Genomic DNA, 51,919 nt, shown 5'->3' with positions numbered 1-51,919 from the left:
GTGTCCTAGTCCAAGCAGGTGGCGCGCTGCCAATTCTCCACCTGCGTAATGATCGACGGCAACGAACGGGTGATTGCCATAGGGGCGGTCAAGGGCAATTGTTCGAATTGAACCAGTCAGAGAGCTGAGAGAGTGGGCATTGACGGGAATAATAAGAAAGCCTGCAGGCAGGTGAGCTCGGAGCCCGAGTATCTGTTGTTCTTCACGTGCCGGGTCGCCATGGGTATCCGCCAAAACCACAAGATGCCCGTAGCTATAGGCGGCAGCCTCAATACGCTGGGCAAGCTCGGAGAAATATGGATTGGTTATATCCGGCAAGACAAGAGCAATCATGTTGGTGCGGTGCCGCCGCAAACCGCGTGCTAGGTTGTTGGGTCGGTATCCAAGTGCTGCGACGGCTTCGCCGACAGCTTCGCGCATTTTGGATGTGACGGAAGGATTGTTGCTCAATACGCGCGAAACTGTGCCGACCGATACGCCTGCCCGTTTCGCAACATCCTTTATCGTCGCCATTAATGCCTGCCCCACAAATTGCATTTGCCTCCCGGCAAATCCCGAGAGGCAAGAGAATAAGGCATTTCCAGCAAAAGTACGAAGCGGTTTTTTGTTGGATAATGCGTAAAAACAAATAGATAGGGCGATACCAGCGATACAATCTTAACCGGAGCCGCCTTTATCTTTATTTTTCGAAATTGATTGGCACCGGACGCTGCATCAAATCCACATAGAGATCAAAGAAGCGCTTTTTGTCGAACTCTTTTACTACTTTCATCTTTTGCAATAGTGGCGTTGGCTGCTTCTGCCAATAGCCAAGAGTGCGGCCATAGCCTGGGCCAAAAGCGATATCGACGTCCATATAGAGATCGTCCACTTTTGTTGCGTAACTTGGGTCGATGGCATAGGCTAGGGCGAGGGTATCAAAGACGCTTGCGCCGGCTTTTGGATCTTTTGCAAAGGTCTCGGCCATCCAGCTATCTGCAAAGAGTTTTTGAACTGGGCCGTCACCGGCGATCACCCGGTCAAACGTTTCTTTATCAAGTTGTGTAATATCGGTCACATCCAACGGAATCATAGCTTGTTCAATTGGCGCGCGCATGACGATACGTGCGGCTTCCGGATCGACCCAGACATTCATTTCTGCTGCAGGTGTCGTGTTGCCTTTGACATCGACAGCACCCGCCATGTAGACGATACGCTTGATAAGCGGCACGATTTCTGGGTTCTTGCGGATGGCGAGAGCGACATTCGTGACAGGTCCAATAACCAGAAGCGTTACTTCATTCGGGTTGGCCTTAACCGTATTGACTATAAAATCGACAGCGTCTTCTTTCTCGAGCTTTGCCTTCTTTGCAAAGCCATCGGGCGGAGCAATCAAGTCTTTTTCGGTTGGTTCAGGACGATGAAAAGCAGTCTTGTAGCTTTCGCCAAAACCGAACAGCGCTCGCTCGCTTTCAAAGCTGCGGGGATCATGCACCAACGGTAAGTTGGCTCCCGCATAGACGCCAACTTTGTCCTCAATACCCAACCGCTCCACGGCGCGAAGCGCATCGGCTACTTCCTGCTTCAGCCAGTTATTGCCAGTGACAACAGTGACGCCAAGGAGATCAATTGCGCCTTGTTTGTAGAGCTGTGCGGCCATGATCAAGACCTGACCATCATCACCAATTGTGCTGAAATCGGTATCAATGATCATTTTCTCAGTGTCGGCCTGCGCCGGTAGCGCGAGTAAAGTGCTCGCAGCGATACAAACAGCGGCTAAAACTCGTTTCATCGAAAACTCCTCCTCTTCTCCCAAAGACTGAACCGCAATTTTCAGAAAAATGTTACATTATCGAAATGAAACGGTTCATCTTGGAAACGTAACAACTGACAATCCTCTTGTCCAGCCATTCAAATGGTTCATCATGGCAGGAAAAACGGGTCATTGCGTCAGTTATGTCGCCAAAATAGGGAGGCTATTTGATGAAATCACGATTGATATCAATGAACCGTTTCATATTGACTCGAAAATTCTATTCTGTTTTTGATTGAGTGTATGGTGGTCATGTTACAAGAATGGCGACCATTGGGTAGGAGACATGTTTCTCGGGCAGGCTGCTCGAGAGACAATTATTGGGCCAATCGTCAACACCGTCGCGGATCTTTCTTAAGACGAAAGCGGCGGACGGGGAGGAAAGAATGCGCTTTAAAGCTTTTGTTGCCGCAGCGACTGTGGCGAGTGGATTGATCGTAGCTCCGGTAGCGAGTTTCGCTGCCGACAAACCTGTCGTCGGTCTTGTGATGAAATCACTCGCCAACGAATTCTTCAAGAATATGCTCGAAGGTGCCCAAGCCCACAACAAGGAAAAGGGCACTTATGAGCTGAAGGCCGTGGGTATGCAGTCCGAAACGGACATCGAAACCCAAATCAACGCAGTCGAAAATTTCATCACTCAGGGCGTGAATGCGATCGTTATTGCTCCGGCAGATTCGCGTGCATTGGTTCCCCCGCTTAAACGCGCAGTCGATGCGGGTATTGTGGTTGTGAACATCGACGTGGAACTTGATGCACAGGCCAAGAAAGACGCGGGCCTTGAGTTGGCGTTTGTCGGCCCAGACAACCGTGCTGGTGCTAAAATGTCTGGTGACGAACTGGCCAAGGCGATCGGCAAAGGTGGCAAGGTCGTGATGCTTGAGGGAAATCCCGGTGCGGATAATGCCGTGCAGCGCAAACTTGGTTTTGACGATGCCGCAAAAGAGGGCGGTCTGGACGTTCTCGACTCTCGTACGGCTCACTGGGAAACTGAGGAAGCCAATTCGGTATTTACGAATATGCTAACCGCACATTCCGATATCCAGGGCGTAATGGCAGCAAATGACTCGATGGCACTTGGTGTTGTTAAGGCACTCGATGCAGCCAAGCGGAACGATATCAAGGTCGTAGGCTTTGATAATTTGCCAGCAATCCAGCCCGAAATCAAAGCCGGAAAGGTTCTGGCGACCGTTGACCAGTTTGGATCACAGATGGCTGCCATGGGTATCGATAAGGCGCTTGAAGTGGTTGCCGGTGGCGCACCACTTACAGGTTGGGTGAAAACCGATCTGGAGCTGATCACGGCTGATAAGCTGAAGTAATCTCAGTCGATGGTGGTTCCATACGAGTGGAACCACCATCATTCAACCGGAGAAAAGCCATGGGTGAGACCAGCGCTGGCGCGCAATCTGCCCCGATCCTTTCACTCAAAGGAATTCGGAAACGCTTTGGTGGCGTTATAGCCCTTGATGGTGTTGATCTAGAACTAACACCCGGTGAAATTCACGGGCTCGTGGGTGAAAATGGTGCAGGTAAATCAACGCTTATCAAGATCATGAGCGGGATTATCAAGCGCGATGACGGTACCATGACGTTGGATGGCCAAGCCTATGAGCCAGCTTCGCCACGCGAGGCAAAACACGCAGGCGTTCAGGTCGTTCATCAGGAATTCAGTCAGCTTCCATATATGTCTGTCGCAGAGAATATCTGCTTCGAAAATCTGCCAAGAAATGCTTTTGGAATCCTTGATCGCTCGACCTTAAAGCAAAAGGCCCGCGCTGCCCTCGATACTATCGGCCTTGGTGAAGTGGATGTAGCTATACCGGTTGAGCGTCTGGGTATTGCACATCGTCAGCTCGTTGAAATTGCTCGGGCATTGATGAGCGACAGCCGTATCTTGATCCTTGATGAACCAACAGCGACTCTGACTGCACATGAAGCACGCCGACTTTTTGAACTCCTCGGCCTTCTGAAAGCCCGCGGTGTGGCTATCGTCTTCGTTTCGCATCATTTGGATGAAATATTTGATCATTGTCAGCAAGTAACCGTCATGCGCAATGGCAAGACCGTGTTTACGAAGCCGATTAGTGAAACCAACAGCGACGATCTCATCCAAGGTATGGTTGGGCGCAATCTGGTTGACCCAATGCACGCGAAAGTTCCCTCCGCAGCGACTACAGACATACTACTGCGCGTGGAGAGCCTAAGACATTCAAGGTCTCCCAATCCAAATGGCGTGAGCTTCACCCTGCACAAGGGAGAAATTCTCGGCATCGGTGGACTGATTGGTGCCGGTCGTACTGAATTGCTGCGCGCGATCTTCGGGATTGATAAAGCTCTTTCAGGCGATGTGTTCATCGAAGGTGCAAAGACCCAGCTCCGCTCTCCAGCTGAAGCAATTGAAGCGGGAATAGCCTTCGTAACGGAGGACCGCAAAGACGAGGGGCTGATTCTCGAGATGCCGATTGCTGCAAATATCACCCTTGCAGACATGAAAGCTGTTTCGCGGTTCGGCCTTCTGGATCGCCAGTCGGAGTTGCAACTGGCAAAAGAAAAAGCTTCTGATCTGAAACTGAAGTTCGGAGCTCTTGGTGATCGGGTCGCCACATTGTCGGGCGGTAATCAGCAGAAAGTCGTTTTGGCCAAATGGCTCGCGCGCTCGCCTTCGATCCTCTTGCTTGATGAACCCACGCGGGGCGTCGACGTAGGCGCCAAAGCAGAAATATATGCGCTGCTTCGTTCGTTCGCCGCTGAGGGAAGGGGATTGCTTGTCGTGTCTTCTGAGTTGCCGGAGCTTATGGCCCTGTCAGATCGTATACTCGTGATGGCCAACCATTCAATTACTGGTGAACTGACACGTGAAGAATTCTCGGAAGAGCGGATTCTCAATCTCGCTTACAAAACTTCAAAATCTCAACAGCATGCTTCAGAACAAGGAATGGCAGCCCATGGCTAATGTCGCTCCGAACCGCTCTTCTTCAATTCGGTTCGCAAATCTCTTGCGCGATTCCGGCATTGCCCTCGCGCTTCTGTTGCTCATTGTGGTTTTCTCGCTCACCACGCAGCATTTCCTGTCGTTCAATAACATCACCAACATTCTCACACAGGTGACCATCAATCTTATTCTGGCGATAGGTATGACCTTCGTCATATTGATAGGCGGTATTGATCTGTCTGTGGGTTCGCTTCTTGCCCTTTGTGCTGTGGTCGGTGGCACGGTGATGAACTTACCCGGACTTGGGGTTGTCGAAGCCGTTGCTCTTGCCACGCTTGCGTCGATCGCTGTGGGTATTGCCTGCGGATTTGTGAATGGCTTCATAAGCGCCTATTGGGGGCTGCCATCTTTCATCGTGACATTGGGTATGCTCAACATCGCGCGAGGCGCAGCACTACAGGTGACTGACGCGCGTGCGATCTATTCCTTTCCGCCCGCGTTCAATGCGTTTGGTTCGCAGACGCTATTCGGAATACCCTTGGCATTCCTCGTCGCTTTGGCCATGGTGGCAATCGGTTGGTTCGTGCTTAATCGAACCGTTTTCGGACGTCTTCTATATGGCATTGGCAACAATGAAGAAGCTGTGCGGTTGGCCGGGCATCCCGTATTCTGGTATAAAATTGCCGCTTTTACTATTGCTGGTGCAGCCGTTGGGATTGGTGCAATCATCTATATGGCCCGCCTGAACGTCGCGAGCCCAATCATTGGCATTGGTTTTGAATTGAACGCCATCGCTGCAGTCATCATCGGCGGTGTCAGTCTGACCGGCGGCAGAGGCTCCATTCTGGGAACACTTCTTGGCGCGGTGATTATCGGTGTGCTCGCTAATGGCCTCGTTTTGCTCGGCCTTAGCGATTTCATGCGTCAGATGATTACGGGATTTGTCATTATTCTCGCAGTCATTGTCGATAAATATCGTGAGCGTCTGTCGACTATTGGATAGTCTTAAAACATCAGATTGCGACGTCTTCTAATAGGATGCTCTGGCCCTATATCTGGCCAGAGCTTTGATGAATGCGGCATATCGCGCCCTCAATATCGGGCGTCTTTCGGTTTTTTGCCATTGGGCCAGTCTTTTATCTTTCCGGCAAAATCGGGGCGCGGCATGTGGGTGAAATACTCCGATACATCGATGGCTTCTTGATCGGTCAGAACACCACCCTGACCTATCGGCAGGTTGTGGTTTTGTGCAGGTGGCATTGCATATTTTACGAACTGTGCTGCCTTATAGGTACGCGCGAGCCCGGCACCGATATTGAAACTTTCGTCACCCCAAAGCGGCGGAAAAATGTAATCGTCAGCCGTGTCCTTCATACCCTCTCCGTCAGCGCCGTGGCAGGTCGAACATTGCGCGGCATAGATTTTTGCTCCGTTGGCAGGATTTGGGACAAGACTTTCATCGATAGGACCCGCATTTCGGATTGCCACTTTTGTTCCCTTAGTAACATCTTGCCGGAGCCAATCCATATAGGCGACCATCGCAGTCATATCAGGTCCCTCAGGTGGCAGAGGTTTGCCATTCATTGAACGTTGGAAGCAGCCATTGATGCGCATCACTAGATCAACTTCTTTCCCCGCACGCGGCATAACGGCAGGATAGAAGTTGCTGCTGTTGATGTAAGAAGCGACGTTATCGACCTTGCCCTGCCCGATATGGCAGGAATTGCAGTTCAAACCATTTCCGACATTGTCGGGAAGCAGGCGGGCTGTTTCGTTAAGCAGCCGCTTTCCGTGCATGATTTCAGAAGCATTGGGTTCTTTCAGGATGTCACGATCCGGTGGAATGACATAGTTACCAATCTGTTTCTTATCCTTGTCCAGCACTGCATAAGTCACGGGTGCAGGAGCGTCCAAGACTGGTCGAAGACGGTTGAAGAGGAAAGCACCGCCTGTTACCGCCACTGCGAAACCTACCCCGAGAACGACAAGAGTGGTGGTTTTCATTGCTTGTTCTCCGGAACATAGTGAACAGGTTTATGGGCAATTTCACGTCGCATTCGCGCGATATCCTGCTCTGTTATGACGCTTCCATGATTGCCCCAGCCATTGCGGACGAAATTGAGGATTTCAGCCACCTGCCAGTTAGGCAGGTTGGCGAAACCTGGCATGGTGAAAGCCATTTTATCCGCTGGGGTTTCAGGCGTTCTGCCACCAGTCAGTGTAACCTGAATGAGCGAACTTGGATCATCGGCGAAGACGATGGAGTTGCCTGCAAGTGCGGGATAAATGCGTGGAGCGCCTTTTCCGTCCATGCGGTGGCAGACAGAACACTGCTCGACATAAGACAATGCACCGGGTGCAATGAAATCACCGGCTTTGAGCGCAGCAGTTGTGACATCTTCGCTTGGCTTCCATTGTTGCTCGCGTCCCTCACTTGGAGGTAGTGATTTCAGATAGCGAGCAATCGAACGTAAATCTTCTTCCTCAATATACTGGGTTGAGTGTTGAACAACATCAGCCATAGAGCCAAATGCAGCCGTCCGGTCTGTGCGTCCCGTTTTGAGGAAGGTGACAATCTCATCTTCTGCCCAGGTCGAAAGCCCCGTGTCCTGGTCGCGTAAATTTTTTGCGTACCAGCCTTCAAGCACTGATCCGGAAAGGAAGTTACCTTTTGGGTCGTTCTTTACGGCCTTTTCTTCGTAAGCCAATCCCCGTGGCGTATGACATGCGCCGCAGTGACCAAGTCCCTCTACAAGATAGGCACCACGCGCGATGGCTGGGTCTGTCTCCGCTGCGATTTCGAATGAGCGGGAATTTCCGAAAAATAGCTGCCAATAAGCCAGCGGCCAGCGCATACTCGTCGGCCAGGGCAATGTGCTAGGCTGGTTTTCCTGCTTTACGGCATCAACCTTCGACATGAAGAACGCGTAAAGCGCTTTGATATCGTCATCATTGACAACCGTGTAAGAGACGAACGGCATAGCCGGGTAAAGATGAACGTTATCCTTGCGCACACCCTGTCGTACCGCGCGTTCAAAGTCGCTATAACTATAATTACCAATTCCCGTTTGCGCGTCGGGCGTAATGTTGGTGGAGTAGATCGTGCCAAGCGGCGTTTGCATCCCCAAGCCGCCCGCAAAGCTTTTGCCGCCGGGTGCTGTGTGACAGGCCGCGCAATCACCTGCGTGTGCCACATATTCACCTTTGGCGATTAGATTTCTGTCGCTGACATCAACGGTGTTTTGCTGCCTTGGTGTTAGCCAATAAGGTGTCGAAAGCGCAAAGAGCCATGCCGCCGCCAGCGCTCCCGCGCCCGCAACGCCCGCTTTCCAGATCAGTTTCATGTGCCTCAGCCCCCAAAGATATAGGAATAGCCAAGGGTATGCTGAAATCCGATCTCAACAGCATTGATTGGAATCAAATACTCAAAATTATGATGTGAGTAGATGTTAATTTCTAAGAATGTCGAAAGTTGCAGAAGTTGTTCCAATGCACGCATTTCGACGTTTCCCATGGCCGTTCCATGAGCGTGTATGTTTCACAAGGCGAGAGATATTTTTACTCAGTAAGCCAGTCTGCTATTTGTTGCAAGAATGTATGCGTGAAGCCATGCCGGGTAAATAATTCCGCAGCTCGGTCTACGATCTCGGATTTTGTCGGTCTGAGCATCGACTTTCGCGACTTGATCCAAATATCAGAGGCGGTCACTTCGCGTTCCCAAATCACATTTAGACTGTAAGAAATCCGGAAGCTGTGCTCGCTATGTTTGCGTCAAATCAGCGAATTAGTTCGTAATCCACAAACTAACACCTTCACTCAATGGTCCAGAAACAAGTGTTGCGCTTGATTTTTAACTTAGATGAAGGGTTTCACGTTGGCTAATATGCCAAAAGGTGAAATAAATTCAGATGAATGGTTCCTGACAACACCAAAGTGAAAGACGAAGAAGAGTATCCTACGGTTCAATGCCCTTTTAACGTGGTTTAAATGCATAATGGGGAAGAGAGCATGCAAGCCAATTTTGTGCATCTATTAGAACGCGCCAAACAAGCTGTCTTTACAAAATTCGTTTCTTTAACTGGCGCTTTTCCTTCCCACACACTGTTCCTCTCTATGACCGATGGAAAGCATCGCGCAATAACCGTGAACGCTTCTGCTCCAAGCTTGGAGGATTGCTGGAAAGCTCTCATAGAAAAAGCTAAACAAGAGCTGCTATCCAATACGCTTAAAGTTGAATGGCTTCGTATCGAGTGGCCAAACATTGTTGAAGTTCTGACGTGGCAACAGCTCAAGTCACAGATAGAAGCCACAAAACGCAACTACTTCAGATATGGTATTGCGTTCGATCAGCAGTTTGACATTGCCTTTCTTGAGGCGGAACTTAATGCAAATGCAATTCTTTATGGCGGGGGCAACGCCGCAAATGGTGTCTTTAACGCCGGAAACTTTGGTCGTTATCTAAAGCTGCGCCATGGCAAAGATAAACTTGCACTCTCAGATGAAGACGCGGTCTTTCGCTTTTCCACGGCAGGTGTTTTTCTCACATCTAATGATTCCACAATTTACGGGATTACAGGGCATGGACCGAATTGCGGACGCCGAAATATAGAAGCGCTTCAGTTAAACGATATCGATCAGTTGATCGCGGGAGGAAGCCGTTATCTCGCTTCCCAGACTTTGGAGAGTGGCCGCTTCATCTATGGCTGGCACCCTTGTTTTGATCATGAGATCAAGACTTACAATGCGTTGCGCCACGCAAGCTCGCTCTATGCGATGATCGAGGCTTATGAGGTTACGCGTGATAGTGAGCTTGGAGAAGCCATTGAACGCAGTCTTTCTTATCTGACTGATAAGCTGATTAAGACTCTGGATCATCAGGACGAGAAAATAGCCGTTCTTGTCGACGCTCAGAATGAGGTGAAGCTAGGCGGAAATGCGGTCTGTTTGCTGGCTCTCGTTAAATATAGCGAGCTGCATCAAACGTCGCGTTATAATGTTCTTCTTGAACAATTGGCCCTCGCGATCTGCGCTATGCAGGATTCTCAAACAGGGCAGTTCGCCCATGTTCTGCAGTATCCCAAATTAGACGTGAAGGCCGGTTTCAGAACTATTTACTACGATGGTGAAGCCGCCTTTGGATTACTGCGGCTTTATGCGCAAACCAAAGACCCGAGATGGCTTCGTTGTGTTGAACGAGCCTTCGACTATTTTATCGCTGCCGATCACTGGAAAGCGCATGATCATTGGCTTGCATATGCGGTCAACGAACTCACGCGATACCGGCCCGAACGTCGCTATTACGAGTTTGGACTGAAGAATTTTGCCGACTATCTGGATTTCGTGACTGAGCGGATTACCACGTTTCCGACTTTGCTTGAGCTCATGATGGCGGCACAACAAATGATTGCGCGGCTCGAAGCGGACAGTTCACTGCGTAGCCTCATAACGATCATTGATAAGAAAAAATTCTACAATGCGCTCGAAACTCGAGCGCATTACCTCACGAACGGGCACTTCTGGCCTGAAATCGCTATGTTCTTTGCCAATCCGGCCCGAATGGTGGGAAGTTTTTTCATACGACATCACGCATTTCGCGTGCGTATTGACGATGTTGAACACTATCTTTCTGGTCTGATAGCGTATCGAGAATATCGGTTGAAGCGACCCAATTGGAAGGCTCCATGGGAGTTGGATGGCGCAATTGTGGATGATCATCACCCGAAGGGTCCGGTCATTGCCTGGGGCGGGGACGTTAATCTTGGTCGTCGACAACATTATCGTCTCAGTGAATTGGGTGTCGAAAATGTATTGAACATCCCGGAGCTCAGAAAAGCAGATCTTCGAATTATTAATTTGGAGTGTGTTGTCTCAACCCTGGGCGAGCAAGGTGTCAATAAAGGCGAGGGCGGTCCATATTATTATCGAGCACGGCCACAGATGCTCGAACTCCTGACCCATGTGGGGATCGATGTGGTTGCCACTGCGAATAATCACAGTGGAGATTATGGGTCGCAAGCATTGCTACAGCAGGCCGAGTTTCTAAGAGAAGCGGGGATTTCATCAGTAGGCACGGGTGAAAACTTAAATGCTGCCTTTAGCCCCGTCATTAAACCAGTTGGAGATCTGAAGGTCGCGATATTCTCTATTGATGCGACCCAACATCGCTTTGTCGCAACAAAAAATACAGCAGGCTCTGCACACTTGCCTTTGAATGATCCTCAAGCATGGATCGATACGCTGGCTCCAAGGATCGCTGATGCGAGAAAGCGAGCACAAGTAGTCGTTGTTGCGGTTCATTGGGGCGAAAATCTGAGACCAGAGCCGTCATCTGATGAAATAGCGGTAGGCCACGCGATCATAGAGGCGGGTGCTGATGCCGTATTGGGTGCATCGGCTCATCTGCTTCAAGCAATTGAAATCTATAAAGGTCGCCCGATTATCCATGATGCGGGCGACTTTTTGTTTGATGCCATTCAGGGCAAAATTACGAAAACCGGGTTGTTCTCGCTAGAGGTGAGTTCCAACGGCGTAGAGACCATTATCTTTACACCGCTTATTGGAGGTTTTGGTACAACGCACCAGTTGGAGGGGCCCCGGGCACGCGAAGCCGCACAAGAGTTTGCAAAACAATGTCTTACTGCTGGCACCCAAATGCAGGTAAGCGCATCAGGGCGAGGAATAGTGTCTCTTTCACCAGAGGCGCGTTCCACTCAGAGTATTACCGCTGATTCAGATACTCTAAAGAGTGAAAACCCTGATCTGCCAAAAGCGATGATTTATCAGCTCGATAAGCGCTGGAGCCCGGACGTAATGCCAGATGATGTGCGTATCGCTCCGGTTCAAATTGGTCCACTCACCTTACTGGGCGTTCGCGTTTCACCGCAAAAATTTACCGATCGACGCATGCTTTGGGTTGAAACGTTCTGGAGGGCTGATGGTCAACTCGATGAAGATATTCGGCTCGACATTCAAGCTGTCCCTGTAAAGCCGACACGGATGCGCGCCTGGGGTCGTTCCATGGATCATGATCCATGCGACTGGCTTGGGCCAACCAGTGCATGGAAGCCGGGACAGATTTATCGTGATTTCTACGGATTACGTCCTCCATATTTGAAGGACTGGGAAAATGTTGATCTGCAAGTATCCATTGGCATCGTGTCGAAAAGCTATGAGGCTGCTCCAGTCGCGCTGCCCTTTAATATTGAGCTGGCTGTTCCCAACCTTCCAACACCGGTCCTGAAGGAGCCTGTGGCGGCATCGCCAAAGTCAAGGGCTTACCGCCAGCAGTTTAACGATAGCATCAATGATTGCATATCCGGTCAAACATGGACCGCCGATCAGCTGGCTGCAGTCACAGGTGGTAAATGGCTCGTCGCACCTCCGCCAGGCTGGTTTGTTCGTTCCGTTATCCGTGGAATGATCCATAAAAAATTTGTCGACCAACCAACCCTGTATGTTGCATCGGAATTTGAACATCTTGCATTCCATGAACAATATTCATCCACGAAGCGATCCGGCATGGACACACATAGCTTGCTCGTTAAGAACGCGCCGGCATTCGCGGGGGCAATCGTCTCCAAGCCAGTTGCAGGCGTGTCGAGTGATTTTCCACTTTTGCAAGTCCAAGATCCCATCAAAGCATTGATCGAGTTGGGCATTGCTGCGCGTCAGCGATACAAGAATGATGTCATCGCAGCAACCGGAACTGTTGGTAAATCAACGACCGTGAGCATGATCCGCGAGATGCTCGGAAGGGACCTGCAGGTTCTCTCTAGTTACGATAATTATAATTCACGTGTCGGTGCACCGGCACTGCTTGCAAATCTTTCACCCGATCACAAAGCAGCGATTGTGGAAATTGCCCAAAGTGCCCTTTGGATGGAGAGAGGTCCGGTTACGCGGCTCATTGAGCCGACAATTGCTTTGGTGACAGAAATAGGTCTGTCTCAGTCTGATCGCCGGGTGAAATCTCTTAGCGATGTTGCAAGATGGAAATCGAGAATTTTCGACGGGCTAACTGGAAAGGCGGTCGCGATTATTGGCGATCATCTTGCGTGTTTTGACGACATCTTGGCCAAAGCCAATGTTCATGCGAAGAAAATTATTATCTTCGGCGAGAGTGAGCGTGCCACAATGCGTATCGTCGACAGGCAACTAAATGATGAGACAAGTACGATTTGGTTTCGCACACCGGAGGGATTAGAGGGAATTCTGGAAGTCCCGTTGCCAGGCAATGGCATGATTACGAATGCGATGACCGCACTTTGCGTTCTATATGCAATGGGTCATGACGTTACGAAGATGACAAATAGTCTATCAGATCTGGCCGTTCAGACAGGCCGCCTGCAACGGTTTTCAGTACAGGTTCTTTCCACTGGCGTTGCAACAATTATCGATGATAGCTGGAATGCGGAAGTCAGTTCGATGCTCAATGCGATATCGGTTCTCGAGAAAATCACGCCGGTGAATAGAGGCCGTAAAATCGCCGTGCTGGGGCGCATTGTGCATTTAGGAGAGATGGGCAAGCCACTTCATGAAAGCCTTGCAGAACCACTGCTTACGGCAAATCCCCAGATTGTGCTCACACACGGCGATGAAATGCGCTTTTTACGTGAGAAACTGCCTTCCAAACTTCTTGGACCACATTTTTCAACGGCTAATGAATTGGCTCAATATCTCTATCCGATATTGGAACCAGATGATGTTGTGCTCGTAAAAGGTTCTCGACGTGATTCCGATTTTGGAAGCGTATGCGAACTTTTGAGAGATGCGTCTAAACGGGTACAGAATAGCAATCCTGCCCCTTCAACGTTGGGAGAAATTAGGCACCTATTAGACCCGGATAGCGGACTGTCCCAAAACAGTGATGCGGTCGAATTTAATGCAGTGTCATTTTCGGTTGAAACGTTAAACGATCGATCGGTTGCAATTGTGCAAACAGAAGACGGTCCTATGGGACTGACACAAGCACAGTTACGAAAACACAAAGCATCTATCGTGGCAACCATAGGGGTTTCACCAGAACAGCCGCTTTCAGATATACCGCATATCCATGATAAAAAATGGTCGAGTACCACAAAGGCGCTCGCGATTATGCGTCGTGACGCATTTAAAGGTACTTGTTTCGCCGTTACAGGAAGTGCAGGAAAATCAAGCGTCAACAGCATGCTGATGTCGACTCTTAGAGGGCTACACACAGATAAAGAAATATTGGGTACCACGGGTAATCAGAACATGTTTATGGGGGTTATGCGCACACTGACTGCGCTCAAGCCTCAGCATAGCCACCTCGTTCAGGAAGTTGCTGTCGGGCACGCAACCCGATCAGCTCCTGTGCTAAGGCCAAATATTGCCATCGTCACCAACATTTCAGAAGCGCATCTGGAAGCGTTTAATGGGATCGAGGGGATTGCAGATGCAAAATCTGCAGTTCTCCGGGCACTCGAGCCTGATGGTACTGCCGTGATCTGTCGTGATACAGCACTTTACGAACGTGTAAGGGACCATGCCGAGCGCAAAGGCGTGAACATTGTCACCTACGGAACGCACGGAGCTTCCGATTGGAAGCTGACGGATTTTAATTCTTCGTCTGGTGAAGCCCATTATAAAATAGGAAATGAACAATTTAAGCTGATGCTCATTCCGGGGGCACGCCATCAGGCGGTCAATGTTGCGGGGACATTGGCCTGTCTGGCCGCGGGGCGTGAGGATTGGCGTGCCGCGGCGAAGATACTGGAACAATGGTGCCCCCCCGCAGGTCGCGGCTTACCGTTCTATGTTTCTGCATCGTTGGGTGGCAAGGCAATGATCGTCGACGATGCCTTTAACGCCGCTCCGATCGCAATGTTGGCGGCGGCCGAGGCGCTTGCTGCAGAAATGAAAGCGTCGCGGCGCGTTCTGGTTCTTGGCGAAATGCTTGAACTTGGACAAAACTCAAAAGCCATTCATACACGTCTTGCCCATGTGATTGCTCACCTTCCCATAGAGCAGGTCTATGCCGTGGGAGAAGCATATGGCGAATTCTGGCAAAAGCTGCCTGAGGCAAAGCGAGGACGCTATCTTGAAACACTTGAGGAGCTGCATAAAACCTTAAAGGTCGACATTCGCGATGGGGATGTCTGGTGGTTCAAAGGTGCCCACGGCAGTGGTTTGCATCACACGGTCCAGGCTCTTAGATCAGCGCAAGTGGTGAGTGGTTCTGGTTAGCCAGTTGTATCTTCATTCAAAGACCATGATTTGGGAGTGAGACAGAGGACAGCCCCAACAATCAGAGCGGTAGCCGCGACCATAAGTGAGCCGTCGAAGGATGAAGTACGCACGTATAGTGCATTAGCCATAAGAGGGCCGATAATTTGTCCCGCGCCATAGGAAGCGGTCATAATTGCAAGCATGTTGACGCGGGTTTTCGCGCTCAGATGACGGGCTGCAGGCATAGCGATTGTTACTGTTCCCATGAAAGTGCCACCAACCAGCAATGCACTGACAATATAGGCGGCAGGTACATGCAGCAACGGCAGGGCTACACCGATTGCCTGTACGGCGAGATTGACCATAAGGCTCCTGCGACTGCCCCATAGTGTGCGTAAAAAATGCCATAAAAAGCACGAGGGCACTGCTCCAAGGCCGAAAATCGCCCAGATATGCACCGGATCAATCGCGTCAAATGTACTGCGAACGAGTAGCGGTAGGTAGGTGGCTGTGATGATGTAACCAAAGCCCGCCAAACCATAAACAGCAACAAGCAGTGTCGGGCCAAAAGAATCAGACTGCTTCTGGGCGGCGGCGGATGCTGCTGCGTTTTGATGGGCGGATGGTTGCTCCAAAATCCACTGCATTGCGATAGCAGTCACTGTTAGTATGAGTGCTGCGACAGCGAGTATGAACCAGATTGCATGGCTTGGTAGCGTCGCCAGATGGCTAAGCGCAATTATCTCCGCTGAAACAACAATGCCGATGCCCACGCCTGAATAAAGTACTGGGGCGCTGTCATGCAATCTTTGATCATGGATCAGCCAATGCGAAGCAGCAATCATCGAAATGGCGCTAAAAAGGCCAGCAAAGCCGCGGATGGTGATGATGAGCCATTCCGGCATGGGAAGGGCCAGCAAAGCGATAGCAATAACCGTGGTCACGGTTGCGATGGTGCATAACTTGCGGCTTGAAACACCTGAGAGTAGCACTGCTAACAACGCCCCAATCAGATATCCGGCATAGTTGGCCGCCGCCGCATAAGAACCGCCTTCAATAGAAATCTGCCCATCAGCAACCATAAGCGGATAGAGACCAGTAAAAGCAAAGCGGCCAAATCCCATGCCGATGATTAGCACCAATGCAGCAGCAATTGCGGCACCGCGCTCAGGCCTGTTACGCATTGTTCTATTCCTCGATATTTGAAACGGCTTGAAGCGTTTTGCGGAATTCGGCGAAAGCCGGGGTGGAAAAGCCGGGACGGCAGGCCAAATGCGTATCCACCATCATGAGAGGATGTTCTTTGACCGCTCCAAGATGCTGTACAAGGTCCACAACGCTACGCGGCATTATGCTGATGCAGGAGCCAGCAGCGGTGCAAGCAAACATTGCATGATAGGATTTTACTTCCTGAACTGCAAAACGTTCTCTTGATGAACCAAAGCCACTCAACCATTCCTCGGCCAGCATGCGATAAGTGCAGCCGGGTGCAAAGGCCGCCAGTGCTCTGGGTTGAATGTTGTCTGCGCAACTCACGTCAGGGTGTTCTGCCGGTAGAAGAAGAATCAATTCCTCCCGAAAGATAGGCATCATATCCAGTTCTCTGGGGTCAAGCGATCGGTCCCCGGAAGGTACCGCTATCAGTGCGCCGTCGATGCGGTGGGCGAGCAACGCGTCAATGAGCTGACGCGTTGGCGCAGTTGATAGATCAAGTGTCACCTGTGGCCACTGTCGGTTGTAACTGGTGAGCGGTAACGGAAGCCTGCTTGCGACTGTGCTTTCCATCGAACCAATACGCAGTCTGCCTGCAGGCTCTGCAGGATTGACCACCTGCTGCGCTTCTTCCGCGAGATTGAGGATCCGATTCGTATAGCCAAGATAGAGCTCGCCTTCCCTGGTCAGTGACATCCGTTTTGTATCGCGCTGAAACAGCGGTACGCCGATCTCGGCCTCCAGCTGTTGAATGCGGGTCGTTACGTTTGAAGGCACGCGACCAAGCAAATCCGCGGCTCGGGTAACACTCCGCTCCTGAGCCACTGTACGGAACACTGAAAGTGTTGCCAGATCCATTGTAAAACTCTCCATTGCTAGTTTATATTCTCTTATAGAGAATAAAAGTCAATTTTATTCTCTAGTAAAGAATATAAATTGATTGCGAGAGCTTCTGATTTCGGAGCGTAATTACCAAAAGTTGGTAACAAGTTCACCGATGAAAATTCTTAAAAACAGAGAGTTAGAGCTTGTTCCAAGGTGACTAAGAGATTTCGAAAGTAGGCAATGTCGGAAAAATAGCACTGGAGGTCGTCAAACGATCTGTTCGGGTTGGAGGTTTTGAAATCCTGCCGTACTTGATAGGTCGTTGAGCGCTCATTTGCAGGGCTGGGACGATGCCGCAGATTGGTCAAAAACCTCAAGAACAGTCATTGCGCTGCATCGCAGATATCCGCTGATTTGCACGGCGGGTCGCCAGAGCCTGATATGGTTGTCTCCATTATGATTCAGGCTCTTGTCACTGCTTAAGATTACACCAGAAATAGCACAACATTTCCATAAAGTGTAATAATACATGAATATAAATTCGTTTAATTATAGATACACGTTACGAAAATATCGAAGTCTCTATTGAATAAATTATTCTCGTCGTGATAGAATTGTTCTGTTAGTTTAATAGTAGTTTGTACTTATAAGATAGTATTTAAATAATTTTTGTATAATAAATAAGGATCTTGAATCTTGCAGCGGTGTTCGAGAAAGTCACTTATTTCTGCCGTCGTTCTAGGCCATGTTGACAAAGTGGATTCACAAATCAGCTAAAGCGTGATTCAAAACTGCTTTTAGGAGGCGGGTATGGCGCGCGGCGATCTTAGCGAGCAGGAATGGATTCTGATTGAGGGCTTGTTGCCCGCTGAGCGGGGCCGAAAGTCTCGGCCTGCTTTGGATAACCGCCGTTACCTCAACGGTATGCTTCATATTCTGCGAGTTGGCTGCCCCTGGCGTGACATGCATGAACGCTATGGCAAATGGAATTCGGTTTATGTCCGATTTAGACGCTGGGCAGAGCAAGGCGTATGGGATGTACTTTTGGAAACACTCGTCGAACTGGGCTTAACTGACGACTGGCAACATATGATCGACAGCACGACTGTCCGGGGTCATTCTCAGGCAGCCGGCGCAAAAGGGGGCCTTATAACGAGGCTTTTGGTCGATCATGCGGCGGCTTTACGACAAAAGTCCACGCCCCTACAGACGGTCAGGGACGCCCTCTTGGCTTCATTCTCACAGGCGGAGAAGCTTCGAATTACAATGCAGTTGAAAATATGATGTCCATTCCTGTGAAGAGGCCCAGACTGTTGCTCGCCGAAAAGGGCTATGATGGCGACAACATTCGGAACGCTCTGCTGTGCAGTGGCATAAAGCCCGTTATTCCGCCCAAAGCGAACCGGAAAAACCCTCCAGCTTGCGACTTTCAGGCCTACAAGGATCGCAACCGCATCGAGCGTATGTTCAATAGGTTAAAGCAATTTCGTCGCATTGCCACTCGATACGACAAAACCAGAAAATCTTTCGAGGCATTCCTAGCCATCGCCGCCGTCAAAATATGGATGCCGCACTTTGTCAACATGGCCTAATCAATTTATGGGCGTTATCGTTGACGCCGATAGACGCTGAAACGCGGGACCAGCAGCGGCCAGTGCGGCGATGGAGGGGCATTAGGCGGCGCTCCGGGGTAGCCGGGGGCGGATGGTGCTAAAGTTGAGCGGCGATGAGATCGAAATCCTCGCGTCACTTTTTCCCCGCAAAACACGTTAGGTTGACACTAACACGTGGAGCGAAATAGCAGGTCTTAAATCAGTGTAGTATTAAGCATGATAGACTGACGGTGTTAGCCGACAGATTAAAGTTACAGTATCATTGGGCAATTAAGCCGCATCCTTCAAGATAGCGCGGATGGGAAGCGGCGCAGTGCCCAGATAACCCGCAATCATCCGTGTGATATGTTCCACAATATCGGCTTCATCGGCAAGGGAATGGCCGCACTCATTGAGAACGATGGCATGGGTCAACGTCTCCACGGTGGTTACACAAATAAACGCTGCCGTGTCGAGGTCTATGAGCTGAAGATCATCTTTACATTTTTCCAGATAAAGCCGAACGAGATGCAACGTATCCTTGCGGATAGCTTCCACCTCGGCGAGTTTTCCAATTCGGGGTACTTCTTCCTTAAATATGCGGTGGAGCTCAGGATCGACCCGATGTGCAGCGATCATTGCGCGAATAAGCTCCCGCATCGCGCCATTTAGATCGTCCGACGCGCATTCCTGCATCGCGTTTTCCAGCAGCGCCAGAATTTCACGATTGTGCCTTGCTACGAGCGCAGCGACAAGCGACTCCTTATTGGGAAAGTACTGATAGAGCGAGCCGATACTAACACCCGCTACTGCGGCGATGCGATTTGTGCTGGTCCGGGCGTATCCTTCACGTACCAAAACGCGAGCAGTGGCATCCAATATTGCTTCAACGGTCATTTTTGACCTCTCTTGCAAAGCCGATTTTCTTGGATTTGTGGCGCTCAGCTTGGCCATATTGTCGATTTCCTAATGCGAGTAGACAATGTGAGTTAACACTCGCATATTTGGTATAAATCGTCAATACCCATGAACGTGAGGCATAGTATCGTGATTAAATTCAGAAATTAGAATAATTATTATAAATAGACAATAGAAAGAGAGAGTTAAATAGTACAATGAAGATTATAAATTGTTATTTGCTTGTTGCCGTAATGGTTGTAGGCACTGGTTGCGTTGGTCCCGCACAGAAAAACATAGGAATTACCGCTGCAGAATGTGAACCTGCAAAGCAGAATACGACATTCAATGAAAAATGTGACCCGCCTAAACTGGGTTGGAAGGGCGCGAACGGCAGTGATTTCATCATTAGCCAATGATCGACCGCCAAGAGCGGAGAATGTCGAGACCTGCTGACTAGTCTCTTGGGAGCTGCCTCGAATCCCACTGTCCTTCGGGGATAGCCCTGCCAAGAGAATAGCTGAAATTGGTTATCTTCATCGCTTTCGTATCGACCTGACACTGGAAGTCGATCGCATACCATTTGCCCCGACTACGAAAAGCTCCGTCTCTGATCGCGAAGCTAGTCTCTGAAACAACGCCCGCGCTAGGCGCAAGCATGTCTGGAAAAGTTCCAGGTCTTTGGTGGCGAACCTGTTCCAGCGCTTCAATCCCACAAATCTGCACGATCCGATCTCGCGGAGGGAGCTTTCCGATCGCTTGTTTCACGCGCGGGTCAGAGAGAGTATCCTTTGAATAGATTTGCCGCGCCGAAGTGAGTTTGGATTTCATTGCGGCGGGCAGACCCTCGGCGTCGGTGTGCAATTCAGCGACAGACTGCGCGCTAATATCGGATTTTTGGAGGGCCGCGTTTTCAGCGTTCGATACAGGATTATGATTGTCAGGTGCTGTTTGCTGTGGCTCGGGCTTGCCCATTGCTGGCTGGGAGTCCTCCGCTGGGGAAGGTGGCTCTTTTTGCGCTGATGCAGACTCGAAAGCCTGAGGTGATCGCTGGGTAGCCGTATTCGACTTGCTATTTGGTGTGGGGTCACTTGGCTTCGGAGGAACAAGTTCCACGTTAACGCTCTGATCTTGATCAGGAGGAGATAATTCAGGCGCACGATAAAGCAGCAATAATGCCAAAGTCAGATGAAGAACGACGGATGCTGGGATTCCCCAGCTGGTTTCTTCCAGTATTTTTTTGGCTAAGTGCTGCATCTTTGAAAAGGTCAATCTCCACGCGCCGACCCTAAGGGCTTGTGCCAAAGGCAACAAGGGGGAAGAGTTAGCAACTCGCCAGAAGCCATCATGATTGACGAACTTTTGATTGCCCCGATGGTTTCTCGAACTTTCCGCAACCTACACGCGAAGGCTGGCTATTTGCAGGCATTTGTGAGTAACGCTTGTCGTGATATATCAAGATCGAGTATAGATATGAGGCATTACACGCGCTAATCTGCAACACTCGCCAAAACAATATTTTTGGTCAAGAGAATGTCACTTTCTTATTTTGATTATTTTGCGTAGTTGCCTACGCCAGAAGCGGTCAGATGAGCCGCTGTGCACAGTCCGACGATAGACAATACCTGATCACATGCAGGTGTCTCGCCTAACGCGTACGAATGCCCGGCTATGCGCGACCTTTGGTCAGTGAGTATTAAAAAAATGAGCCACGGTATTGATGGTGCTGGCTTGGATAAAATTCCAGCCACAATTGATGAAAGTGATGTAAGCGCAAGCGAACTGACTGTGGGCATGCCGCCTCATGCTTCAAGCGCCTCTGCGTTGCATCAGCAGGTTTTGCTCGGCGCGGATTTTGCTCTGGCCGGTGAGCTGGGCGAGCGACTTGATATCTTTTTTGAGAGACTTGCAGAGAAGTTTGCAGGCTCTGTGGCGGTCATTTCTGACGGACGGTCTTGGACATACAAGGAGCTTGATGAGCGCGCCAATCAGTTCGCGCGACTGTTGATTGAGCATGGCGTCAAGCCCGGCGATCGCATTGGTTTGCTGCTTGATCGCTCTGCCGAGACTTACATCACCCTTCTGGCTGTTATGAAGGCGGGTGCTGCCTATGTGCCACTCGCCACAGCCTTTCCAGAAGATCGCATGGCACTCATCATTGATGATGCCGGCGTCAAGCTTGTGATTTCGCTTCGTGCCTATTTGGCACGGGTGGAACAAATGCCTGTTCCACATATATTGATCGACGCTTGTGCTGCGGAAATTTCTCAGCATTCCAGTGCTCGATTAGATGTTGCCAGAAGAGCGACCAATCCGGACGAGATTTGCTACATTCTTTACACGTCGGGTACGACCGGACGGCCTAAAGGTGTTGCTATTCGTCATCAAAGCTTTTGCAATTTCCTGCGTGTCGCAGCCGTTTCATATGGATACAAGCCAAGCGACCGTGTTTACCACGGCATGACGATAGCCTTCGATTTCTCGGCTGAAGAATACTGGGTTCCTTTTGTGGCAGGTGCCACTGTAATCCCCGCACCAGGTCCGTTGACTCTGGTGGGCGAAGAACTGGCAGATTTTCTGCGTACGAACGACATCAACTGCATGGCGTGCAGCCCGACATTGTTGTCTTCCGTTGAAAGTGACGTCCCCAAGCTGCGTCTCCTTATGGTCGGCGGTGAAGCATGTCCGCTCAATCTGGTGACCCGTTGGACAAAGCCCGGACGTTTACTTCTGAATACCTACGGCCCGACTGAAGCAACTGTTACTGCTACCATGGGTGTGTTGACACCTGATAAACCCGTAACAATCGGCGCTCCGTTACCGACTTATTCGATTGTCATTATAGATCCGACGGAAGCAAAGCTAACTGACCCCGACGAACTTGGTGAAATCGGTATTGCCGGCATTGGTCTTGCGGTCGGGTATCTCAACAGGCAGGACCTAACGGATCAAAAGTTCATACCTGACTTTGTAGGTCTGCCAAATAATCCTTCAGAACGGATTTACCGTACGGGCGATCTTGGACGTATCAACGCACAAGGCGAAGTCGAATATCGCGGTCGTATTGATACGCAGGTGAAAATACGCGGCTATCGTATTGAGCTTGGAGAAATCGAAGCAGTTCTTCTCGACAATCCTTCAGTTTCGCAGGCAGCGGTGACGACTTGGGAGATTGAGCCGGGTCGAGTGGAACTGGTCGCATATTATGCGCCAAAATCCGGAATGCCGCCCATTCAGCGCGCTGACATTGCGCGCGAACTCAAACGCCGCCTTCCGTCATATATGGTTCCGACCTATCTGGAAGAGCTTGATGCAATCCCAATGACGGTTTCTAACAAAGCCGATCTGCGTCAGTTGCCAAAGCCAACCAATGTACGTCTTTCGGCTGAACGCATTATCATTCCTCCAGCCAATGACGACCAGCGTTTCATGGCTGATGCTTTGGCGGAAGTGCTTAACCTAGATGAGGTTTCGGTCGAAGATAACTTCTTTGATGACCTTGGCGCCAATTCCTTGCTGATGGCACGTTTCTGCGCACGTCTACGTACCGCGCAAGGCTGGGAAATGGCGTCGATGCGGGACATTTATCTGCATCCGTCAATCACTGGGCTTGCGAAACATCTTCATTTACCACAGCAATCGGTGGCATCTGTCACTGAACAAAGCCTTACGCATAAGGCATCCAATTTTGCTTATTGGGCGTGTGGGGCAGCTCAGCTCGCTTTCTATGCAATCTACAGCTATGTCGGGTTGCTGTTTTTCGACAAGGGCCTCGACTGGGTCTATGTCAAACTCGATGAACCTTTGCAGCTTTACTTCCGCTGTGTCGTTCTGGCTGGTGCCAGCTTTTTCGGTATGACGGGTTTTGCGATCCTCGCAAAATGGCTGCTTATTGGTCGCTGGAAAGAAGAACGGTTTCCTATCTGGGGCTTACGATATTATCGCTTCTGGGTGGTCAAAACATTAATCCGGACGGCACCTGTCGTGCTTTTCCGAGGCAATCCGCTTTATAGCCTCTATCTGCGACTGCTTGGAGCCAAGCTCGGTCGCAATACAGCCGTTGAATGTCGCGCAATACCGGTATGCACGGATCTGATTTCGATTGGCGAAAATTCGATTTTACGTCGTGAATCCAATATTCTCGGTTACCGTGCCGAAAGCGGTTATATTCACACCGGGTCGATTACTATCGGGGATGACGCTTTCGTTGGTGTCGGATCCACGTTGGACATTGATACCAGGATTGGTAATGGATCCCAACTTGGCCACGCTTCTTCGCTTCAACGCGGGCAGGCCATTCCAGATGGCGAACACTGGCATGGATCGCCTGCGACACAGACCGATGCTGACTACTGTAAAGTCCGCAATATCACGTTGTCCAAAACCCGACGCGTGACATTTGAAATGGTGCAGCTCATCGGGCTATTTACGCTTGTCACGCCTTTTCCATTGGTGTTCCATAGCTATTGGCAGAACGTGAGTGATGACTATCAGGAAACGATAGGCATCGTCGCTATCGGTACAACAGTAACGCTGTTAGGCGCGATCATTGTGTCGTTATTGGCGGCTGTATTTGTTCCACGTATCGTCAGTCTGTTTTTAAAACCAAACCGAACCTATACACTTTACGGCTTTCACTACTGGCTCCAGTCGATGGTGGAACTAAGCAGCAATTCGCGTTTGCTTAACCTGCTGTTCGGGGATAGTTCGGCAATCGTGCATTACATCCGGGCAATCGGCTGGAAGCTCAACAAGGTCGTCCAGACCGGGTCTAATTTTGGCACAAATCAGCAGCAGGAAAATCCGCTTCTTTGCGAAATAGGCACACAAACGATGGTTTCGGACGGATTGTTCATGATCAACATGCACAAATCGGCTGCGACTTTCCGACTGGAGCACACCAAAATCGGTGAGCGGAACTACTTCGGTAACAATATTTTTTATCCGCCAGATGGCCGTACAGGCGATAACTGTCTGCTCGGCACAAAGGTAATGGTACCTATCGACGGACCAGTGCGAGAGAATGTCGGTCTGTTGGGATCGCCGTCCTTTGAGATTCCACGCATCGTTAATCGCGATAAGGAACTGATTGCAAATATCGAGGAAGAAGATCGGTTACGTCGATTGCGGCGCAAAAACTTCCACAACCTGCGTACCGGATTGATGTTCCTCGCAGCACAATGGCTGATGCTGTTTGCAACCATCGCAATCTGGGATCGTGCTCTCAACTATTATGATGCGTGGGCACACAAAGCATTGTTTGTCGCTGTAGTCCTCACGTCAGCTATAGCTATTCCATTCTATATCCTTATCGAACGGCTTTCTTTGGGGTTCAAAGGATTAAAGCCGCGGATGACGACGATTTACGATGCCGCTTTCTGGCGACATGAACGGCACTGGAAACTATCGGACTCGCCTATTACGCAGCTATTTGCGGGCACACCATTCCGTCCGATAATCCTTCGTATGTTGGGCGTGAAAGTCGGCAAACGTGTTTATGACGGAGGCGCAAACCTCACGGAGCGTTCCCTTGTCGAGATTGGCGATGATGCCACTCTCAATGAAGGATCAGTTATCCAGCCGCATTCGCTGGAAGAGGGCGCATTCAAGTCGGATTTCATTTGTATTGGCAGCGGCTGTACGTTGGGGCCTGCGGCATTCGTTCATTATGGCGTGGTGATGGGCGAAGGCTCAATAGTCGACGTCGATTCTTTCGTAATGAAGGGTGAAGTGCTCGAACCATATTCCGTCTGGCGCGGGAATCCGGCAAAGCTCAATCGCTTTGTGGTTCCAGTTGATGAAAATGGTATCGTTCTGTCAGATGTCACGCATGCGGGGAAACTTCATCGCAGTGGAACCGTGGCATTGGACGCAAAGAAAGGTTTTGCTTGAAGAAGCTTCCTCTTGAGAAGATCAAGGTCGAACTTCTGCCTGTGACCGGGGAAATCCGTTCACAGGTTGAGGCATTGGAACTCGGCTCCAGTCAGACAGATCTGGTCGCAAGTAATACAGATTCCCTGCTTGAAGCCGATGAGGATGCGAACGCTAAGCCACGCGCTATTTTTGTCGCGGGAACACTTGTAGGCTTTCTCATGTATGATGCCACCAGTGAAGCGGGAATAGCTCAGCTTTACCGCTTCATGATAGACAAATCATTTCAGGGGCTGGGTTATGGCAAGGCTGCGTTGCAGGCGGTGCTTGCAGAACTCGAAACGTTGGGTCATGTCCACCAGATTTCGATTTGCTATGAGCCAGAAAATTTCGCTGCCCGACAACTTTATGCGAAAGCAGGGTTTGTCGAAGATGCAGTTGATGAAGATGGTGAGATGATCGCTTATCTTAACCTAGAAGGTTAATCTGGTTTATGTCGAGCTCCGTGGATAGCTGCAGTCTACCTTCTGAGGGTGAAGCACTAACGGAAGCTTTGTCAGCCGTTGTGCCGCGAGGAGTTTCGGTAGGCTGCTGCGCTATTCACAGCGGAGATGAAGCCCTCCTTCTTGCGGAGGAAAGACAATCAATTCAGACCAACAATCCCAAGCGGCTCAAAGCAAGCGGCGCGGTGCGCCATATTGCGCGCGGATTGCTTGCGGAGCGGGGCAGAAACGAATTCCAGATTTTGCGCGCGCCAACTGGAGAGCCCATTTGGCCTGACGGGATCGTCGGTTCACTCGCCCATGATGACGAAGTTGCTGTTGCTGCCGTGGGAAACGCGGCTGATTTCCAAGGGCTAGGCATTGATGTTGAACCGGCAGTCCCTCTTCCTATAGATATTCAATCGCTTGTTAGAATTTCTACCGACAAGACTGGAAATGAACGCGTCTCGGACCTTTCTGATCGGGTCTTGTTTTGTGCGAAGGAGGCTATCTATAAAGCTGTCTATCCGCTCGATCGTGTGATTTTGAACTATGATGACATCAGTGTCGATCTAACGACACAAACCGCAACAACAGTGATGGGCAGAGACGTGCAGCTCGTCTTTTGTATATCTCCCAGGATCATTGTCTTGGCATTTCTGTAGTTTTGATGATCCACTCACGAATAAATCGAATATTACTTGCCTTTGATCTCATTCCAGCCGTCAATAGTTGACGTAGTACTTGCTTGGCAAGTGGTCCTTTTCGCAGCAACGGGAAGCGAGGCAGCCACACTTGCGTGCTATGCAGACAGCATACCAACGGTTCTATCGGTCGGGATGATGACCTTAAGCGAGAGGTCGGTGGTATTACGCTTGGCAAAGCCGTTGAGTCGCAACGATCAAGATCACTCTTGAGGACAGGCGGAGTAAGATTAGTGTTCTTCCCGATGATTATCGTTGACCAACACCTATCCCCGCTTTTGTTGCTTGTTCAGACAAATGATGCGTGTAAGAAAAACTGTGAGGGTCGGCCGTTAAGAGGGGCGCGCCGAACTTACTCGCATCTTTTGGAGATATGCCAAATCGGATTTTAAATGCTTTGGAAAACTGCATGCTATCGTGAAATCCATAGCGATAAGCAATGTCTTTCAAGGACGCGGGTTGTCCCTTCTGCTTGATCAACATCCGGTAGGCACTATCCAGTTTTTTGTAGCGAATGACTTTGGCTACACCGCCATCCGGCTCGAAAGCGCGATAAAGGTGCGATCGGGACACGCGAAAATGACGCATGATCGTCTGCGGACCAAGCAGCGGGCTGGCAAGATTGTCATTGATGTAAGTGAGTATGCATTTACGCATTGTGAGATTGACAGCAAGATTCTCTGCTACGCCTGCTGTAACGCTGGCGCCTAACAGAGATAGCATAGCCTCCTGTGCCGAGTAGACCTCTGTAGGATCCAGCTCTCCTGCCACATCATTCAGGCCTTTCAAATAAGTGAATAGGAGCCGTGTCGTCGGTTCGTGAGCGCGCAGAACAACACCATGCAGATTCCGCCAACCAACCACTCTTTCTAGCTCTTCGCGGGCGAGCATAACGGTTATTCGACTTCCATCATATGCTGTGCTCTCAACAGTTTGCGTGAAGTCAATAACGACGATGTCACCAGGCTTTGCCCATAAATCGACACCATTAAAATTACCGCGCAAATCTCCAGCAGTAATTAATTGCAGAATATAGTGATCCAGACCGCCATGCGCGATGATCTTTGGTGTGCGTAAGTAGTTCTGGGTATTAAAAGATGTCGAGCCAATTTGAAGCGATGCACCAACTGCTCGCCCTTTTGCAGAACCAAAAAGCTGATAATTCCGCATCCCCTTGTCCAACGTGATTTCATACATTGGCTTCAGAACTTCACGCCAGAAATCGTTGCGAAGTTCGTCTTCAATCATATCCGTTGAAAATGAAATCTGATTCATTATCGCTTATCGACACTTTCAATTCGAGAGCCAATATTCACCATAGCCGCATTCTCCGACAAGAAAAAGTTCCCAATTATCTCATTAGTACTAGTTTAATCGACATCGATTGATCGTTTCTACGCCATGCCTTAGCAATAAAGCTCACCTGAGCGAGGTTCTCATTATGATGAACGTTGAACGGTTGGTCGGGTTATGCTTGAGGTTCCGGTGCAGAAATGTTGCAATACCAAACCCGCTCGTCCATAAACTACTGCCAGGTCGAGGCATTGTACTGCGCGTTATGGTCAAGTATAAACAGTGCATTTGCGGCGCTGCTAACTGGGAGATAGGTCTCAACGTTTATGACTGGCGTTTGCATAAAGTGTTGCTTTCCACTCAAAAGCTAGCCGGGTTTTGATCGGGAACTGAGCCAACGTTAATTATGGATTTTGGCTCGGGGTTCGGTCAAGTTGTTGGTTGTGTCCTTTGTTTTTCGGAGGGTGCTGAAGAGCTTGCCTTAAAACGAAAGCTGTCGTTTCCAGTTTCCAAGATGTGGTGATGGTGGGTAAGTCAATCGAGAAGTGACATTGGCATCTTTGCAACTCCAAAACGCTCGCCATTCGCTGAAGCTGAAATTGGTGGTGATACACCTGGTGCGCTCATAAAGCTTGCGGAGCAGGTGGAAAAGAAGTGTTCCGTCTGATGCACTGAATGGCAGATACTCACGTTCGTCCAGGATCACTTTTGGGCGAAAATCGACGACATGCTGTTCGTTCGATCAATCGTGAAAAACTAATGTGCCGAAAACGGATGGCCAGCCCCAACGAGCATAGGCGAAGATGCGTATATGGGAAATCGGCGCTCAGTTTAGCTGGGTTGATTCCGGCTAAAGGGCGAAATGATAAGCGCAGTGAACAGTTGAATGTGGCTCAGTGAGCCTTTCGAAAGAAGCGATTGACGTCGCAGACACTGTTTCATCTACGGTGGCGCGTGCCGATATCCACCATGAACCGGACTTATGCTATATCAAGGACATGCTTACCCGCTTGCCGATGTTGCCTAATAGCCGTATCGGGAATTGCTGCCGGATCACTGGAAAACTGCCGACAAGTCTGAGGCGTCAAGGGTGTGTTCGGCGGGCGCTTACGGTCCATTGGTTTCGTTATTTGGTCTTCTTTCCTTGATCGTAATGCCACTTGATGGCGAAGAACATGCCCGTGCCTAAGACGAGGACTTTGAACGTAACGAAGACTACAATGAACCAATCCATCTGAATATTTCCAAGCTGCTACCTATCGTGAGGGGGGTATTACCCCAAAACTGCTGATTTAACAGCTTCAAATGTTGTTGAACCCACCACTTAACTGCCTTCGAGGCGGTTTTTTGATGCGGACAGGAAATACAATGGCACGGCTCATCAACGTGGCGGGCCGTGGCTTATCAATCAGTGGGAAGGCCATCAAGATGGCAGCTTAGAGGGATGTCGCTGGCATGCCGACTATCGGCTAGATGAGCAGTTATCAACATGGATGCTCGCAGGCTTTGCCATGAGCTCGGCCGTCAGTCTCGGAGGCACATTCACAGTCGTGCTGATTGCAACTTTCCGTTCCTTATCAGCTCCAATAGAGGCCCCGGTGACGTTCAGCTGCACGAACGCGTTAACGGTGGGCGGGAAAAATATGTGCGCCGCGTCGATCTTGATGATCACGTTAGGTAGTTGCGGGATATTTTGTAACTAGTTGCAATCGTTGGAAATCTATTTGTAGACAAACGCGACATGAAATGTGCGCTATGAAGACCACTTTATTTCGCTAAACATTTTATTTTCTTGAAGAGAATTTTGGCTGGGGAACCTGGATTTGAACCAAGACTAACGGAGTCAGAGTCCTCGACAATTTATTGATATATAAAGATTATTTTCCAAAATGATGCGTATCATGTTCTTTGTGCATCAATAGGTTATCTGCGAAATGCAAACCAAGTTGCAGTAATTTCGCACGATGGGATCAGGTATAATTGCTGGCCTCATTTGTGGTATCTTAAATGTCAGCTTTCGACCCATTATGGCCGTTCGATGATAGGAGACGAAGACGACTTCAGCGGACCATGTAGGTCCCTGTCATCTTGAATCATATCTGTCGCAAGTTTGGGGATTTTTGCGACAAATTACGGACAGCCTTATAGCTTGGCTGGCGGAAAGCCGAAACCACCAATCTCAGCCCTCACGTTTTGTTAAGTACGAATCCATTTGATAAAATTTTAGTCTTAATGCCGCGCGTGTACGCCATTAATGGTTGACACCAAAGAAATCCCTACGCGCGGAGACTTCACATGCGACGATGTTTTCTGAAGGCCCTGCTAATAGCTGTCATCGCCGGCGTCAGCGTCCCTAGTGGTCTGACGCCCACGTACGCTCAGTCGACTCCAAAAGCTCAGTTGGGAGAGGGGAGCGCATACGAGATCATCGATAGCGAAGTCTGGGATGTGCCCGATCCGGTTTCCGGTCGCGGTTACCAAGTCTTCGTCGCCTTACCACCATCCTATGCGAAGGATCCACAACGGCGCTACCCCGTGCTTTACGTCACCGATGCTGACTACGCTTTCCCGATCATCCGGCAGATCGGCCGTCGTCTGAACGTCGAAGGGCCCCGGATCGAGGAATTCGTTCTTGTCGGTTTGTCTTATGGAAAAGGTGAGGATGGCAAGGTCAGTCGTCAGCGCGACTACACCCCTACATCGAACGGTCCAAGGAGCGCACCTGCTAATGCGATCCATGGGCACGGACTGGCCTATCAACGATATTTGGGTGATCAGGTGAAACCATTTATCGCCGCCCGCTATCGGACCGATCCCGCCAGATCACTCTTCCTTGGCCACTCCTACGGCGCTTTGCTTGGCGCACAGATACTGTTCACCGAACCTGGCTTGTTTAGCGGCTATATCCTCGGTAGCCCCTCTCTATGGTACGACAAGCGCCACACCTTGAAGCTTGAAACAGCTTACGCCACGCAGAACAAGGACCTACCAGCGAAGGTCTATCTTTATGTTGGCGCCTATGAGGCGCAGCGCAAAGGCGACCGGCGCTATAATCAGACGGTAGATATGGTCGCCGACAACCGGGCTTTAGAACTAGCGTTGCAGAGTCGAAAGTATCCGAATCTGCAATTGAAGTCGGCGGTCTTGGACGACGAAGATCACCTTACCGTCGCGCCACGTGGCTTCACGCAGGGCTTAGAGTACCTTCTGAGAGTGCACTGACAAATCGCATCGAAAACTGGAACGAAGCCGACGCACAATTCCTAAGTTTTGCGAGTACACCAGCCGCGCTGAATTTTCAGTGGAATTTCCGTCGTAAGGGTCAGGTGCAAAAGTCGGTCCTACGCGACCGACCTTTGCGATGCCGAATGGTCACTTCATCCTCTGTCGGGCTGAAACGGTTACCAGTTCAATTTCGTCGTCGTATTCATTCTCTTGAACAAACGCATTCATTGTCCTGCTCCGTTAAAAGCAGACACACTCGCCGCCAGGCGTGTCTATTTAATATGACGTTCTTATTTTGTTCATGCCAACAAAAGAGTCAAGCATGTTGCATGGATTTGCCCGGGGGGGTAACCAGTTGTAATTACGAGGAATCTATTTGCAACAAGACGCAACATGAAATCCACGTTCTAACAGGCTTTCAAATCACTTAAGCATCTGATTTTTTGAAGATTTTTTTGGCTGGGGAACCTGGATTCGAACCAAGACTAACGGAGTCAGAGTCCGTCGTTCTACCATTAAACTATTCCCCAGCAGGGCTCGCGGATCAGTTATATCTGACTGAAACGCGATTGCGACAGAAGCATGAAGCTTCGTTCGTCGACGGCCTCCATCTAGCGAACTCAAACGACGAGCGCAAGCCCTTCTTTCAAAAAAATCGTGGCAAATTCAGTTATTTCGCATCAGCGCACGGAAAGACTGGCTTTGTGCCAAGGTCGCGCTGGGTTTGCACATAAAAAAAGCCCGGCAGCAGAGGTGCGGCCGGGCAAAGAGACAGGCTGGCCGAGAGGGGACCCGGCCTGTGAAGGTGGCGCCTGCCAGATGTTCGATCAGCAGATGTGGCGTGTGGCCTCAACGCGCGAGCGCGCATCTGCTAGGGCGGCCAGAACACGGGTCGGATCGTCTGCACCGCGCTGGTGAATCGCTGTATAAATATCTCCGCTCTGCAGCCCGATATCTTTTAGAAGATAATTGTCGAGCTCATTGAGGTGCATCACATGGCGCCGATTTCGGAAAAGCGTCCAGCGACGCAGAACCGACGTAAACACGGCTTGTACCATTTGCTTGAGCACGGAGGTCGTTGCACTCGTTGCAGGTAAGGGTGTTATGGTGGTTTTGCTTATCGCTGTCATTGCCGCTCTCCTTCAAGCGCGCTTGGTCAAAATGTTTCTATCGTCAGGTCATTCGCTTTCGCGTCTCCATTCTCTGCGATGTCGCCTTTATCCAATAATTGAATTGATTGTTCTAACGAATGTTTTTAATGTGATAGTTCAATAATTATGATGGATGGTTCTGATGAGCGCGCCCTTGGATCTTGACCAGTTGCAGACCTTCATTGCCATTGCGGATACGGGCAGTTTTACCAAGGCGGCGGATGCTGTTTTCAAGACCCAGTCGGCAGTATCCATGCAGATGCGTCGGCTTGAGGAACGGATCGGCAAAGCGCTGTTTGAACGTGATGGTCGCATGAACCGCCTGACCGAAGATGGCGAGAGATTGCTTCTTTATGCACGTCGTATGCTTCTGTTGAACGGCGAAACCGTCGCGGCTTTTGACGACACGCAACTCGAAGGCCATGTGCGTATCGGTACGCCGGATGATTATGCTGATCGGTTTTTGCCAGAAATCATGGCGCGGTTTGCGCGTTCCAATCCACGTGTCGAACTGTCGGTGGTTTGCGAGCCGACAGTCAATCTGGATGAAATGATCCGTCGCGGAACGCTTGATATTGCCCTTGTGACGCAATGTGATGACAAGCGGCGCTCCGAAGTGGTGCGTACTGAGCCGCTGTTATGGGTGACGTCGGCCAATCATGCGGTGCACGAGGAAGCAATGCTTCCGCTTGCAGTAGGGCGGCCGACCTGTATCTGGCGTCATGCGGCCATTGATGTTCTGGAACAGGTCGAGCGCGATTATCGCATTATCATTACCAGCTGGTCAGCGACGGTACTTGCTGCGGCCGTGCTTTCAGGGCTTGCCGTATCGGTTTTGCCGGAATGTGCGCTGCGGCCTGGAATGCGTGTTTTGAGCGAAGCGGATGGATTTGGTACTTTGCCAGAATTTGGCATCGGCATCATGCGTGGGCACACCAAGCAGAATGCGATAGTTGACGCTTTGGCACAGCATATTATTGAAAGTCTTGATAATATTTCCTCGCCGGCACCAGCATCTATGGTTTCCGCTGAAATCGCATCGTTTCCATCCGTCCGCACTCGTCGCGTGCGCAGCAACGAGTTGCTGCCAGGCTGGTGACCGTGCATAATCACAAAAGACGGCGTCTTGACCAGTTGACCGGAGGGGGGGGCTGGTTGCCTATGATGGGATGAGCATGGGTTCCGATTCTATACCAAGCGGCACCGCTTCGAATGTAGCGGAGTATAGTGTTTCCGAGATTTCCGGCGCTTTGAAGCGGACGGTCGAGGATACATTTTCGCATGTGCGCGTGCGCGGCGAGATTTCTGGTTATCGTGGTCCACATTCGTCGGGTCATGCCTATTTCGCATTGAAGGACGACCGTGCCCGGCTAGAGGCGGTGATCTGGCGCGGGTCCATGGGGCGTTTGCGCTTTCGCCCAGAAGAGGGGATGGAAGTCATTGCCACTGGCAAACTGACGACCTATCCGGGCTCTTCCAAATATCAGATCGTCATTGAGCAGATGGAGCCCGCAGGCGCAGGCGCTTTGATGGCGCTTCTCGAAGAGCGTAAGCGACGGCTTGCTGCCGAAGGTCTGTTTGATCCTGCGGCAAAGCAGCTTTTGCCTTTCATGCCGCGCGTGATTGGCGTTGTCACATCGCCCACTGGTGCGGTCATTCGCGATATTATTCATCGCATTTCGGATCGATACCCGCTGCATGTGATCGTTTGGCCAGTGCGCGTACAGGGTGATACCAGCGGTGCGGAAGTGGCCGCAGCGGTTGACGGTTTCAATGCATTGGCCGAAGACGGCGCGATAGCGCGTCCTGATGTGCTGATTGTGGCACGTGGTGGCGGCAGCCTTGAAGACCTCTGGGGCTTTAACGATGAAATCGTCGTGCGGGCAGTAGCGGCATCGCATATTCCGGTGATTTCAGCTGTTGGCCATGAGACGGACTGGACATTGATTGATCTGGCTGCCGACGTGCGCGCACCAACGCCGACAGGTGCTGCTGAAATGGCGGTTCCTGTTAAAGCCGATCTGGTCGCAACGGTTGCAACGCAATCCGCGCGACTGGCTTCGGCCATGTCGCGGTTTATCGACTTGAAACGTCAGGCGCATCGCGCGGCAAGCCGGGCATTGCCTTCGGCTGATCAGTTGCTGGCTTTACCGCGTCGTCGTTTCGATGAAGCTGCTTCGCGGTTAACACGGGCGCTTTTTGTGAACACGCAAAAGAAGCGCGTTCATTTTGAGGGCCGCGCGCGTCAATTGTCGCCGCGCTTACTGCAACGCGGTTTCGACGAGCAAAAACGCAATATGAAGCTGCTTGGTCAGCGGCTGCCGCGCGCACTTGAGGCCTTCTTGCGTGAGCGCCGAACCGCGTTTGCAAGACGTGCCGACCGGTTGACGCCGGAACCTTTGTTGCGGCGCACCACACTTGCAAAGAATGCAATTGAGCAGCTAGATCGCCGCCGTGATCAGGCGATCAGCTTGCTGCTCGAACGTACCAGACGTCGCGGGCAGGAGCTGGAACGTCTCATGCGTACACTGTCGTATGAAAGCGTATTGGAGCGTGGCTACGCGATTGTTTTCGATGCGGAAGGCAATCCGGTCAAACAGGCGACCAGCGTTGCTGAAGGTGACGCCCTGTCGATTCGCTTCAGAGATGGCGATGTTGCGGCGACCGCGGGCGAAACTCCCGGAGCACCTTCGTCCAAAGGTACAACACGCAAACCATCCTCCTCGCGTCCCGGCGGGCAGGGATCGTTATTTTAGCAACAGTCGTCCGTGTGATTGCCCGCAGATTGTATGTAAGTTGCAGATTATGTTGTTTTCTTAAGGCTGACTTAAGTTTGGCCTCTTCTTTCTCGGCACACATTCGCCGGCGTGTATTCCAGTTTGGAAGGCATGTGGTTTCAAGTTGTGCAGATGAAAGAGTTTTTGAATGTCGCGTAAATTTTCTGAAAGCGGTGGTGGGCCGCTCTTGCCAAACGGCGTGACAAGCCGCCGGGCGTTCCTGATTGGTGCCAGTGCGATTGCACTTTCCGGCTGCGTTTCGACCGCCCAACAGGCGAGCCCTGTAAAAGTGGCCGCTGAACCGGCCCCGGTGCGCGCCGTTCCGCCAATGTATGAGGCGATGCCCTATGAGCAGTTTCCTCTGCCGGCAGTAAATGTTGCCAAGGTTGATCCGAAATTCTGGCGGCAGGAAGTTGACTATCCGACCGACGAGAAGGTCGGTACGGTTATTGTCGATACGCCGAATAAATATCTTTATCATGTTCGCAGCAATGGTCGCGCCATGCGCTATGGTATTGGCGTTGGGCGTGATGGCTTTTCGTGGGCTGGCCGTGCGATTATCGCGTATAAACGCCAATGGCCGCGCTGGACCCCGCCCGATGAAATGGTGGCACGTCAACCGGCGCTTGAACCCTACAGCATCGCCAATGGCGGTATGCCTCCCGGCTTGAAAAATCCGCTAGGCGCGCGCGCACTTTACATTCACAAGGACGGACGTGACACGATTTATCGTATTCATGGTTCAACTGAGGAATGGAGCATCGGCAAGGCAGTATCATCTGGCTGTATTCGCCTGCTCAATCAGGATGTCATCGACCTTTATAACAATGTGCGTGATGGCAGCACCATTGTCGTGATCCCTGATCCAACAAAAGGTACGCAAGTGACGAGCTGAATGTAAACAAGGGCGCGATGATCGCGCCCTTTTTCGTTTGCGGTGGATAATGCTTAAAAACAAATAGTTGCAGCGTCCCAGCAACTTAAGCTTAACTAGAGCCGCTGTAACGCTTCGATCAGACACCTGTTTGGTTACAGATCACAACGCGCCAACCGTCGGGGTCTTCATAGGTAAAACTGCGGTCAATCCAGTATGGATTCTCAGGTTCAACCGGAGCATAACCTTTTTCCTGCATACGGCAGTTCAGCCGTTCATAGGCGTTTTCGTCGATGATATAAATCACAAGCAGATTGTCTTCTGACGGAGCCCGGCAAGGGCTACCTGCCTGATGCTCGGTGAATTCCAGATGCGCGCTTTTCCCGGGTAGGCCGAGCATGATGCCATTATATCCAGCATGATCTGCAAAAGACCCCAGCTCTGGCAGGCCAAGCCCATCCCGGTAGAAGGTAACGACTTCGCTGAATTTGTCGGTTGGCCGTGCAAAGCGGATCTGTACCGGGATTGCGCCTTCGCCCAGCGTGAGAGAGGTCGATTGGGTATTCATAGTCATCTCCTTCAGTTCTGTCCGGAAGCGGCTGTAAAGGTTTGCGCAGTTCGCCAGAGCGATGGGCCTTGCATGACGATGACGCCGATGACGACAAGTGCAACGCCAACAATTCGGGAGGGGGTGATTGCCTTGCTCGCAAAGCCCACGATGCCGAAATGGTCGATAAGCACGGACGCGATGAGCTGACCGGCAATGACTGCTGTCATGAAACTTGCTGCACCGAGCTTTGGCGCGAACAGTATCGCAGCGGTTATGTAAACCACACCGGCCACACCGCCGATCCATATCCATTTTGGCTGTCCGGCAAGTCCGGCGAATGTGGGCAGTGAAACCTTCATTGCTAGTAAGACCGGAAGCACACAGATGAGGCTGACGATCAACGACACGACCGTTGCCCAGAGTGGGTGGCCGAGAGTGCGCCCCAAAGCGGCATTCGCGCCAGCCTGAAACGGCACCACCGCACCCGCAATGAGGGCAGCGAAGAGAAATGTAAGTGATCCTTGAGCCTGCATGGAAAACCTTTCCTATGTTCCTTTGGCTCTGATCTAGCTATAGATATTGAGAATTTGAAATTCAGATATCCGAGGCAATCATGCACCCGACGAATAATCTGCGGAATGTTGATCTCAACCTGTTGGTGATTCTGGACGTGCTTCTGACAGAGCGTCATGTGTCGCGTGCAGCCGTGCGGCTCAATATGAGCCAGCCAGCAGTCAGTCACGCGCTGGCGCGTCTCCGTGAGTTGCTGGATGACCAACTTCTCATTCGGCAAGGTGCAGGGCTATCTCTCACAATAAAAGCAATGGAAATTACAAAACCGCTCACGGAAGTGCTCTCGGGCGTTCGAAGTGTGCTTGGCCCGCTGGGTTTCGAACCTGCAACCACGCAGCACCGCTTTCATCTTTCCATGTCCGACTATGGTGGCGGTATCGTCTTACCGGGATTGGTCAGAGAATTAAGAAAGGATGCACCGGGCATTGATCTTGCTATCAGCCAGTTCAGTCGCGAAGGCATGATCGCGCGTGTTCTGGATGGCGAGATTGATATGGGCTTTGGGGTGTTCCCGCACTTGCCTACCCAAATTGCGGCAGATGTGCTGATGAGAGACGAATATGTGTGTTTGTTGGACCGCCGCAGTCTTAAAGGGCGGCCATTCGATGCCGAGACATATTTTGAACGACCACACGCACTTGTTGCAGTGCGTGGCGATGCGACGACTGAGATTGAAGAAAGTTTGAAACTTGCGGGACGAACGCGCCATATTGCCGTGGTTGTTCCGCATTGGGGTGTTGCACCACAGCTAATCGCAGGCACAGACCTGATTTTGACCATCGCGCGTGGCGGGCTCAAAAATCTGCCGCCGGATAATAATCTTATCTTGCTGCCTGTACCTGTTGCGTTGCCGCCTATACCCTTTGTGCAGATATGGCATAAGCGCCGGGAAAGTGACCCGGCGCATCGCTGGTTACGGACGAAGATAACATCCGTTTTATGAGAAGATTAATACGCATACTCTAGGAAGATTGGTTCGACTGAACCAGTCCACACGCTGTTATAAGCCTTGAGCATGCGCTCGGCGTCAGTGATGCCTGCAGCGACGATTTCTTCCAGCGGTGCCAGGAAATGCGTTTCGTCAAATCCGTCGGCATTCAGCTTGTTGCGGTTGAGGAGGCCAAGACGCGAGATTTCGAGCGTCTTGCGAGCGATCTGCGCAACAGGCTTGCCACGGAATGAAGCATTGAGTGCCTTGGCTGGCACGTCATTGCGCAGCGCCAGCACCTCTTCATAGGTCCAGTCTTTTGTCAGATCTTCTGCGGCATCGAGCGCTTCATCATCATAGAGCAGCCCAACCCAGTAGGCGGGCAGGGCGCAGATACGGCGCCAAGGGCCACCATCAGCACCGCGCATTTCGAGGAAGCGCTTGAGGCGTACTTCCGGGAACAGCGTCGACAAATGGTTGGTCCAGTCGCCCATGTTCGGCACAGGATCGCTGACTTCGCCCTTCAAAGCACCATTCATAAACTGGCGGAAGGTTACATGTGTGCAGTCATGATAACGACCATCACGCAGGATAAAATACATCGGTACATCGAGCGCCCATTCGACATAGTCGATGAAGCCGAAGTTTTCCGAGAAGACAAATGGCAACACGCCCGAGCGCTGGTTGTCGGTGTCGCGCCAGATATTGGAGCGCCACGACAGAAGATTGTTCGGCTTGCCTTCGGTGAAAGGTGAACTAGCAAAGAGCGCTGTTGCAATCGACTGCAGCTTCATCGAAACCTGCATCTTGCGGCGCATGTCGGTTTCGGAACCAAAATCGAGATTAACCTGAACGGTCGACGTGCGGTACATCATGTCGAGACCTTCATGCCCGACTTTCGGCATGTAGTTACACATGATTTTATAGCGCGACTTCGGCATGACCGGCGTTTCAGCCAGCGTCCATTTTGGACTGCCACCAAGGCCTAGGAAGCGAATGCCGAGTGGCTCGGCAATCTCGCGTACTTGCGAAAGATGGGCGTTCACTTCACGACAGGTCTGATGAATGGTCGAAAGGGGCGCACCGGAAAGTTCAAACTGGCCGCCAGGTTCGAGCGAAATCGCGCCCTGTCCCGTTGGCTCTACCAATCCGATGATATTGCCTTCATCCATGATTGGTTCCCAGCCCAGCTTGGCCTTCATACCCTCCAGAATGGCCTTGATGCCGCGCGTGCCTTCATAAGGAACAGGGCTGTTGTCAGCGACGTAGAAAGGAAATTTCTCGTGCTCTGTGCCGATGCGCCACGCATCTTTCGGCTTGCTGCCTTCGGCAAGATAGGCTGCGAGTTCTTCAACACCGGTCAGTGCTGTTTCATCGGTCGTGTCGCGCGCCATGCGTATTGTCCCTAGTCGGATTTATATTTGTCAGCGTGATTGGACAAATTTGTCAAATCGCGCAAGTCAATTTCATTGATGATTGGATTTTCTCATATTCATGTGTTCGCTTTCCAGTCGCCTAACACCGCTTGGACAAGCGTAAGTGCTGCAACGGCTGCCGTATCTGCACGCAGAATGCGAGGCCCCAGTGGAATGGCAGTTACAAACGGGAGGCTGTGCAATTGCTGTCGCTCAGTCTCTGAAAATCCGCCTTCAGGGCCGATAAGAACCGCATAGGGGCCGAGCTCTAAACTGCTCAGAATAGTTAGCGGGTCATTTTCTTCATGGCCTTCATCGCAGAAGATGAGGCGGCGCGACTGGTCCCACTGCGCCAGAAAACGATCAAAGCGGATTGCATCGCGGCACTCGGGGATAGCAAGCACACCGCATTGTTCGGCGGCCTCGATGGCATTGGCCTTAATGCGGTCTGTCCCAAGCTTTGGCACCTGCGTGTGCTGCGTGACAACCGGCTGCAAAACGCCTGCACCCATTTCCACGGCCTTCTGCACCATATAATCAAGCCGTCCCTGTTTCAGCGGGGCAAAGCAGTAGATCAAATCACAAGGCTCAGGCTGCGGCCGTGTTTGCTCAATGGCTTCAAGAAACAGTCGTTTCTTGCCTTCAGGCCGCAATCGCATTTTCCATTCGCCATCCTGCCCGTTGAAAGCGAGGATTTCATCGCCGTCCTTCAATCGCAGCACATGCGTCAGATAATGAGCGGCCTGCGTTGGCGCTCCCACGGTTACGCCATCGCCCAGTCTTCCATCGCCAGGGCCGGCCTCGATATAAAGTCTCTGCATTTTATAATTCGCGCGCATGTCGCATCGATGGCAGAGGGCTGGCCCCATGGTCAAGCCTTTTGGTCATTTGGGGTAAATTGAATGGGTGGCTACACAAACATTTGATGGGACTAATAAAGTAGTTGATTTGAACTAGATTGTATCCATATAGATATGAAGCTATCTATTTGAATGGAATTTAAGTGATGAACCAAGCTTGGGCTGAATTTGCACCGCTGCTGTCTGCCAATGCCCGTGGATGGCGCAAAGCCTTCGACGCAGCAATGGCCGAGCACAGCCTATCGGATGCAAAAGCTATACCGCTCATGACGCTTTTACGGCATGGCGATTGCATTCCTCAGGGCGTGCTAGCCGAAAGAGTCGGAATTGAAGGAGCAACGATTGTTCGCGTTGTGGATGAGTTGGAAAAGGAAGACCTGATCCGACGCATCCCGGACGACACTGATCGCCGGGTTAAACTCATTCAGCTGACGGATGACGGTCGAGCCCTAGCGGCAAAAGTGGAAAAGACTGCGGCGCGCCTGCGCATGGTTTTTCTGGGCGACCTTGATCCCGATGCGGTTGATGTCGCGATGGATGTCTTGCGCAAGCTTCACGAGAAATTCCAGAACCAGCCTTCCTGACGGGGAGGTAAGCAACATCCGGCCTTCCCTTGAAGGCAGGCAACTTATTGTAATGAAAATTCTTAAAGCCGATGATTAAGCCCGCTGAAACAATGCCGCGATTTTGGGACGTGGTCTTCTCGCTGAAGACCTTCGCGGCTGCCATGCTTGCGCTGTGGATTGCCCTGATGGCTGATCTGCCCAACCCTTATTGGTCGGTGGCGGCGGTCTACATCGTTGCGCATCCGCTTTCAGGCGCGACGACATCCAAGGGCTTTTATCGTCTGATCGGTACAATTATCGGCGGTGCCGTCACGATTCTTTTCGTGCCGCATCTGGTCAACTCGCCTGAAATTCTAACGCTGGCAATCGGCCTGTGGATGGGGCTTTGTCTCGCTATCAGCCTGCTTGATGGCACACCACGCAGTTACCTTTTCATGCTTGCCGGCTATACCGTAGCGATCGCAAGTTTCGCGGTTGTCTCCGCTCCCGCCACGACTTTCGATTATGCCGTGGGCCGTGTTGAAGAAATTGCTATCGGTATCATTTGCGCGGCTGTGGTCAATCGTCTGGTATTTCCACGCCATAGCGGCCCCGTTCTGGTTGCGCGTATCGATAACTGGCTGCGTGACGGCTCCAAACTTGCTGTTGCAACGCTGCGCGGCGACGGTGACAGCCCTGAATTTAGGCGCGACCGCCAGCGGCTTGCTGCTGATGCCCTGGAACTGCGCAATCTGACGACGCATGTGGCCTATGATACGTCCTCTATCCGCAATGTCGGGACACTTTTGCACGTACTGCAGCAGCGCATGGTTGCCGTTCTACCAATCGTTTCCAGCCTGCATGATGTGTTGGTACTGAAGCCCGGTGAGGGTGAAAAGCCCTGGCATCCAGCGGTGCAGAAACTTCTGGATGAAGCCTGTGACTGGCTTGAGAGTGGTGAAGCCCTGACAGAACAGCGCCGCGCAATACTTCTTGGTTATCTCGACGAAATCGAAAAGCATGGCAAGGATGCCGATAGCTGGGCTGAGTTGCTGCCGTTCAATCTGGCAGCGCGTGTGCGGGATCTTGTTCAGATTTGGAGCGACTGTATCACGCTACGTCAGGACATCATTTCCGGTTCGCGTCATTCGCTGCGCTGGCGCCGCTACGACGCGCATCTGAAGGCGCGCCCGCAGCACCGAGATTATGGCATGGCCTTCCTCTCAGGTTTTTCGGCTTTTCTGGCGACGTGTATTGCCACAGCGTTCTGGATTGCGACCGGATGGGCGCAGGGGAGTGCCGCTGCCATGATGGCCGGGATTTTTTGCTGCATTTTTGCCGGCATGGACGATCCTGTTCCGGTGATGCGCAAGTTTAACTGGCTGCTGCTGATCGTGATTGCTGCTGCCTTTGTGTTTGAATTTGCGCTGTTGCCGCTGGTGGATGGTTTCTTCCCGTTGGTTCTCGTGCTTGGCCTGTTTCTGATCCCCGCCGGTATTTTGTTGGCCATTCCATCACAGTTTTTGCTCGGCATGGTGCTTTGCGTGAACCTGCCGAACATGCTGATGCTTCAGGGCCATCTGACACATGATTTTGTGAGCTTCGCCAATGCCAACCTCGCCACGGTTCTGGGCATCGTTATTGCCGCTGTGGTGACATCGATCGTGCGGTCGGTCGGTGCTGAATGGAGCGTGCGTCGTCTCGTCAGGGCCGGCTGGAATGATATTGTGCTTGCAACCGAACGTCAGCCGGGCCGCCATCGGCGTCAGCGTATGAACCGTTTGCTGCTCAAGATGATTGATCGCATCGGCATGATGACGCCGCGCCTTGCTTTGATACCAGCTGCCGATATTGCGAAGGTCGATCTGTTGCGTGATTTGCGCAATGGCATGAACACGATTGATTTGCAGCAATATCGGTCGAAACTGCCTGCCTCCTGTCGCGAGGCGGTGGACGTGGTGCTTGATGGCGTTGGTGCGCATTATCGGGCGCTGTCACGTGACGCCAGATCGGAAGCGCGTGAAGAAATTGATGCCCGACTATTGGCCGCTATAGATCAGGCGATCACTGTCATCATCGAAAATGGTTCACCGGCTATCGCGAAGAGGCCTCGTATCGCCCTGATTGGCTTGCGCTTCAACCTATTTCCGAAAGCGCTGCCCTTTGCGCTTCCACCGCAGCCGCAACTCGAGCTGCCGCAGGCCGCATAAGGCACGTATTTCGCACGAATGGAACTTGAATAATCATGAGACCCGAGCTCGACATCTATGGGATTTATCTTCCGACTTTGGCGGTTTTGGCGCTCGGCGCTTATTTCGCCAATTCCGTGCTGCAGCGTCTGCTGGCGCGCGCCCGTTTCTATCGTTTTGTATGGCATCGTCCTTTGTTCGATGCCGCGATGTACTTCTGCATTCTCGGCGTAAGCGCCGTACTCTTGAATGGAATAACACTATGAAAAAGCTCTTTGCACATTCCGGCCGGGTTTTCCTCACCCTCGTCATGGTCACAATGGCAGGGCTGCTTGGCTGGAATCTATGGGACTATTACATGAACGCGCCATGGACACGTGACGGCAAGATACGTGCGGATGTCGTGCGCATCGCTCCGGACGTTTCTGGTCTGGTGAGCGAAGTTCTTGTTCATGACAATCAGACGGTCCAGCAAGGTGAGGTGATTTTCCGCATTGATCAGGCCCGCTACAAGCTTGCGCTCCAGTTGGCCGATGCGAAGCTTGCCAGCAGCAAGGCTGCACTGGATATGGCCAATCGCGATCAGATCCGCTACCGCAAGCTCAATGATACGACTGTGACCCAACAGAAAATGGAGCAGATCGAAACGACAACCCAGCAAGCGGAAGCCACCTATCGTCAGGCAGAGCTCGATCGCGATCTGGCATCGCTTAATCTTGATCGGTCTTCGGTCAAGGCTCCCGTGAATGGTGTGATCACCAATTTTTCGCTTCAACCAGGTGATTATGTGACGACGGGTTCCGCTGTCACAGCGCTGGTCGATACAGATTCATTTTATGTTTCCGGCTATTTCGAGGAAAACAAGCTTGAGCGCATCCAGATCGGCGATGCGGTTCTGGTTGATGTGATGGGCAGCAAGGTGCAGATGAAAGGCAAGGTCGAAGGCATTGCTGGCGGCATTGAAGACCGTGAGCGCACGGATTCAACAAGCCTGCTTGCTAATGTTTCACCAACGTTCAACTGGGTTCGCCTCGCACAGCGCGTGCCGGTTAGAGTGAAACTGGAGGAAGTGCCACAAGGCGTTCATCTGGTGGCCGGTCGCACAGTCAGCGTTTCGGTCGTGAACTGAAATTGCACATGATGAGAAACAAAGCCCGGCTATTGTCCGGGCTTTTTTCATGCTAGAGCATTTCTAGCAAAGGTGCGAAGCGGTTTTGCGTAGGATAATGCGTGAGAACAAATAGTTAGAGCGGTTCCAGTGATTAAACTTAACTGAAACCGCTCTGGAAATTTGCGTAAAGAAGTCGCTGTGGGGCTTGGACTATGAGCGTATTGGTCATCCAGAATTATTCAGATTCGGGCCTCGGACAAATTGAGCCTATATTGCTTGAGGCGGGTCATTCGATTGATCTGCGGCATGCCTATCAGGGCGACGCTCTACCAAAAGATGACAGTGATCATCAGGCGCTTATTCTGCTTGGTGGCGAACAGAATGCACTTGCGGATGCCGAGTTCCCATATTTCCCAGATCTCCTCAATCTCATTCGCGCTTTCGGCGATAAGGACAAGGCGGTACTTGGCATTTGCCTCGGTAGCCAGCTTGTTGCGCGCGCATATGGAGCCGAGAATATTCTGGATCGGCCTATGGAGTTTGGCTGGCACGAAGTGCGGCTGACCGAGAAAGGGAAAAGCGATCCGATGCTTGGTGCCGCAGGTTCTGCGTTTCCGATTTTCCATTGGCACCGCGATACGTTTTCATTGCCAGAAGGGGCTATTCACATGGCAGTCAGCGATATGACTGCCCATCAGGCCTACCGGATTGGCCGGGCGATCTATGGTACCCAGTTTCATTTTGAAGCGGACACAAAACTTGTTGTCGACTGGAATGAAACACTTAGCGACATGATCGCTGAGTTTGATCCTGAATGGCCCTCTGAATTTCCCGCACATTTGCAACGTTCGGGGGCTGCTGCAGACAAGGCCGGCGCTGCCCTCGCACGTGCATGGACCAATCTAATCTAGCGCGGATGCCCAAAAAGTTGCCTGCAAACAACACCTCCAGCCGATAAGGCGTTGCGACTTTGCCACAGGGGGGAACCATTTGGGTTTTTCCCTTGGAAAGCGACAATTGTAGTCCCCGTGTTCAGTTGCGGGTAACTTTTTTCAGGTGTAACTGAGGCCAACTTCCGGGTGGCAAGTGATCGGACAGGGCGCAAGCCTTGCTCATTATGAAAGCTCGGTTTCCCGATCCTCCCGGTAACCCTCTAAAGAGTTTTCGATCATGACCGCTAAGCATGCCGCGCTCCTCACCGTCCTGATGATTTCTGCGATCGTGTTTATGGCAGTTGGTATTTTTACAGTCGATGCAGGTAACAGCATGACCTCGACTGACGGTTACGGCATTTCCAGCGCGCGTTAATTTTTTGGACTGGCGGCTGGGCCGATCGCTTCGAGAAAGCGTTTTTCAGAACCGTCGACCACGATGGATGACAGCTTTCCGCTCTTCCAGGCATAAGTATCGAGATTAACCCGATTGGGTTGAATGTCGATTGCACTCTGCGGCGTATGGCCGTGGATAATGACCTTTTCCAAGGGGTCGGTCCATTTCAGAAACAGCGTTCTGATCCACATCAGTTCGTCGGGGTCCTGAGCGTCGAGCGGCACTGCCGGGTTAACGCCCGCATGACAGAAAAAGAAATCACCGAAACTCGCTGTATGCGGCATAGAGCGGATATAATCGATATGCGCTGGCGGTATCGCGTTTACGAGTTGCCGATATCCCGACACTGCCGAAACCGGATCGCTGAAATCCACCTCAATCCCATAAGAACGTGCGGTATCGCTGCCGCCATGATGGGCAAAAATCCCATTCGTATCTCCAGTAGCAAGATAGCGCAAAAAACCATCGTCATGGTTTCCCATCAAAGACACAATGCGTGGATCGTGTGCTGATGCATTCATCAGAAAATCAAGAACACCTTTAGAATCCGGTCCGCGGTCGATGTAATCGCCAAGATGAATAACCCGCCAGTCATGCACGGGACTGTGGTCGAGATCGGCGCGGATAAGGCCATGCATATCCTGCAAAAGATCAAGACGTCCGTGAATGTCGCCGATAGCATAAAGCCGTACGCCTTCTGGTCCTTTAGCGTCCTTCAACGTCACGCCAGTCATAAGTCGTCGCTTTCCTTTGCGTCTTTTCCAGCACGCTGACGATAGCGCAAGCGGGATACGCGCTCACGTTCATCGTTCAGTTCTCTGTCATTCGTCGCCTGTTCGACAAAGCGGATGTGCTTTTGAACCGCCTCGCGGGCAGCTTGCGGGTTGCCTGCAATGACAGCATCGTAAATGGCGCGGTGCTGTGACAGGAACATGTCAGCGACGCCGGGGTAATTGTAAATCAGACTGCGGTTGTAAAAGACCCCGTCTTTGAGCAGTTGATAGCAAGAGCGCAATGTATGCAGCAGCACGATATTATGTGCGGCTTCACCGATCGCATTGTGAAAATCGACATCAAGCCGCGCTTCCGTATCAAAATCACCGGCACCGTGCGCCGTTTCCATTGCGACGATGATTTCCTTCAAGAGCGCCTTGTCAGCAGGCGTCGCGCGCAGTGCTGCAAATTCAGCGGCAATGCCCTCTATCTCGCGGCGGTACTCCAGATAATCACCCTTTGCTTTGCGATGATCGGCAAAAAGCTTCACCACTGGTGCACTGAAAACCTGTCCGATGACATCAGCAACGAATGTACCACCACCGTGACGCGATGTGAGAAGACCGGCATTTTCAAGCCGCTTCAGTGCATCACGCAGAATAGGACGGGAAATATCGAACTGGCGTGCAAGTTCCCGTTCACCCGGAAGCCGGTCGCCACCGCGCAAGACGCCTTCGAGAATCAGGCTCTCGATCTGGTGGACGACATCATCCGCTGTACGGCTCGCTTGAATGCGTGAAAAAATTGTCTCGGCCATGCCGTTCGAAGCCCTCTCCATATCGGCGGCAAGTTAGCCTTAAGGCGTCAGCCGAGCAACGGGGAGTTTACAGGTTAAACAAAAACCCCGGAAGGCATGCTTCCGGGGTTTGAGAAGATTGCAGCTCTGCTTCAGGCCTTCTTACGCTTTCGGCCTGAAAAGAAAGCAACGAGCCCTGCAACAAGACCATACATTGCCCATTTGATGGGAAGGGCATCGGCGGTTTCACTACGGATAGGAAGCACGGTAACTGTGCCCGGGCGGCTTTCGAAGCCAGCCTTTCCTTCGGCTTTCGCCTGTTCGATCTGTTGCGGGGAAACGACCCATTCTGCGCCGCGCGATTTGTCGTAGAACATGAAGCCGAAACCGACGATGACGGCAACGACGATTGCGAGAATAAGGCGGGTAGGTGTGTTCATCTTCATTCCTCAAAAATCGGACTGATGTGGGAGGCGGTCCATCCGATTCGCTGAATTATGGGGCTATAAGGCTATTGCTGATCAATTGCTTAGCCGACTGCATTGCGCGCTTTTAACAAAAGCGCCACGCTGTCATACGCAATCACATTGGCTTCGTCTATTTTGTGGGCATGTCTTGTGGAGAACTACCGCTCTCCCAATAAGGAACGGGCCCGTAAAGATCAGCCAGATAATCTATGAACAATCGTACTTTTGCTGGTAGGAATTGTTTTGAGGGATAGACGGCGTGGATCGCGACATTGCGGGAAGCGGAATAATCAGGCAGCACCTGTACGAGCTTGCCTGCGGCTAGTTCCGGACCGACATCCCAAGTCGAGCGCTGCGCAATGCCAAGCCCCGCAAGCACTGCTTCGCGAACCATTTCGCTTGAATTGGTCTGCAATGGTCCTTGCGGGCGAATGGTGATCGGTCCTTTTGGTCCTTCCAGCCGCCACGGGTCATTATTGTGCGGAGCAAGACAAATATGCGCTTGCAGATCCTCGATGGTTTCCGGCGTGCCCCGCTCCGCGATATAATGCGGTGAGGCAACCAGAACACGGCGCACTGGTGCCAGACGTCGCGCGACGAGTGTCGAATCCGACAATTCGCCAATGCGGATAGCAAGATCATAGCCATCGCCGACAATATCCACCATTTCGTCTGATAGCTGCATATTGACAGTGAGGTCTGAATTGGTCCGCATGAAAGGCACAAGATAGGGCGCGATATGCATGCGCCCGAAGGTCGTCGGGGCTGATATTTTCAGTGTCCCGCGCGCGTTTGCTGATCTGCGGGCAACGAAGGCTTCTGCCTCTTCGATATTGCTCAGAATTGCCAGAACGCGCTCATGATAACCTTGACCGGCTTCGGTCAAAGCAATCTGACGTGTGGTTCGCTGCAAAAGACGCGTGCCGAGACGTTCTTCTAGTCTTCCCAGTCTTTTGGAAACGACTGCCGGGGACAATCCAAGATCACGCGCGGCGGCTGACATGCTGCCTGTTGTGACAACACGTGCGAAAATCTCCATATCGGCCAGACTGCTCATCATGATAGTTTCAAATCCTCCCTGGCAGATATATGCACTGGCTCATCTAGCCGAGGCGGGCAAAGGACCGCAAGGCGATTATGCCGCAGCGTCACAACTGTTTCGCTATAGGCCAATTGGTAAAATAATATTACCACTTGACCCAAGCGACGCTGAATGCACTCTGGGGAGGCGGAGGAACACATGAGCGGACTGATTATGCCGGAGCCAAATGCTTCGGTTCTTGAACGGCGCGATACAATCGTTGCTGACCTTAGGGCAATAGTACCGGGGGAGGGCGTTGTCGATGCGACCAATACCATGCGGGTGTTCGAAACAGACGGGCTGACCGCGCATCGCGCATTGCCACTTGTTGTGGTGCTGCCGGAGACTGTCGAGCAAGTTTCCAAAATACTGCGCTATTGCCATGAGAATGAAATTCGCGTTGTGCCACGCGGTGCAGGGACGTCGCTTTCCGGTGGTTCCATGCCTCTGGTTGATGCCGTGTTGTTGGGCATGTCGCGCTTCAATCGCATTCTTGAAATCGATTATCCCAACCGCGTCGCTGTCGTGCAGCCGGGTGTGACCAATCTTGGCATCACAAAGGCCGTGGAACACGAAGGCTTCTATTATGCACCTGATCCGTCTTCGCAAATTGCATGCTCCATTGGCGGCAATGTTGCAGAAAATGCGGGCGGCGTACATTGCCTGAAATATGGCCTCACGGCCAACAATGTGCTTGGCATCGAAATGGTGTTGATTACGGGCGAAGTGTTGCGGCTTGGTGGCAAGCATCTCGATAGCGAAGGCTATGACCTGTTGGGTCTCATGACAGGATCTGAAGGCCTTTTGGGGGTGGTTACGGAAATCACCGTGCGTATTTTGCAGAAGCCGGAAACAGCGCGTGCGGTGATGGTCGGGTTCCCTTCAAGCGAGCAGGCAGGCCAGTGTGTGGCTGATATTATCGGCTGTGGAATTATTCCCGGCGGCATGGAAATGATGGATCGACCGGCCATTCAGGCAGCGGAAGATTTTGTCCGTGTGGGTTATCCGCTGGATGTTGAAGCGTTGCTGATTGTCGAACTCGACGGTCCTCCGGTAGAGGTCGATCATCTGATTGGTCAGGTGGAAGCAATCGCACTGAAAAATGGATCGACCACCTGCACACTTTCGCAATCGGAAGAGCAGCGACTGGCTTTCTGGGCTGGGAGAAAAGCTGCGTTTCCGGCTGTAGGCCGTATCTCACCTGACTATCTTTGCATGGATGGCACGATACCGCGCAAGGAATTGCCCCGTGTGCTTTCAGGTATGCGCGATCTTTCCGAAAAATACGGGCTACGTGTCGCCAATGTCTTTCACGCAGGCGATGGCAATCTCCATCCTCTCATCCTTTATGATGCGAATATTCCGGGTGAACTGGAGGCGGCCGAAGATTTCGGTGCCGACATTTTGCGGCTTTGCGTCAAGGTTGGCGGTGTGTTGACCGGCGAGCACGGCGTTGGCATCGAGAAGCGTGATCTGATGCCGGTCATGTTCAACGAGATCGATCTTGATCAACAGATGCGCGTCAAATGTGCTTTTGATGCCAAGCATCTGCTCAATCCCGGCAAGGTCTTCCCACAATTGCGTCGCTGCGCCGAGCTTGGCCGCATGCATGTGCATCGTGGCGAATTGGCTTTTCCGGACATTCCCCGATTTTAGGGCGCGTTTTGATGATGACTGACACAAACATAATAAAGCCGCAGGATGAGGCGGGTGTTCTGGAGGCGGTGCAATGGGCCTTGGCCAATTCAACGCCGCTGGAAATCATTGGTCGGGGCAGCAAGCGCGGTATTGGCTGTCCGATGGCAACAGGTGCTGTGCTTGATGTGTCGAACCTGTCCGGTGTGACACTTTATGAGCCTGATGAACTGGTGCTTTCTGCAAAGGCTGGAACGCCGCTTGCCGAAATCGAGAAACTGCTGGCCGATAACAAGCAGTGTTTTCATTTTGAGCCGATGGATTACGGCCCACTTCTTTCTGGCGAGTCGGGAAGCGGCACGATTGCGGGTGCGCTTGCGGCCAATCTGTCAGGGCCGCGCCGCCTCAAAGCCGGTGCCGCACGCGACCATATATTGGGCGTGCGTGTGGTTTCGGGGCGTGGGGAGTTGTTCAAATCCGGCGGACGCGTGGTCAAAAACGTGACCGGCTACGATCTTTCAAAGGGCATGGCCAATTCTTGGGGGACGCTGGGCGTCGCCACTGAAGTGACTTTCAAGGTTTTGCCTGCGCCTGAAACAGTTGCAACGCTTGCCGTGCGCGGGCTTGATGATGAGGCTGCAAGCCGGATCATGGCCATGGCTATGGGGTCACGAGAAGAAGTAGCTTCAAGCGCGCATCTGCCGCCAAGCGTGGCATGGCGCTTTCTGGACGGCAATCTCGGTGGTGAGGCCGCGACCATTCTGCGGATCGAGGGTTTTGCGCCTTCCGTGCGCCATCGCAGCGCGCAATTGGGGGCGTTATTGGGTTCTGTTGGAGTGATTGATCTTCTCGATGAGACACAGTCGCGTCAGCTCTGGCGCGAGGTGCGCGATGTGCTGCCGTTTGTGAAAAAGGGTGATCAGCGCGCAGTGTGGCGTGTTTCCATGGCACCTATGCAGGGCTGGAGAATGGTGGATGAACTGCGACGCCACGCTGGCGCCGACGCTTATTATGACTGGCAGGGCGGTTTGATCTGGCTGCGCATGGAGGCCGAGCCAGAAGCTCATGTGCTGCGCGCCCTTATTGCAAAATATGGCGGCGGACATGCCACGCTGGTGCGGGCACCGGAGCATGTGCGGGCAAACACGGATGTGTTTGAGCCGCAATCGGCTGCACTTGCCGCTTTGTCGCGACGTCTGAAGTTGCAATTTGATCCGGAGAATATTCTCAATCCGGGCCGTATCTATCCTGAGCAAGCAGGAGTGTGACCCCATGCAAACTCAATTCAGTCCTGAACAACTTCTCGATCCCGGCGTCAATGAGGCCGAAAAAATCCTTCGCAAATGCGTGCATTGCGGCTTCTGCACGGCGACATGTCCGACTTACGTAACACTTGGCAATGAGTTGGATAGTCCACGTGGACGCATCTATCTTATCAAGGATATGCTGGAGAATAATCGTCCGGCTGACGAGGAGGTTGTGCGGCATGTTGATCGTTGCCTGTCGTGCCTGTCATGCATGACGACCTGTCCGTCTGGTGTCAATTATATGCACCTGATCGATCATGCGCGGTCGCATATCGAGAAGACCTATAAACGCCCATTTATGAACCGCTTTCTGCGCGGGGTTTTGGCACAGGTTCTGCCATATCCGGGTCGGTTCCGGCTGGCGCTGCAACTGGCAAAACTCGGACGCCCATTCGCTTCTCTGTTTCGTAAGAGCGACACATTAAGGCCCGTGGCTGCCATGCTCGATCTTGCACCGCAATATTTACCCGCTCGACAGCAGATCGACGCTATCAGTCCCGCGAAGGGCGAAAAGCGCGGACGGGTTGCAATCCTCAATGGCTGCGCGCAACCGGTGCTCAATCCCGGCATCAACGCTGCCACGCTGCGCTTGCTTAACCGG

The 51,919-nt window shown here is 51.7% G+C and carries 39 protein-coding genes, 1 tRNA gene and 2 pseudogenes (1 of these 42 running past the window's edge); 22 read left to right on the top strand and 20 right to left on the bottom strand.

All coding sequences use genetic code 11. The features are described 5' to 3' along the window. Together OIV19_RS15775 and OIV19_RS15770 are read right to left on the bottom strand one after the other, a co-directional pair. Positions 1-513: LacI family DNA-binding transcriptional regulator (locus OIV19_RS15775; protein WP_264232215.1), on the bottom strand; the 513-nt coding region annotated here is incomplete at its 3' end. A 166-nt stretch (positions 514-679) separates the two neighbouring features. Beyond that, entirely contained in the window at positions 680-1,771 is a 1,092-nt protein-coding gene (locus tag OIV19_RS15770) for a nucleoside hydrolase (protein ID WP_264232214.1), read from the bottom strand. Between the two features lie 407 nt (positions 1,772-2,178). On the opposite strand from OIV19_RS15770, the gene OIV19_RS15765 reads away from it, so the two are divergent. From OIV19_RS15765 to OIV19_RS15755, 3 genes are read left to right on the top strand one after another with little or no spacing between them, the layout of a single operon-like run. Next, positions 2,179-3,114, top strand: coding sequence for a sugar ABC transporter substrate-binding protein (locus OIV19_RS15765; RefSeq protein WP_264232213.1), 936 nt, complete (start codon positions 2,179-2,181; stop codon positions 3,112-3,114). A gap of 59 nt (positions 3,115-3,173) precedes the next feature. Beyond that, on the top strand, positions 3,174-4,748 hold the full coding sequence (locus OIV19_RS15760; RefSeq protein WP_264232212.1) for a sugar ABC transporter ATP-binding protein: 1,575 nt from the start codon (positions 3,174-3,176) through the stop codon (positions 4,746-4,748). Next, positions 4,741-5,730 carry an ABC transporter permease gene (locus OIV19_RS15755; protein WP_151091071.1) on the top strand — a complete coding sequence of 330 codons (990 nt, stop codon included), beginning with the start codon at positions 4,741-4,743 and terminating at the stop codon, positions 5,728-5,730. Before OIV19_RS15760 ends, OIV19_RS15755 begins: the two co-directional genes overlap by 8 nt. Positions 5,731-5,819: 89 nt before the next feature. Here OIV19_RS15755 and OIV19_RS15750 read toward each other — a convergent pair whose 3' ends face one another. Together OIV19_RS15750 and OIV19_RS15745 are read right to left on the bottom strand one after the other, a co-directional pair. Next, positions 5,820-6,731: a c-type cytochrome gene (locus tag OIV19_RS15750; RefSeq protein ID WP_264232211.1), complete on the bottom strand. Its 912-nt coding sequence runs from the start codon at positions 6,729-6,731 to the stop codon at positions 5,820-5,822. After that, positions 6,728-8,071 carry a cytochrome c gene (locus OIV19_RS15745; protein ID WP_264232210.1) on the bottom strand — a complete coding sequence of 448 codons (1,344 nt, stop codon included), beginning with the start codon at positions 8,069-8,071 and terminating at the stop codon, positions 6,728-6,730. The genes OIV19_RS15750 and OIV19_RS15745 overlap by 4 nt, the downstream gene beginning before the upstream one ends. A 664-nt stretch (positions 8,072-8,735) precedes the next feature. On the opposite strand from OIV19_RS15745, the gene OIV19_RS15740 reads away from it, so the two are divergent. Next, on the top strand, positions 8,736-14,933 hold the full coding sequence (locus OIV19_RS15740) for a CapA family protein (protein WP_264232209.1): 6,198 nt from the start codon (positions 8,736-8,738) through the stop codon (positions 14,931-14,933). On the opposite strand, the gene OIV19_RS15735 is transcribed toward OIV19_RS15740, so the two are convergent. Both OIV19_RS15735 and OIV19_RS15730 read right to left on the bottom strand, forming a co-directional pair. Next, positions 14,930-16,099 (bottom strand): YbfB/YjiJ family MFS transporter, encoded by a 1,170-nt coding sequence (locus OIV19_RS15735; RefSeq protein ID WP_191793378.1) that lies wholly within the window; start codon positions 16,097-16,099, stop codon positions 14,930-14,932. The two genes, OIV19_RS15740 and OIV19_RS15735, sit on opposite strands and share 4 nt — an antisense overlap. A gap of 4 nt (positions 16,100-16,103) precedes the next feature. Next, a complete protein-coding gene (locus OIV19_RS15730; RefSeq protein ID WP_151091066.1) occupies positions 16,104-16,985 on the bottom strand; it encodes a LysR substrate-binding domain-containing protein in 882 nt (293 codons plus the stop codon). Between the two features lie 777 nt (positions 16,986-17,762). Between OIV19_RS15730 and OIV19_RS15725 the strand changes: the two are divergent. Further along, positions 17,763-18,544: pseudogene (locus tag OIV19_RS15725) on the top strand (IS5 family transposase). Positions 18,545-18,835: 291 nt separating this feature from the next. On the opposite strand, the gene OIV19_RS15720 reads toward OIV19_RS15725, so the two are convergent. Both OIV19_RS15720 and OIV19_RS15715 read right to left on the bottom strand, forming a co-directional pair. After that, on the bottom strand, positions 18,836-19,498 hold the full coding sequence (locus OIV19_RS15720; protein WP_264232208.1) for a TetR/AcrR family transcriptional regulator: 663 nt from the start codon (positions 19,496-19,498) through the stop codon (positions 18,836-18,838). A 399-nt stretch (positions 19,499-19,897) separates the two neighbouring features. Further along, the gene (locus OIV19_RS15715) at positions 19,898-20,713 is read right to left on the bottom strand and encodes a DUF930 domain-containing protein (RefSeq protein WP_319637604.1); all 816 of its coding nucleotides are present in this window, start codon (positions 20,711-20,713) and stop codon (positions 19,898-19,900) included. A 522-nt stretch (positions 20,714-21,235) separates the two neighbouring features. On the opposite strand from OIV19_RS15715, the gene OIV19_RS15710 reads away from it, so the two are divergent. The 3 genes from OIV19_RS15710 to OIV19_RS15700 all read left to right on the top strand — a co-directional run bounded on the left by OIV19_RS15710 (position 21,236) and on the right by OIV19_RS15700 (position 26,459). After that, on the top strand, positions 21,236-25,333 hold the full coding sequence (locus OIV19_RS15710; RefSeq protein ID WP_498831053.1) for a Pls/PosA family non-ribosomal peptide synthetase: 4,098 nt from the start codon (positions 21,236-21,238) through the stop codon (positions 25,331-25,333). Next, entirely contained in the window at positions 25,330-25,797 is a 468-nt protein-coding gene (locus OIV19_RS15705; protein ID WP_235901641.1) for a GNAT family N-acetyltransferase, read from the top strand. Before OIV19_RS15710 ends, OIV19_RS15705 begins: the two co-directional genes overlap by 4 nt. A 68-nt stretch (positions 25,798-25,865) precedes the next feature. After that, positions 25,866-26,459, top strand: coding sequence for a 4'-phosphopantetheinyl transferase superfamily protein (locus OIV19_RS15700; protein ID WP_264232206.1), 594 nt, complete (start codon positions 25,866-25,868; stop codon positions 26,457-26,459). Positions 26,460-26,747: 288 nt separating this feature from the next. On the opposite strand, the gene OIV19_RS15695 is transcribed toward OIV19_RS15700, so the two are convergent. Together OIV19_RS15695 and OIV19_RS15690 are read right to left on the bottom strand one after the other, a co-directional pair. After that, the gene (locus tag OIV19_RS15695) at positions 26,748-27,776 is read right to left on the bottom strand and encodes a helix-turn-helix domain-containing protein (RefSeq protein ID WP_498831052.1); all 1,029 of its coding nucleotides are present in this window, start codon (positions 27,774-27,776) and stop codon (positions 26,748-26,750) included. 444 nt (positions 27,777-28,220) lie between these two features. After that, positions 28,221-28,497, bottom strand: a pseudogene (locus OIV19_RS15690) (ATP-binding protein); the annotation flags it as partial. Between the two features lie 1,589 nt (positions 28,498-30,086). Between OIV19_RS15690 and OIV19_RS15685 the strand changes: the two are divergent. Further along, positions 30,087-31,013: an alpha/beta hydrolase-fold protein gene (locus OIV19_RS15685; protein WP_264232204.1), complete on the top strand. Its 927-nt coding sequence runs from the start codon at positions 30,087-30,089 to the stop codon at positions 31,011-31,013. A 459-nt stretch (positions 31,014-31,472) separates the two neighbouring features. On the opposite strand, the gene OIV19_RS15680 is transcribed toward OIV19_RS15685, so the two are convergent. Next, positions 31,473-31,546: transfer RNA gene (locus tag OIV19_RS15680), tRNA-Gln, on the bottom strand. Between the two features lie 297 nt (positions 31,547-31,843). After that, a complete protein-coding gene (locus OIV19_RS15675; RefSeq protein ID WP_151091046.1) occupies positions 31,844-32,146 on the bottom strand; it encodes a DUF1127 domain-containing protein in 303 nt (100 codons plus the stop codon). A gap of 163 nt (positions 32,147-32,309) precedes the next feature. On the opposite strand from OIV19_RS15675, the gene OIV19_RS15670 reads away from it, so the two are divergent. The 3 genes from OIV19_RS15670 to OIV19_RS15660 all read left to right on the top strand — a co-directional run bounded on the left by OIV19_RS15670 (position 32,310) and on the right by OIV19_RS15660 (position 35,839). Next, positions 32,310-33,266 carry a LysR substrate-binding domain-containing protein gene (locus OIV19_RS15670; RefSeq protein ID WP_151091045.1) on the top strand — a complete coding sequence of 319 codons (957 nt, stop codon included), beginning with the start codon at positions 32,310-32,312 and terminating at the stop codon, positions 33,264-33,266. Positions 33,267-33,342: 76 nt separating this feature from the next. Then, on the top strand, positions 33,343-34,923 hold the full coding sequence (gene xseA / locus OIV19_RS15665) for an exodeoxyribonuclease VII large subunit (RefSeq protein WP_191793384.1): 1,581 nt from the start codon (positions 33,343-33,345) through the stop codon (positions 34,921-34,923). A gap of 169 nt (positions 34,924-35,092) precedes the next feature. Continuing rightward, positions 35,093-35,839 (top strand): L,D-transpeptidase, encoded by a 747-nt coding sequence (locus OIV19_RS15660; RefSeq protein WP_151091043.1) that lies wholly within the window; start codon positions 35,093-35,095, stop codon positions 35,837-35,839. Positions 35,840-35,957: 118 nt separating this feature from the next. Here the strand turns inward: OIV19_RS15660 and OIV19_RS15655 are convergent, their stop codons facing one another. Both OIV19_RS15655 and OIV19_RS15650 read right to left on the bottom strand, forming a co-directional pair. Next, positions 35,958-36,386 carry a VOC family protein gene (locus OIV19_RS15655; RefSeq protein ID WP_264232203.1) on the bottom strand — a complete coding sequence of 143 codons (429 nt, stop codon included), beginning with the start codon at positions 36,384-36,386 and terminating at the stop codon, positions 35,958-35,960. An 11-nt stretch (positions 36,387-36,397) separates the two neighbouring features. Beyond that, positions 36,398-36,901 (bottom strand): DMT family transporter, encoded by a 504-nt coding sequence (locus tag OIV19_RS15650; protein WP_264232202.1) that lies wholly within the window; start codon positions 36,899-36,901, stop codon positions 36,398-36,400. Between the two features lie 80 nt (positions 36,902-36,981). Here OIV19_RS15650 and OIV19_RS15645 point away from each other — a divergent pair, with 80 nt between their 5' ends. Beyond that, complete coding sequence (locus OIV19_RS15645; RefSeq protein ID WP_264232201.1) at positions 36,982-37,884, top strand: LysR family transcriptional regulator; 903 nt, start codon at positions 36,982-36,984, stop codon at positions 37,882-37,884. 5 nt (positions 37,885-37,889) lie between these two features. Here OIV19_RS15645 and OIV19_RS15640 read toward each other — a convergent pair whose 3' ends face one another. Together OIV19_RS15640 and OIV19_RS15635 are read right to left on the bottom strand one after the other, a co-directional pair. Then, positions 37,890-39,263: a glutamate--cysteine ligase gene (locus OIV19_RS15640; protein WP_264232200.1), complete on the bottom strand. Its 1,374-nt coding sequence runs from the start codon at positions 39,261-39,263 to the stop codon at positions 37,890-37,892. A 98-nt stretch (positions 39,264-39,361) separates the two neighbouring features. Then, on the bottom strand, positions 39,362-40,123 hold the full coding sequence (locus OIV19_RS15635) for a 16S rRNA (uracil(1498)-N(3))-methyltransferase (protein ID WP_319637603.1): 762 nt from the start codon (positions 40,121-40,123) through the stop codon (positions 39,362-39,364). Positions 40,124-40,290: 167 nt separating this feature from the next. On the opposite strand from OIV19_RS15635, the gene OIV19_RS15630 reads away from it, so the two are divergent. The 6 genes from OIV19_RS15630 (at position 40,291) to OIV19_RS15605 (ending at position 45,297) form a co-directional block, all read left to right on the top strand. Further along, on the top strand, positions 40,291-40,728 hold the full coding sequence (locus OIV19_RS15630) for a MarR family winged helix-turn-helix transcriptional regulator (protein ID WP_151091031.1): 438 nt from the start codon (positions 40,291-40,293) through the stop codon (positions 40,726-40,728). A 71-nt stretch (positions 40,729-40,799) separates the two neighbouring features. Then, complete coding sequence (locus OIV19_RS15625; RefSeq protein ID WP_264232198.1) at positions 40,800-42,899, top strand: FUSC family protein; 2,100 nt, start codon at positions 40,800-40,802, stop codon at positions 42,897-42,899. A 35-nt stretch (positions 42,900-42,934) separates the two neighbouring features. After that, complete coding sequence (locus tag OIV19_RS15620) at positions 42,935-43,144, top strand: DUF1656 domain-containing protein (protein ID WP_151091027.1); 210 nt, start codon at positions 42,935-42,937, stop codon at positions 43,142-43,144. Further along, a complete protein-coding gene (locus tag OIV19_RS15615; protein WP_264232197.1) occupies positions 43,141-44,007 on the top strand; it encodes an HlyD family secretion protein in 867 nt (288 codons plus the stop codon). The genes OIV19_RS15620 and OIV19_RS15615 overlap by 4 nt, the downstream gene beginning before the upstream one ends. A 194-nt stretch (positions 44,008-44,201) precedes the next feature. Beyond that, a complete protein-coding gene (locus tag OIV19_RS15610; protein ID WP_264232196.1) occupies positions 44,202-44,900 on the top strand; it encodes a type 1 glutamine amidotransferase in 699 nt (232 codons plus the stop codon). 259 nt (positions 44,901-45,159) lie between these two features. Continuing rightward, complete coding sequence (locus OIV19_RS15605) at positions 45,160-45,297, top strand: hypothetical protein (RefSeq protein ID WP_007877997.1); 138 nt, start codon at positions 45,160-45,162, stop codon at positions 45,295-45,297. Here OIV19_RS15605 and OIV19_RS15600 read toward each other — a convergent pair. The 4 genes from OIV19_RS15600 to OIV19_RS15585 all read right to left on the bottom strand — a co-directional run bounded on the left by OIV19_RS15600 (position 45,294) and on the right by OIV19_RS15585 (position 48,355). Then, positions 45,294-46,052, bottom strand: coding sequence for a metallophosphoesterase family protein (locus OIV19_RS15600; RefSeq protein WP_264232195.1), 759 nt, complete (start codon positions 46,050-46,052; stop codon positions 45,294-45,296). The genes OIV19_RS15605 and OIV19_RS15600 overlap by 4 nt on opposite strands. Further along, positions 46,049-46,849, bottom strand: coding sequence for an FCD domain-containing protein (locus OIV19_RS15595; protein WP_264232194.1), 801 nt, complete (start codon positions 46,847-46,849; stop codon positions 46,049-46,051). The genes OIV19_RS15600 and OIV19_RS15595 overlap by 4 nt, the downstream gene beginning before the upstream one ends. Positions 46,850-46,980: 131 nt before the next feature. After that, the gene (locus OIV19_RS15590) at positions 46,981-47,268 is read right to left on the bottom strand and encodes a hypothetical protein (RefSeq protein ID WP_151091017.1); all 288 of its coding nucleotides are present in this window, start codon (positions 47,266-47,268) and stop codon (positions 46,981-46,983) included. 157 nt (positions 47,269-47,425) lie between these two features. Further along, on the bottom strand, positions 47,426-48,355 hold the full coding sequence (locus OIV19_RS15585; protein WP_151091015.1) for a LysR family transcriptional regulator: 930 nt from the start codon (positions 48,353-48,355) through the stop codon (positions 47,426-47,428). A gap of 180 nt (positions 48,356-48,535) precedes the next feature. Between OIV19_RS15585 and OIV19_RS15580 the strand changes: the two genes are divergently transcribed. The 3 genes in view from OIV19_RS15580 to glcF are tightly spaced (at most 14 nt apart) and all read left to right on the top strand, a layout consistent with a single transcriptional unit that may run on beyond the window. Beyond that, the gene (locus OIV19_RS15580; protein ID WP_264232193.1) at positions 48,536-50,032 is read left to right on the top strand and encodes an FAD-linked oxidase C-terminal domain-containing protein; all 1,497 of its coding nucleotides are present in this window, start codon (positions 48,536-48,538) and stop codon (positions 50,030-50,032) included. A gap of 14 nt (positions 50,033-50,046) precedes the next feature. Next, the gene (glcE, locus tag OIV19_RS15575) at positions 50,047-51,279 is read left to right on the top strand and encodes a glycolate oxidase subunit GlcE (protein WP_264232218.1); all 1,233 of its coding nucleotides are present in this window, start codon (positions 50,047-50,049) and stop codon (positions 51,277-51,279) included. Between the two features lie 4 nt (positions 51,280-51,283). Then, on the top strand, positions 51,284-51,919 hold the 5' portion of the coding sequence (gene glcF, locus OIV19_RS15570) for a glycolate oxidase subunit GlcF (RefSeq protein ID WP_151091011.1). Its footprint extends 675 nt past the window's final position; 636 of the gene's 1,311 nt are visible here — the first part of the coding sequence; the start codon lies at positions 51,284-51,286; the stop codon falls past the right edge of the window.

This window comes from Brucella sp. HL-2 (assembly GCF_025846885.2).
In the GTDB taxonomy this organism is placed as follows: Bacteria; Pseudomonadota; Alphaproteobacteria; order Rhizobiales; family Rhizobiaceae; genus Brucella; species Brucella quorumnocens.
Note: the sequence above shows the minus strand (reverse complement) of the source record. Positions and strands in the feature narration are given on the sequence as shown.

Coding starts and splice junctions, on each gene's coding strand:
- OIV19_RS15770 (WP_264232214.1), bottom strand. CDS start 1,771: ATGAAACGAGTTTTAGCCGCTGTTTGTATCGCTGCGAGCACTTTACTC.
- OIV19_RS15765 (WP_264232213.1), top strand. CDS start 2,179: ATGCGCTTTAAAGCTTTTGTTGCCGCAGCGACTGTGGCGAGTGGATTG.
- OIV19_RS15760 (WP_264232212.1), top strand. CDS start 3,174: ATGGGTGAGACCAGCGCTGGCGCGCAATCTGCCCCGATCCTTTCACTC.
- OIV19_RS15755 (WP_151091071.1), top strand. CDS start 4,741: ATGGCTAATGTCGCTCCGAACCGCTCTTCTTCAATTCGGTTCGCAAAT.
- OIV19_RS15750 (WP_264232211.1), bottom strand. CDS start 6,731: ATGAAAACCACCACTCTTGTCGTTCTCGGGGTAGGTTTCGCAGTGGCG.
- OIV19_RS15745 (WP_264232210.1), bottom strand. CDS start 8,071: ATGAAACTGATCTGGAAAGCGGGCGTTGCGGGCGCGGGAGCGCTGGCG.
- OIV19_RS15740 (WP_264232209.1), top strand. CDS start 8,736: ATGCAAGCCAATTTTGTGCATCTATTAGAACGCGCCAAACAAGCTGTC.
- OIV19_RS15735 (WP_191793378.1), bottom strand. CDS start 16,099: ATGCGTAACAGGCCTGAGCGCGGTGCCGCAATTGCTGCTGCATTGGTG.
- OIV19_RS15730 (WP_151091066.1), bottom strand. CDS start 16,985: ATGGATCTGGCAACACTTTCAGTGTTCCGTACAGTGGCTCAGGAGCGG.
- OIV19_RS15720 (WP_264232208.1), bottom strand. CDS start 19,498: ATGGCCAAGCTGAGCGCCACAAATCCAAGAAAATCGGCTTTGCAAGAG.
- OIV19_RS15710 (WP_498831053.1), top strand. CDS start 21,236: ATGCCGCCTCATGCTTCAAGCGCCTCTGCGTTGCATCAGCAGGTTTTG.
- OIV19_RS15685 (WP_264232204.1), top strand. CDS start 30,087: ATGCGACGATGTTTTCTGAAGGCCCTGCTAATAGCTGTCATCGCCGGC.
- OIV19_RS15675 (WP_151091046.1), bottom strand. CDS start 32,146: ATGACAGCGATAAGCAAAACCACCATAACACCCTTACCTGCAACGAGT.
- OIV19_RS15670 (WP_151091045.1), top strand. CDS start 32,310: ATGAGCGCGCCCTTGGATCTTGACCAGTTGCAGACCTTCATTGCCATT.
- xseA (WP_191793384.1), top strand. CDS start 33,343: ATGGGTTCCGATTCTATACCAAGCGGCACCGCTTCGAATGTAGCGGAG.
- OIV19_RS15660 (WP_151091043.1), top strand. CDS start 35,093: ATGTCGCGTAAATTTTCTGAAAGCGGTGGTGGGCCGCTCTTGCCAAAC.
- OIV19_RS15655 (WP_264232203.1), bottom strand. CDS start 36,386: ATGAATACCCAATCGACCTCTCTCACGCTGGGCGAAGGCGCAATCCCG.
- OIV19_RS15650 (WP_264232202.1), bottom strand. CDS start 36,901: ATGCAGGCTCAAGGATCACTTACATTTCTCTTCGCTGCCCTCATTGCG.
- OIV19_RS15645 (WP_264232201.1), top strand. CDS start 36,982: ATGCACCCGACGAATAATCTGCGGAATGTTGATCTCAACCTGTTGGTG.
- OIV19_RS15640 (WP_264232200.1), bottom strand. CDS start 39,263: ATGGCGCGCGACACGACCGATGAAACAGCACTGACCGGTGTTGAAGAA.
- OIV19_RS15635 (WP_319637603.1), bottom strand. CDS start 40,123: ATGCGCGCGAATTATAAAATGCAGAGACTTTATATCGAGGCCGGCCCT.
- OIV19_RS15630 (WP_151091031.1), top strand. CDS start 40,291: ATGAACCAAGCTTGGGCTGAATTTGCACCGCTGCTGTCTGCCAATGCC.
- OIV19_RS15625 (WP_264232198.1), top strand. CDS start 40,800: ATGATTAAGCCCGCTGAAACAATGCCGCGATTTTGGGACGTGGTCTTC.
- OIV19_RS15620 (WP_151091027.1), top strand. CDS start 42,935: ATGAGACCCGAGCTCGACATCTATGGGATTTATCTTCCGACTTTGGCG.
- OIV19_RS15615 (WP_264232197.1), top strand. CDS start 43,141: ATGAAAAAGCTCTTTGCACATTCCGGCCGGGTTTTCCTCACCCTCGTC.
- OIV19_RS15610 (WP_264232196.1), top strand. CDS start 44,202: ATGAGCGTATTGGTCATCCAGAATTATTCAGATTCGGGCCTCGGACAA.
- OIV19_RS15605 (WP_007877997.1), top strand. CDS start 45,160: ATGACCGCTAAGCATGCCGCGCTCCTCACCGTCCTGATGATTTCTGCG.
- OIV19_RS15600 (WP_264232195.1), bottom strand. CDS start 46,052: ATGACTGGCGTGACGTTGAAGGACGCTAAAGGACCAGAAGGCGTACGG.
- OIV19_RS15595 (WP_264232194.1), bottom strand. CDS start 46,849: ATGGCCGAGACAATTTTTTCACGCATTCAAGCGAGCCGTACAGCGGAT.
- OIV19_RS15590 (WP_151091017.1), bottom strand. CDS start 47,268: ATGAACACACCTACCCGCCTTATTCTCGCAATCGTCGTTGCCGTCATC.
- OIV19_RS15585 (WP_151091015.1), bottom strand. CDS start 48,355: ATGATGAGCAGTCTGGCCGATATGGAGATTTTCGCACGTGTTGTCACA.
- OIV19_RS15580 (WP_264232193.1), top strand. CDS start 48,536: ATGAGCGGACTGATTATGCCGGAGCCAAATGCTTCGGTTCTTGAACGG.
- glcE (WP_264232218.1), top strand. CDS start 50,047: ATGACTGACACAAACATAATAAAGCCGCAGGATGAGGCGGGTGTTCTG.